Raw genomic sequence first — 56185 nt, 5'->3', positions numbered from 1 at the left:
GGCGTGGCGCGTGACGATCACGGTGCCAGTGTTTTCATAGGCCGCGATCAGCTTGCGCTTCAGCGCCAGGTTGGGCTTGGCGGCGCGCAGTAGGCTGAAGATTAGGCGCTGGTTCTCCGTCGTACCCAGCATCGCGGCAATGCGCTGGCCACGCCCCTCCGCGCCACCGCCATAGGCGCGGGCGCCACGGACCGCGAGCTTGCCCGCCGCCCCCAGTGCCGCCCCCGCCATGCCCAGCCGCACGCCGGCCGCGCCGGCTGCATTGCCGAAGAAGCCGCTCATGTCGGGTCCACGATCCCGGCGGCAATCATCCGCAGCGCCGTCATGCTCGGTGTGAAGAAATACTCGCCGCCGCGCGTCTCCACGAATTGCGGCAGGCGGTCGCAGATGAAGGGCGGCTTGTCGCCAGCGGGGTCCGCGGCGATGACGAATTTCGCGTCCGGGCCGTGGTTGCCGACGATCGGGCAGGTGTCGTTGCCGGTGTTGAAATCCAGCCCGTATTGCATCCATTGCTGCTGCACGAATTCGAACTGCCGGAACAGATTGGCGCAGGTCGCCAGCAGGACGATGCCGTGTTCCTGGTCATCCGTCGTCGCCCCCGGCACCGCCTCGCCATAGGGAAGGCCGCGGCGCAGGATGCGGCGGCGGTTGTTGAGTACGGAGCCGTTGAGCTGCTTCGGATCGTTGGACGCCAGCAGCGGGTCCATCATGTCCCGGGTATTGGACCTGCGCAGATGCGATCCGAAGGGGCACTTGGCGCCATGCGGATCACTGCGGAAGGTGAAATCCACCATCTCCCGTACCATTGCGGCAAGCGTCGCCTTGTCGTCGCGCTGTGCCGCCTCCGCGCGGCGCTGCTGGAAGGCGCGCCATTCGGCATAGGTGCCGGCGGCCATCAGCGGCACGCCGTCGGACCAGCGACCGGCGATCTTGGCCTTCAGCGTCTCGCAGGCTTCCTCCTGCTGCACCTGCATCACGGCGGCGAATTGCTCCGCCATGCGGTCCATCGCATCGCGCCAGGCGGCGACATTCTGGTGCAGCTTGCGATAGGCGACGAAGGTGCCGTTGCGGCTGAAGGGCAGCGGCATGCCGGCACCCGGAATCTCCTGCGATTCATCCGGATGGCCGAGCAGGAATTCGCCGGTGGCGAGCGGCGCCCAGCTCTGGTCCGGCAGCAGCTTGCCCTGGCCGATCACCGTGCCCGTCATGCGATCCGGCGCATATTGCCCGTCGAACACCGCATCGCCGATCGCATCGATGAAGCCAAAATGCTCCTTCGGGCTTGGCGTTGGGCTGCCGTCGGGGCCGCGGTCCATCAGCGCCGACAGGTCCTGCCAGCGTTCATCCGGGCCGCGATGGCCGGATAGCAGCGTGACCCCGCCATCCGTGGCCCGCACCAGCGCCTCGATCTCCGTCGTCACCTCATCCAGCCGAGCCACCGGCGTGCCATCCGCGTTCATCTGCGCGTTCAGTGTCAGCAGCACATGCACGCGCCGGCGCGGGTCGTCCTGCCACAGCCAGACGGGGTCCCAGGTCTCGCCGATCGCGTGCGGGAAATTGTCGCACAGGATGTCGGCGCGGGCCGGCATGCCATCGATGAATTCATCCGGCATGCCGCGCAGCGTGCGGATCGGTACGCCCAGCGCCAGCAGCCCCCAGAAGGTGAAGGAGACATTCACCGCGACCTGCGGGCGCGGCTGGAACACCGTGCCCGGCGGCGGCGCCTTGTCCTTGGAGGACGGCCAGCGCAGCGCCGTGGTCACGAAGGGCCGCACCATGTCGAGCAGTTTGCGTCCGGCCCGCGCATCCGCGACGTTCAGCAGCAGGAAGCGCCCCTTGGGAAAGCCCATTTTGCCATAGGCGGTCAGGACATTGCCCTGGATGTCCGCCAGGTCGAGCTGTGTGGCCATGTTCATCGCCTCCTCAGCATCGCACCACGCCACGGTGCTGGGTCGGTGCGGCTACATCCTCGGGCCGATGTGTCGCCAGGAAATCGCCGAAGGCGGCATGCAGCGCCTCGGGGCTCATGCCCTGCGTGTCCGTCGCAAACCGAGTAAAATGCTGTTGCAGGTACAGCGCCTTCAGCACCGATGGCAGGTCGGATCGCGGCGCCATGGGGAAGGGCTGCGCGCCGGCGGCCATCACGCGGGAATAGGCAAACCACAGCGCCAGCGGCAGCGCGACCAGCCCGGCCAGCGCCAGCCACAGCCAGTCATCCTCGAACAGGCCAAGGACCAGCCCCAGCACCAGCGCCCCGGCCGAGACGATCGCAGGCAGCAGCAGGTTCCGCAGCGGCAGCGGCGACAGCGGCGGCGCGCCTGGCCAATAGTCGTTGAACGGCATGGTGGTCTCGATCTGGCAGGCGCGAATCAGCCGCACGAAGCCGGCCGCATCCTTGGCGCGGTCATGGCCCTCGGTATGGTCCAGGATCTCGCGCAGTTCCGGCTCCATCACGGACCACAGATGCGTCAGGTAGTTCGCCAGCGCGGCGTCGCTGCCATCCGGCGCGTCGAAATCCGCCACGATGATCAGGTACGCACAGGGTAGCCGGTCCACCGGGTCCGTCACGCTCGGCTGCGGCGCCAGCTTCAGCGCGACCTTGATCGGGTCGCGCTGACCACGGCCGTTGAAGGCGACGTCGTCCAGAATGGCGAAGCGCGCGAAATGCGTGCGGTCGCTGCGCGCGAAGGGGCTGTTCACGCCGATCTTCTCGGTCGCCGGCGTCTGCAACGCTGTCGGCAACGCCACCAGCCGGCCGCGCAGCGCCTGGGCGTGGGAGGTGACAGTCGCATCGGTGCGCGGGTCGGTGCACAGCCCGGCGCGCACCGGGATCAGCACGGTCAGGAAGTAGTGGCCACCATCGAAATTCGGCATGGCTCGGGCTCCTGCTCAGGTCGGTGGCCGGCGGATAAGCGCCTCGCGGTTCAGGTCGGCATTCTGGGTGTCGTTGCTCGCCACCGGGGCATAGCCGTGGGAGGGCAGGTCGTTCTGCAGGGCGATGAAGGCGCGGCGGTAGGCCACCGCGAATTCCGCCGGCGTCATCGCGGCGTGCTGCGCGCGCAGACCCTCCAGCGCCGTCCAGACGCGCAGCGCCGCCTTGATGTCCCGCTGCGCCGCGCCCGGCGTGGCATTGTAGTAGTAGGCGCAATCCACCTGGTTGGCGCGGATGTAGTTCTTGAAGGGCGTGATCGGGATCGAGCCCGGATATTTCGTGCTGGAATACCAGAACAGGTCCAGCCCGTTCGGAATGCCGTCGCTGAAGGCGTCGATGTACTGGTCCCAGGTGCCGTTGAAGTTGCTGACGAACAGCATGTAGTCGTTCTCGATATCCGGCTTGCCCTGGCCGAGATCCGGCCACTGGTCGCGACGGATCATCACCCAGCGGGCGAAATGGATGATGGACAGGCCGAGCAGCCCGCCCAGTTGCTGCGGCTGCGTGCGCGCCACCATGAACAGCAGCCGGTTGATCCAGGTCTTCCACGGCCGCATCGGGGTGACCACGTTCATCCCATAGGCCTTGCCCGCGACGTTCGACATCGGCCACCCCCTTTCGCGCCGCAGCCTGCGTCGCGTGAATTCCGGCACGCTATCGCGCCGCGCGGTCGTTGCAAGACAAAACAACTCCCGCCGAGGTTGTGCGAAACGGTTGGAAACACTGCTTCGCGCCCGGCGGCGCTGATGCCGATGTGGAAGCAACCCGCCACAGAATCCGGCGCTGGCCTGGGACCCCCGAAATTGCCCAAAAATCATGGCACAGGCAGATGGAGTACGCCTCCCGCCGCACAGCCCGGGCAGGATCTCCCTCACGCGTCGGGGATTACTCTCCGGCCTGGTCGCCGGGGCGGCGCTGGCGCCGATGGGCTTGCGCGCGGAAGCCGAAGCACCCGGGAGATGGCGCCGCATGACGGCACAAGCCGCCCGGTCTACCAGCCGCTGGCGGAGGATTTGGCGCGGCAGCAGGCGCTTTTCCAGGCCGTCTTCGCGGCGGCCTGACCTTCAGGCGAACAGCTCGGCCACCGCCGGGTCGTGGAAGCGCTGCACCTCGATCGCGTAGCCGGCCGGATCCTCGAAGAAGAAATGCTCGATCTGCGGGCCGCGCTGCAGCGGCCCCAGCTTCGGCACGCCGGCCGCCGCCAGCCGCGCGTGCCACGCCGCCACATCCGGCACCACCAGTGTCAGCAGCGCGGCGCTGCGCGGCTGGTGGCGCAGATGGCCCTTGTTGCCATCGACGATGCCGAAATGGCAGTTCGGTGCGATGCGGTAGATGCGCGCCGTGCCCTGGTCCAGCACCAGCTTGAAGCCCAGCGCCTGCTCATAGAACGGGATCACCGCGGAGATGTCCGGGTAATAGAAGAAGGTAATGGCGGTGCCGGGCGTCATGCGATGGTCCTCACGCGATCAGTGCGGCGTGCAGCGCGCCCTGGGCGGGCGCATAGGCGGCGGCGAAATGGTTCACGCCGGGCAGCACGAAGGTCTCCGCGCCGGTGGCGGCCGCCATCGCCTCCGACTGCCGGATGAATTCCGGGCTTTCCGCCGGGCCCCAGGCCAGGCGCAGCGTGCCGCGAATGCGCGCAGCGTGGCGCAGCGGGCTGAGCGCCGCGGCCTCCGCCGCATCCAGCACCACATAGGCACGGCGCGCAGAAAGCAGCACGGGTTCCAGATCGTAGACGCCGGAGACCAGCGTGACGCTGGCGAATTCCGTCTCCGTCGCCAGAACCGCCGCCAGATGCGCACCGGAGGAATGGCCGGAGAGATGGATCGGCCCGCGTGGCCGCAGCCACGTGACGCAATCGCGCAGCTCCGCCACCACATCCGGCAACCGCCGCGCCGGCAGCAGGCTGAAATCCGGCACCGCCACCGCGAACCCCGCGGCTGTCAGCGCCGGCGCCAGGAAGCCCGAATCATCCCGCGACTGCGCCCGCCAGGCGCCGCCATGGATGTGCAGGTGAACTCCACGCGGCGTGCCCTGGGCCGGGTACAGATCCAGCAGATGCGGGCCGTAGCACAGCGTCTCCGGCTTCAGCGCCGCGCGGGCGGCGGCCGTATCCGCACGATAACGCGCCAGCCACTCCGCCATGTCCGGCGCCCAAACCCGCTGGTCATAGGCCGCATCCAGCGCCGCCTGGTCGTAGTCCAGCCAGACCTTGTCCTGCGTCATCGCCCACTCCCCGCCCGCTGCGCGCTTGCCACGGAAGCCCGCCACGCGGAAGCCCGGCTTTACCTGCGCCGCAATCCGCGCCACGGATAAGCCAAGGGATCAGGGAGGGATCGGTCCATGCCGACCAACGCGGTGCGGGTTGCGGTGATGCCGGGTGATGGCATCGGCGTGGAGGTGACGGAGGCCACCAGCTTCGTGCTGGAAAAGCTGGTGCGCCGCCACGGCCTTGGCCTGTCCACCGAAACCCTCACCGCCGGTGCCTTCGCCTATCGCGACACCGGCACCGCCATGTCGGAGGAGGTGTTCCGCCGGGCGGAGGCGGCGGATGCCATTCTGCTCGGCGCCATGGGCTGGCCCGGCATCCGCTACCCGGACGGCACGGAGATCGCGCCGCAGCTCGATCTGCGGTTCCGGCTCGGCCTCTATGCCGGCGTCCGCCCGATCCGCGCCATCCCCGGCGTGCCGCTCGCACTCAGCGACCCCCGGGCGCAGAAGATCGACATGGTCATCCTGCGCGAAAGCACGGAGGGCCTGTTCTGGGCGCGCGGCCGCGGCGAGATGATCGAGGACCGGGAGGCGCGGGACACCATGGTGATCACCCGCGCCACCACCGAACGCCTGTCCCGCTTCGCCTTCCGCCTGGCGGAGCGCCGCACTGAGCGGCTGCGCCGGCCGCAGAAGGTGACGCTGGTGGACAAGGCGAATGTCTTCCTCAGCATGGCGTTCATGCGCCGCGTCTTCGACGAGGTGGCGCAGGGTTTCCCGCATATCCCCGCTGGCCATCATTATGTGGATGCGATGGCCCTGGACCTCGTGCGGCGGCCCTGGGATTTCGACGTGCTGCCGATGGAAAACATGTTCGGCGACATCATCTCCGACCTCGGCGCCGGGCTGATCGGCGGCATGGGCTATGCGCCATCCGCCGATATCGGCGACACCCATGCGGTGTTCCAGCCGAGCCATGGCACCGGGCCGGACATCGCCGGCCAGGGCATCGCCAACCCCACCGCCATGCTGCTCTCAGCCGCGCTGATGCTGGACTGGCTCGGCACACGCGGCGCCGGCCAGGCCTGGTCCGATGCGGCTGTGGAGCTGGAGGCGGCTGTGGACGCCGCCTTTGCCGCCGGACTGCGCACCGCCGAATTCGGTGGCTCCGGCACGAAGGATGTGGCGGAGGCGGTGGCGGCGCAGCTTAAAGCCTAAAGCGCCCCCAGCACCGCGAAGGGCGCCCATTCCGCCGGGTGGGTGCCGCCGCCAACCTGCTTTTGCGCCAGTTGCGCCTTGCGCAGCGCCACCGCCGGCGCATCACCGTTCTGCATCGCCTCCAGCGTCAGCACGCCAACCCGTGCGGCGGCGATGTCGTCCACATACCAATGCGTCACCATCAGGGACCGCGCGCCGGCGAAGAAGAAGGCGCGCGCGAGCGTCGACAGGCTCTCCCCCGCCGCGATGCCGCCCCCCGAATTGCAGGCCGACAGCAGCACCAGATTCGCATCCAGCTCCAGGTCGAGGATGGTGCCGGAGGTGATCAGCGCCTGCGCCGCATCCGGCCCCGCCGCGGCGGTGGAGGCGATGATGGCCGGCTCCGTCAGGCAGGCCAGGTCGCTCGGCAGCACGCCGTGGGTGGCGAAATGCACGGTGCGGTAGGACCGCAGATCGGCCCGGCGTACCGCCTCCGCCGTGAAGGCCGCGCCGGTGCGGCGCGCGGTGGCGGGTGATCCGGTGACCAGGGCGGCGGCCTGCAGCTCCACCTCCGCCCCGCGCAGCGCCTCAAGCGAGGCCAGGCTCTGGCCGCATTCTGGCGCGGCCGGGAAGCTGCGCGCGGCAAAGTTAGCCGGCACCGGTCGCGGCGCGCCAAAACCGATCCAGGGCCGCGGCGCCTGGGATGGCGCGACGCGGCGCAGTGCCACCAGGCTGGCCGGCGCCGGCAGGTGGGAGATCGGCAGCCGGTCCAGCAGGAAGTCTGCGCCGACATGGCTGTCCGCCCGTGGCGGCGGCGCGGTGACCAGCAGGCCATAGGGCAGCGAAAGCATCGGCCCCTCCGCCACCGCCACCAGCGCCGTGGCGCGGCCCAGCGGCGCGGCGACGCCGGCGAACAGCGCCTGGTGCAGCGCATGCGCCGCCGCGGCATCGAAAGCCTGGCGGCCGGAGCCCGATTCCACCCCTGCCCGCACCCGCGCCACCAGCGCCGCCACCTCCGCACCATCAGCCCCAACCGGCGCCGCGGTGATGGCGCCATCCAGCAGGACAAAACTCCAGCCCCGGCCTTGCGGCGGGATGGTGCTCAGCACCAGGGCCTCCCCCGGCCGCAGCGCCGCCAGCACCTCCTCCGCACTTGCCACGGATTGCACGAGCTGCGCGAAGCCAGGGGCGGCGGCCTGCACGATGGCGTCCGCCTGCGCGGCTTCTTCCGCGCCCTGCCCGATGCGGCGGTCGAAGGCCGCCAGTTCGGCAGCCGGCGCACCGTCCGCCACCGCGGCATCGCGCGCTCGATAAAGCTGGACCAGCGCGCGCTCCGCATCGTCCTTGGCCCGCAGCGCCGCCGCCACGGCGGGGTCCCGCGCCCCGGCTGAAAGCCGCGCCGCGGCGCTGGCGATCTGCGTGGTGGTGACGCTGCCCTGGGCCAGTTGCGCGGCCTCGAAGGCCGCATCGGGGGCGCCCTGGGCAATGAAGGCATCCAGGCAGGGGGCGATGCGCTCCGCCGTCGTGCCCTCCCGCAATGCGCGCAGCACCCGCACCGCCTCCTCGCACAACGCGGCGATGGGGGTGCCGCCCTGCCGCTGCGCCGCCCGCAGCAACAGCGTCTCGGCATAGGGGCGGGAGCGTGGCACGCCGCGGGCGAAGCGGGCAGCGGCGCGGGCGAAGCTGGCATCGGCGCTGGCCAGGCGGCCAATGCCGGCGGCCGCCGCGCCATCCGTCCGCGCCAGCCGCGCCGCGATCAGATCCGCCCCCTCCGCCCCCTGGGCAGCGCGCGCGAGGGACTGCGCGGCCTCGGCCTCGGCGGCGGAGTCAGCGTAACGGCCCAGCCGGCGCAGCACCGCCGCGCGGTTGCGCCTTGCCTCCACCAGCCCGACCAGGGCGCGCGACGCGATCGGGTCCACCGCGAGGCCACCGAGGTCGAAGCCCGGCCCGCTGCCGGCCGGCGCAATGCGGCCGCTGCGCCATTCCGGCGGGACCAGCGCGGTGTACATCGCGGCGCCCCGTTCCAGCCGTTCCAGCGCCGGCACGAAGTCACCGCGATTGGCAGCGTGCAGCCCCTGGTAATGCGCCAGCATGGCCGGCGCCATCGGGTCCGCGGCGCGCGGCGCCAGCGCCGCCGCGCGGCCCAGCAGCGCCTCCGCCTCCGGGTAGCGGCCCTGGTTGGAAAGCTGCAGCGCCAGCAGCACCAGCGGCGTGAAGCGGCCGGAGGGATCGGCGCCCGGCACCCGTTCCTGCAAGGCAAGCGCGGCGCGATAGGCGGTCTCGGCGGCGACGAAGCGTTCCGCCTGGTTGGCGTCCCGTCCCACCGCCATCAGTTGCTCGAAGCGGCCGAGATCGCCGGTGGCAAACGCCTCCCGCGCCAGCCGTGTCGCCATCTGGTCGATGGCGTCGGAGGGCAGGGGCGCCGCCTCCGCGCTCAACCGGCCGGAGAGCACGCCGATGGCGCGTTCGGCCGCGGGCAGGGCCGGCAGCACGCCATCCGCCTGCCAGACCCTGCCGCCGCTTTCCGCGGCCATGGCGAAGGCCGGCCAGCCGCCAACGCGCCGGCGGCATTCCAGCAACGCCGCCGGCTGTCCGCCCAGCACCCGCGTGGCGCGCGGCGTCGTGCAATCGAGCTGGGAGGCCAGGGCGGCAGACAGGTTGGTGGCGCCGGCCATCGCGTCCGGCGCTGCGACGCTGCGAATGCGTGCGCTCGGCGCGGTCCAGTCGCCGCAGAACACATCCCCGCCGGTGCCACTGCGGGCCAGGCGGCAGGCATCCCCGGCCGGGGTCTGGCCAAGGTCCACCATGGCCGCGCTTTCGGACGGCCTGGACACCACGGCGGAGGGTGGCGGCAGGGTGCAGCCGGCCAAGGCGAGCAGCAGGAACAGCGGGGCCTTGTGCATCAGAAATCGCCTCCGCGAATGTTGGGCGGCGCCAGGTCTTCCGCCTCGGCGCGATCGCGCGCAAAGCTGCTGGTGACATAGGGGGCGGAGGGCCGGGTCTGCGCCACCGCCGCGGCCAGTGCCGCCGGGTCCAGGTTGTCGATCAGCGGCGCGGGGTTGTTCACGGCGGTGACGGCGCCCTCGGGCAGCGTGACGATCACGGCGGCCGGCGGTGGCGGCGTCACCGGGATTTCGGGCGGACTCACGGGCGGCACGCCCGGGATTTCGGGCAGCACCGGAATTTCCAGCTCGCCGGAGCCCTCGGTGGGCGGCAGCGGCGGCACCGCGCCGCATAGCGGCACGCCGATCGGGCAGCCATTGAACAGGAAGGCGGTCGGCTCCGGCGGGTCCGGCAGCGGGGTGCCGGTGGCGCTGCTGCGCCGCCCTTCCGCCGCGGCCGGCTGCCCGGTGATGCTGGCGATGGTGCCGGTCAGCAGCGCACCGCTGCCGCCGGAGACCTCCAGCGCCAGCGCGTCCAACGCCCCGGTGGCGCCGCCGCCGCCGCCCAGTTGCAGCAGCACCGGCGTGCTGGTGGCATCCAGCGTGGCGAAGGAGACGCTGGGGGCGGCCACGCGCAGCAGGCTGCCGGTGGCGATGCCGCTGAGGCTCGCCGTCTTCGCCGCCTCCACGCCGATCTCGCCCAGGGCGGAGATCAGCCCGGCCACCGCCACATTGTCGCCGCGCAGCAGCAGGTCGCCGGCACGCGCGATGGCCGAGAAGCCGTTGACCGTCAGCAGGCCGGTGGCATCGAGTGTGGTGACGGCGCCTGTCGCGGTGCCGTCGATCAGCAGGTTGCCCGCCTGGGTGATGGCGAGGGTACCGGCAACCTGAAGGATGCGCCCAGCCGGCAGCGCCAGCACCGGCGCCGTGTTGTTCAGCACGAAATTGCCGCCCCCGGCGTCGAAGCCGTTGATGGCCGCCAACTGGTTCGCCCCGCCCAGCGTCGCACCGCCGGTGGCACGGCCACTCAGCGCGGCAACCGAAAGCCCCGCACTCGGCGATTGCGTGACCGCACCGACCACATCCAGCGCCATGACCAGGCCGGAGGATTGCACCAGCCCATCCAGCAGCAGGTCGCCACTGTTGCGGAAGGCGATGTCGCCGACCGCCGAGACCGCGCCGAGCGCCGCCACGGTATTGAGCCCCGAAAGGGTAATCGGGCCGCCTGCATTCATCTCCAGCCGCGCCGCACCGATCCGCCCGACGCCTTCGGCCGCGATACCATCCACCGCCGCCAGCGCGGCCGTGCCGTTGGTCCGCACCAGCCCATCCAGCAGCAGCGCGCCGTTGACGCTAAGCGCGAAGCCGGCATCGGCCGTGAAGTCGCCGAGGCTGCCGATCCGGTTGCCGTCACTGGTCAGCGTCACCTGCCCGGCCACCGAACCGGTCAGCCGCGCCACGTCGAGACCGGCGCCCACAAGCTGCGTCACCCCGCCGAGGCTCCGCAGGTCCAGCGTGCCGTCCAGCGCCAGCGCGCCGCCGAGGCGCAGGCCGTTTGCCGTGGTCTGCGTCACGCCGCGGAAGGTGGTGGCGCCGAGCCGCAATGTCGCCGCCTCGATCGCCGCAAACCCTGCTGGCGTCAGGTTCAGGCTGCCGGCCTCTGGCGCCGGGAACAGCACGGCCATGTCGCCCGGCACCGCCGGCGCCACCTCCACCAGCCCGCCGCGGATGATGGCACCAGGCACCACGGACAGGTCCCCGACGCGCAGCGAAATGCGGCCGGCGCCGGCCTCCAGCCCGGCCGGTGCGCTGGCGCAGGCGGGGAAGCAGGCAGGTTCCGCCAGGCTCAGCGTGGCATCCGTCCGCAGGCCGATACTGGCCGCGGTGATGGTGCTGCCCGCCAGCAGGATTGGCGTGGCGCCGTTATCCAGCACGAATTCGCCGGGGATGGTGATGTTGCCCAGGCTGCCCGCGATGGCGTTGCGAAGCCCGGTCTGGTCGCCGCCACGGTCGAGAATCGCGCCGCCCACCGAGGCCAGGCCGAGGCCCTGCCCAACCAGCCGCCCGCCAGTCTGCTGGATACCGCCCGTGCCGGCGCCGAGGAACAGCGTGTTGAGGCCCCCCGCATCGCCCAGCGTGCCCGCCAGCACGAGCCCGCCGGCGAGGTCCGCGGCCTCCGTCATTTTGCTGAATCCGCCCACCAGCGCGAGCGCCCCCTCGCCATCCGCCCGCACCAGGCTGCCGGCGGCCAGTGTGGTGTTGCCGCTGGCGTTCAGCGTGACACCCTGCGCGGCGCTGACGAGTCCGCTGACCAGCAGGTTGCCGCCCGCGACATCGATGACGACGGAACCCCGCTCCGCGACGATCGCGCCAGCCAGTTCCGTCGAGGTGACGTTGCGAAGCCGCACGACATCGTTGAAGCCGCCGCCGACCAGTTGCTGCACCACGGCGATCTCATTGTCGCCATCGAGGCGAATCCCCTCCGGCGTTGTCGCATCCAGGCTGCCCACCAGCAGGCGCGAACCCTCCGCCTGGCTGATCCCGCTGCCGCGGGAGCGCAGGGTGAAGCCGCCGCCCACGCGGATATCGCCCGAAAGGTTGACCCCACCCTCCCCGCCCAGCGCCGTCAGGCTGAAATCACCGCCCACATTGCTGGGGCCGAGGCTGCCGATGCGGTTGCCGTCCAGGGCAGCCGGCGGCGTCACCGCCAGCGTCGCATCGCTCGGCGTGGTGACGCGAAGCTGATCGCTGACGAAGATCCGCCCGCCGGTCTGTGCAATGCCGCCGCTGCCGGCGATGAGGTCGAGGTTCAGCCCCCGGATCTGCGCGCCGCTCAGCAGGATGCCGCCGGCGCCCGCAATCAGCTCCACATCATTCGGGCCGCCCTCGCTGAAAAAGCCCTGGATGGTGCCAGACAGGCGCAGCGCGGCTGCGGCGGTGGCATCGGGCGCGCCGGATGCGAAGTCGAAACCCGCGATCAGGCGCAGCCCGTCGCCCTCCACACGTCCAGCCTCCGTCACGCTGATGTCGCCGCTCGCGCGCAGCGTCGCGGCGAAGGGACCGATGCCGGCGACCACCGTGCCATCCACCGCCAGGTCGCCGCCCTCGACATCGATGCGGAGCGTCGAAGCCCGCACCGTCGCCCCGGCCGGGATGGTCAGCGGCGCCGTGTTGCGGAACAGCAGGGTGGTGCCGAAGATTTCCCCCAGGCTGCCGATGGCATTGTCGCCCTGCAGATCCATCAGGTCGAAGACGCCGGGGATGCTGTCGGCGCCGCTGTCCAGCGTGCCACCGACGAATCGCCCGGCGCCGGCCTGCACGATGTTGTTGCCCAGGAAGCCGGGCGTCTGCAGGTTGATGCGCCCGGTCGCCGGCACCTGCGTCAGCGCGTTGATGGCGATCTGTGCGCCCGACAGCACGAGCACCAGCGCCGGGTCCGGGTCCTGCAGGATCAGCGGCGCGTTGATCGTGAGGGTACGGCCCGCCACCAGCGCCAGCCCGCCCAGCGCCTTGGTCAGCGCGACCTCCACCGTCAGGTCCTGCGTCGCCTCCAGCCGCAGATTGCCGGCAAAGCCGCCGACCACGCCGGTGGCGATGAAGGAATCATTGCCCTCGCCGCCACTCAACACGCCATCGGCCAGCAGCGCCGGGTCGATATCCACCCGCGGGTCGTCATCGGCGACGATGGTCAGGAAGATGGGGTCGAGCAGGATGCTGCCCGCCGCGCCCTGCGGCGCTGTCACATCGATGCCGCCGGTGATGGCAAGCCGCCGCTGGCCGGAGACCTCGACAAAGCCGCCATCGCCGCCCTGCGGCCCACCACGGGCAGAGATCGCGCCGGCATGCACGGTGGTCTCGGTCGAATTGACTAGCACCTCCCCGCCCGCACCGCGCTCGGTCGCATCGGCGCGGATGGTGGCGCCGGGGGCGATGGTGGTGCGCCGCGCCATGCGGGGGGCAACCGGGCCGCGCCGGTCCGTACCCAGCGCCACGCGCCCGCCACCGGCACGGCCGGACGCCTCGATGCGCGCGGTGCCGGTAACCGCGACCCGATCAGCCTCCGCGGCGATGCTGCCGCCGGTGCCGCTCGGCTCCGGTGCATTGGCGGTGACCTCGCCCTCGATCCGCACGGAACCACCGGTGCCGCGCACCAGCACGCGCCCGGCCGCGGCACCGCCGGTGCCATCGGCGGCGATGCGCCCGCCGGCGCGGACCAGATCCTGCACGATGCCATCGGCGGCCTGCGCCGTCAGCAGCACGGTGCCGCCGGGCGCGTCGATCATGCCGGTGTTGCTGACCAGCGCCTCGCCATTCGCGGGCGCCCGGCGCACCGGGCCGGTAACCTCCAGCGAGAGCAGGCCGTCGCCATGCAGGTCAATCGCATGCGTCTCCGCACCGCCCAGCACCACGCGGCCCAGGCGGGCAGCGATGGTGCCGCGATTGGCCACCTGCGGCGCCACCAGCGCGGCCAAGCCTGCCTCGCGCACCGTGATGCTGCCCTGGTTCTCCACCCGCGCGCCCGGCTGCCCGGGGCGGTCGAAGGTCAGCCGCGGGCCGCCGGCCATGAAGGCCTGGTCGCTGATATCGGCGGTGGAGATGATGACGGATTGCGCCTGGATCTGCGCGCCCTGCGTCACCAGCACGCCGGATTGGTTGACCAGCGCGATCTGCCCATTCGCCGTCATCCGCCCCGCGATGACGGAGGGATCAGGCCCGGTCACGCGGTTCAGCGTCATCGAACTGGCGGAGGGCTGCTGGAACTGCACCGTGTGGTCGCGGCCGATGTTGAAGCTGCGCCAATCCACCACCGCGCGGTCGGAGGATTGCTGCACGCTGGTCAGCGCGGGATTCTGCGCGATGCTGGCGCTGCCAGCCACCACCTGGCCACCCTGCGGCCGCGCATCGGGCGCGATCTGCGCCATTGCGCCAGGGGCGCTCTGCGCCAAGGCGCCGCCGGCCATGATCGGCACCAGCGCCGTCCCGCAGAGCAGGGCGCTGCGCCAGTTCCGGGTACGGGCTACGGCCATGGCGAGGATCCCTTCAAAAACGGGCCAGGACGCGCCAGAACAGCGCATCCGCCTTGACCTCGGCGGCACCCGGGTTGGGCCGGCGGGTCAGCCGGCGCACCCCCTCCAACTGCAGCTCCACCACCTCATTCACCGGCATCCGCACGCCCAGGCCGGTGGAGCGCAGCCGACGGTCCGGGTCCTGATCCTGGTTCTCCCAGGTCCGTCCCTGGTCGTAGAAGGCATAGACGGTAGGCAGCAGCCGCAGCGGCGTGCCCCAGGCCTCCGTCTCGACACTGGTCGTGAGCTGCAATTCGACCGAGGCGGCCAGCGCGCGGTCGCCCGTCACTTCGCCTGCGTAGAAGCCGCGCCCGAGCCGGGCGCCGCCGACATAGAACTTCTCCGACAGCGGCAGGATGTCGTCCGACCATTGCCCGGCCAGCGTGCCGACCAGCGCCACATCGGCGCCAGCCCAAGGCTGGAACAGCGCCTGGCGGCGGCTGACCTCGAAGGCCAGCTTGGTGAAATCCACCTGCGCGCCCAGCCGCGCCGCATCCACATTGCCGGTGCGTTCCGCGCCCAGCACCTCCAGCCCGCGTGACAGCCGCAGGGCGGCGCTGTTGGCGGCGGGGAAGGTCTCGCCCAGCAGCAGGTCGAACCGCGCCCATTCGGCGCCGATCCGCAGCACCCGCAGCGAATCCCGGCTGAGCCGCGTGGCGCGGCCATTGGCGCCGTCGATCTCGATCTCGCTCTCGATCAGGTCGAACTGGCCGGTCAGCAGCAGGGATTCGGACCGGCGGCGGATCAGCGGGTAGGACAGCGCGAGCCCCGCCGTCGTCGTCTCCCCCTCGTAGCCGATGCCGCGCAGCGCGCCGGAGGGTGTGGCACGGCCCTGCCCGGCCTGCACCCGCGCCCGCAGGCCGGAGCCGCCAAGGAAGAATTCTGTGGCCGCCTGGCCGAAAATCTGCGTGCCGCCAGCCGCGCCGAACAGGATCAGCTCCGTCCGCTCGCCGAATTCGGTGAAGCTGTTGAACTGCACCGAAGCCAGCCCCTGTTCCGGGCCGGTCAGCCGATAGGCGCGATTGTCGGCGGTGACATAGCCGGTCACGGGCCGGCGGCTGACCTGCGCCACCAGGGTCAAAGCGCCGGGCGCGGTGCCGGCCGGGCGCAGCACGCTGCGGACGCTGACGCCGGGGATGTCCTGCGCCAGCAGCAGCGCGCGTTCCAGGCTGGCGACGTCCAGCGCCGGGCGGAGGATCAGCCGGTTCAGGAAACGTAGCACCTGGGTGCCGGCGGGGCCGATATCGCCCTCCAGCAGCACCTCCGTCACATGGCCTTCCGCCACCACCAGGCGGAGATTGCCCTGGCGGTCCAGCACCGCATCGACCGCGGTGAAGACGTAGCCTTCCTCCCGGTACAGGGAGACGAGGGCCGCCCGCGCCGCCTCCACCGCGGCCAGCGGCACGGCGGGGCCCGTCAGGCCCTCGGTCAGCGGCGCCAGCCGCGCCGCCGGCAGCACGGTGGCGCCCTGGATGGCGACGGTGTTGATCGTGAGCGTCCCGGCGGGCGCCGCGGCCGGGGCGGCCGGGTCCGTGCCGAGGCCGGGTCCGACAGGCGGCGCGACAGGCGGTGCCAGGCGGGGGATGGGGGAACCCTGTGGCGGCGGAACGGGCGCCTGCGCCACAGCGGCACCGCTCAGGCAAAGCCCGATCAGGGTGGCCCAACCGGCCTGGGCGAAGATGCGGGCGCGTCGTTCTGTACCGGTCATGCCGCCCCGCCTCATGCCGTTTCTGGCGCAGTAAAGGTTATAGCTAGGCGACTGGAATGTGATTGCGAAGTGGCAAACTCGTGATTCGGTTTCCGTTTGTTTCGCCCCGACTGAGCGCGCGGTGCCGCATCGTGAAATGAACGCAGGCTCCACCCCCGCGTTGGCTCGACACCCCTGCAACGATGCCGGGTGCAGCAGGGGATGTCATGCGGAACGACGGGCCGGTGGATCGGGAATTGGTGTTGCTCGGCGCCGGCCACGCGCATCTCGGCGTCCTGCGCCACCTGGCCGGCCACCCGCCACCCGCCGGCACCCGCGTGACGCTGGTGGCGCGGGAGGCGGAGGCACTCTACTCCGGCATGCTCCCCGGCCTGATCGCCGGCCGCTTCCACCCGCGCGACTGCATCCTGGACCTGCCCCGGCTGGCGCGCGCGGCCGGGGCGCGCTTCCTGCGGGCGGAGGCGACGGGGCTCGACCTCGCCGTCGGGCGGATCATGGTTGCCGGGGATAGGCCGCCGCTGCGCTTCGACCTGCTGTCGCTGAACAGCGGCGCGGCCCCGGCGCTGGCGCCCGGGGCGGCCGAGCACGCACTGCTGTTGCGCCCCTTCGACAGTTTCCTGGCCGGCTGGGACCGCCTCCTGGCCCGCGCGGCGCGGCGACCGCTGCGGCTGCTGGTGGTGGGCGCCGGCGCCGCGGGGCTGGAGGTGGCGCTGGCGCTGCGCCATCGGCTTGGTGCGGCCGCGCATATCGGCCTGGTCGGGCGTGGCACGGCGCCACTGCCCGGCATGGCGCCGGCGGCAGGCCGCGCCGCCACGGCCGCGCTCGCCGCGGGGCAAGTGGCCTGGCATGGGCATGCGGATGTGGTGCGGGTCGCGCCGGATGCGCTGTGGCTGGCCGATGGCCGCGCCCTGCCCTGCGAGGCAGCGATCTGGGCCGCCGGCGCGGCGGCACCCGCCTGGCTGGACGGCAGCGGGCTGGCGCGCTGCCCACGGGGCTTCATCGCGGTGGATGCGGCGCTGCGCAGCCTGTCGCATCCCAGGGTCTTCGCCGCGGGCGACATCGCCAGCGTGCTGCCGCATCCGCGCCCGCGCGCCGGCGTCTTTGCCGTGCGGCAGGGCGCGCCGCTGGCGGCCAATCTGCACCGCGTGCTGGCCGGGCGTGCCCCCCGCCCCTTCCGGCCGCAGCGGCGCTACCTGGCGCTGGTCTCCACCGGCGATGCGGCGATCGCGAGCTGGGGCGGCCAGGCCGCCGCCGGGCGCTGGGTGCTGCGGCTGAAGGATGCGATCGACCGCCGCTGGATCGGCATGCAGGACCGGATGCCGGCCATGCCAAAGCCGGGGCGACCCGCGCCGGAAACGATGCGCTGCGGCGGCTGCGGTGCCAAGCTGGCGGCCCCGGTGCTGGCGCGGGTGCTGGCGGCGCTGCCGCAGGCGGAGGCCTCGCCCGATATCGTGGCGGGGCTGGAGGCGCCGGATGATGCCGCGCTGCTACGCCTACCGAGCACACCAAACCGGCTGCTCGTGCAGACGGTGGACATGTTCCGCGCGCCCGATGCGGACCCTTTCCTGTTCGGCCGCATCGCCGCCACCCATGCGCTGGGCGACATCGCGGCCATGGGCGCCGAGCCCCGCGCCGCGCTGGCCATCGCCGCCCTGCCGCCCGCCGCCGAGGCGGTGCAGGAAGCCGATCTTCTGGCCATGCTGCGCGGCGGGCAGATGGTGCTGGAGGCAGAAGGCGCGCGCCTGGTCGGCGGCCATACGGCGGAGGCGGCGGAGGCGATGCTCGGCTTCGCCATCACCGGGGAGGTGGCGGCGGAAGCCCCGCTGCGTCGCGGCGGGTTACGCGCGGGCGATGTGCTTTTGCTGACCAAGCCGCTCGGCACCGGCACACTGCTCGCCGCTGCCATGGCCGGCGCGGCGCGGGCGGATTGGGTGGAGGCGGCGCTGCGGCAGATGCAGGTGAGCCCCTTCCCCGCGGCGCGCCTGCTGACGGCCCATGGCGCGACGGCCTGCGCCGATGTCACCGGTTTCGGGCTGCTCGGCCATCTGCTGGAGATGCTGCGTGCCTCCGGCGTCGCAGCCCGGCTGGACCCTGATGCGGTGCCGGCGCTGGAGGGGGCGGAGGCGATGCTGGCCGCCGGCCATCTCAGCACGCTCGACCCTGGCAACCGCGCCGCCGCGCTGCCCCATCTTGTGGGCATCACGCCACGGCTGGCGCTGCTGCTGGACCCGCAGACGGCGGGCGGGCTGCTGGCGGGTGTGCCCGCGGCCCGGGCCGGCGCCTGCCTGGCCGCGCTGCGGGCGGTCGGCTGCACCGCGGCGGCCATCGGCCTGGTTGAAGACGGCACCCCGCAGATTGCCCTGGAACCCGGCTGCATGAACGGAGTTTCACCCGCATGAGGCATTCCGCAACCGGGACCGTGCTGTACGCGCAGGAGGGCCGCTTCCGCCTGCTGACGCCGGACGGGCGCGGGATCCTGTTCATCCTGGCGCATGATTCCGCCGTGCAGTCGCAAGATTTGCCCGGTTTCGTGAATCGCCAGGTGCGCGTCACCCACAGCGCCGCGCCGGGTCTGCGCGCGCAGATCGCCCATTCCATGCAGGAGACCGCGCGATGACGAAGCCCCCCGCCCGTCGCATCGCGCGCATCGCCAGGGACTGGTCCGTTCCGCGGCAGATCGCCGGTGCGCCGCATCGCGGCAAGGCGGCGGAGAGCGAAGCCTCCCGCACCCTGCGGCCGCGGCTGGAACAGGCGGACAAGGTCGGCACCTCGATCTGCCCCTATTGCGCTGTCGGCTGCGCGCAGCTCGTTTATGCCAAGGACAACCGCCCGATCCACATCGAGGGTGATCCGCGCAGCCCGATCAACCAGGGCACGCTCTGCCCCAAGGGGGCCGCGACCATGTCGTTGCTGACCAGCCCGGCGCGGCTGGACCATTGCCTGCATCGCGAGCCCGGCGGCACCGCATGGAAGCGCGTGAAGCTCGACTGGGCGATGCAGCGCATCGCGGAGCTGACGAGGCAGACACGGGATGAGGGCTTTGTCAGCCACCTGCCGGATGGCACGCGGCTGAACCAGACGTTGAGTGTCGGCTCGCTTGGCGGTGCCACGCTGGACAATGAGGAAAACTACCTGATCAAGAAGTTGTTCTCGGGGGGCCTCGGCATGGCCTTCATCGAAAACCAGGCGAGGGTCTGACACTCCTCATCGGTGCCCAGTCTGGGCGCCACCTTCGGCCGGGGCGCGGCGACGCTGCCCCAATGGGACCTCGCGCACGCGGATTGCGTGCTGATCATGGGTTCCAACATGGCTGAGAACCACCCCATCGCCTTCCGCTTCGCCATGCAGGCAAAGCAGAAGGGCGCCACCATCATCCATGCCGATCCGCGCTTCACGCGGACCAGCGCGATGGCGGATATCTACGCGCCGCTGCGCGCGGGCAGCGACATCGCCTTCCTCGGCGGCATCATCCGGCATGTGCTGGAGAACGACCTGTGGTTCCGCGACTTCGCGCTGCCCTACACAAACCTGTCCACCATCATCGACGAGAATTATGAGGGGCCGGAGGAGCTGGCCGGCCTATTCTCCGGCTGGTCGGAGGAGACGAAAAGCTACAGCCCGACGAGTTGGCAGTATGAGGGGCTGATGGTGCCCTCCGCCCTCGCCGCCAGCTTCCTCGAGGCGGAGGGTTTCGCGGAGGCGACGAAGCGGCTGCATGACGGTCCGACGCCGAAGGACCCGACATTGCAGCACCCGCGCTGCGTCTACCAGATCCTGAAGCGGCACTTCGCCCGCTACACGCCGGAGATGGTGGAGCAGGTCACGGGCTGCCCGCGCGCCACCTTCCTGCAGGTCGCCGATGCCATGGCGCGCAACAGCGGGCGCGAGCGCACCGGCACCATCTGCTACGCCGTGGGCTGGACGCATCACAGCACCGGCGTGCAGATCATCCGCGCCTCCGCCATCCTGCAAGGGCTGCTCGGCAATGTCGGCCGCCCGGGCGGCGGCATCCTGGCGCTGCGCGGCCATACCAGCATCCAGGGCAGCACGGATATCCCGACACTGTACGACATGCTGCCGGGCTACATGCCGCAGCCGCATGCGATGAAGCCGCACGGCAATCTGGGGGAGTATCTCGAATCCGAGACCAGCCCGACCGGCTGGTGGAACAACTTTCCCAAATACGCCACCAGCCTGATGCGCGCCTGGTATGGCGATGCGGGGACGAAGGAGAACGGATTCGGCTTCGACTACCTGCAACGCATGACCGGCGACCATTCGCAGTTGCCGATGACGGTGGCGATGCGCGACGGCATCCTGAAGGGGCTGTTCGTCATGGGCCAGAACCCGGTCGTCGGCGGCAGCAACAGCCGCCTGGTGCAGCGCGGCCTGGCGAAGCTGGACTGGATGGTGGTGCGCGACTTCGCCGAGACCGAGACCGCGAATTTCTGGCGCGACGGCCACATCATCCGCGATGGCGAAATGAAGCCCGAGGATATCGGCACCGAAGTCTTCCTGATGCCAGCCTCCCTGGCGGGCGAGAAGGCCGGCAGCTTCACGAATACGCACCGGCTGATCCAGTGGCACGACAAGGTGGTGGATGCGCCGGGCGAGAGCCGCTCCGAATTGTGGTTCACCTACCATCTCGGCCGGCTGCTGAAGGACGCCTATGCCACCAGCACCCGTGACGAGGATCGGCCGATCCAGGCGCTGACCTGGGACTATCCGGTGGATGGCGAGGGCGAGCCGGATGCGGAAGCCGTGCTGCGCGAAATCAACGGCTATACTTGGCCGGAAAAGACGCAGCTCAGCGGCTTCTCCGAGCTGAAGGATGATGGCTCCACCGCCTGCGGCTGCTGGATCTATTCCGGCGTCTTCCCGGAGGCCGGCAAGAACCTGTCGCGCGCGCGGGAGCCGGATGCGCCGGATGGCCCGGGCACGCATCTGGGTTGGGGCTTCGCCTGGCCGGATAATCGCCGCACGCTGAACAATCGCGCCTCCGCCGACCCCGCCGGGCAGCCCTGGTCGGCGCGAAAGAAGCTGGTCTGGTGGGATGCGGCGGCGGAGAAATGGGACAGCCCCGACAAGGTGGATTTCCCGCCCGATAAGCGCCCGGATTTCGAGCCGGACTGGGACAGCAAGCCCGCCGGCATCAAGGCGCATCGCGGCGACCAGCCCTTCATCATGCTGCCGGATGGCGTCATCGGCCTGTTCGTGCCGAGCGGCCTGAAGGATGGCCCGCTGCCGGTGCATTACGAGCCGATCGAAAGCCCGGTGCACAATGCGCTGTATGCGCAGGATGCGAGCCCCGCGGCCAAGCGCTGGGAACATGGCGACAACCCGCTGCACGAGACGGACGACCCGCGCTACCCGCATGTGCTGACCACCTACCGCCTGACCGAACACCATGCCGGCGGTACGCCAACCCGCAGTGTGGCCACCACGGCGGAGCTGATGCCGGAGGGGTTCTGCGAGATTCCAACGGAACTCGCCCTCGCACTCGGCATCCGCAACACCGAATGGGTGGTACTGTCCACGGCGCGGGGCGAGGTGCAGACGCGGGCGCTGGTGACGGACCGGTTGCGGCCATTCCGCCTCGGCAACCGCCTGGTCTGGCAGCTTGGCATGCCCTGGCATTTCGGCTGGGAAGGTTTTGCGACCGGTGACATCGCCAATGTGCTGACGGCCGTCGTCGGTGACGCCAACACCGCGATGCATGAGAACAAGGCGCTGACCTGCGCCCTGCGGCCCGGCAAGCTGCGGCGCGGCAAAGGAGTCCCGGCATGAGCCAGCGCCAGGAGGCGGAACTCACCGCTGGCTGCATCATCGAGCCGGGCCGCAGCTACGGCTTCTTCACCGACACCACACTATGCATAGGCTGCAAGGCCTGCGAGGTAGCCTGCAAGGAATGGAACGGCCTGCCCTCCGAGATCGGGCCGATGACCGGGCAAAGCTACGACAATACCGGGGAGCTGAATGCCAGCACCTGGCGGCACGTGACCTTCAAGGAGAAGATCGCGGACGCGACCGCCATGCCGCCCTACCAGTCCAACTGGCTGATGATGTCGGATGTCTGCAAGCATTGCAGCCCAGCGCCGTGCCTGGAGGCCTGCCCCACCGGCGCGCTGTTCCGCACGGAATTCGACACCGTCGTGGTGCAGCAGGATATCTGCAATGGCTGCGGCTATTGCGTACCGGCCTGCCCCTTCGGCGTGGTGGAATTGGCGAAGGAAGACGGCAAGGCCCACAAATGCACGCTGTGCTACGACCGACTGAAGGGCGGGCTGGAGCCGGCCTGCGCCAAATCCTGCCCCACCGACAGCATCCAGTTCGGTGAGATCGGCGACCTGGTCGCACGCGCCGAGATGCGGGTTGAGCAGCTGCACGAACAGGGGCAGCCAAAGGCCTATCTCTACGGCACGCCGGATGCGCCCGGCACCGGGCCGGGGCTCGATCGCCTCAACGCCTTCTTCCTGCTGACGGAACAGCCGGAGACCTACAATTTGCCGCCCCGCCCGAAGCGCCCGGGCCGCAATGCGGCGCCATCGTTCCTGACAGGCCTCGCCACCATGGCGGGGCTGGCGGTGGCCGCGGTGATGATCGGAGTGGGACGGCGATGAAAGAATGGAACGGCGAGACCTATCACGGCCGTCCGGTCACCAAACCCAGCAGCTTCGATTGGAAGGTCTCTGCCTATATCTTCATTCTCGGCATTGCCGGGTCCTCGCAGATCATCGCGGGCGTGGCGCGGCAGGATAGCGGCGTGGCGCGGCAGGCGCGGTGGCTGGCGCTCGGCGGGTCGATCCTTGGGCCGCTGATCCTGATCCGCCACCTGAAGACGCCGTCGCGCTGGTACAACATGATGCGGATCGTGCGGCCGACCTCGCCGATGTCGATGGGGTCCTGGCTGCTGGCCGCTTTCGGCGGGCTGAGTGCGCTCAGCGTATTAGGCGATCTGTTCGGCCGCCGTTGGCCCTTCGCGCGCCGCGTGTCTGAGGTCGCGCAGGGGCCGGCCTCGATGGCGGGTGCGGGGATGAGCGTCTACACCGCGTCCCTGCTCTCCTCCACCAGCACACCGCTCTGGGCCGCGGCACCGGCACCGCTCGCCGCACAATTCGGCAGCGCAGCGATGGCCGGTGCGGCCTCCGTCCTCGCGCTGCTGCAACGGCGGGACGGGGAGGATGATGTGGCACACCGCCTCGAACGCCTGGCGCTGCTGGCGGGCGGGGTGGAGGCGGTCGCCTCCCGGGCTGCCAAGGCACAGTGGAAGCTGGCCGGGATCGAGCCGGCGAAGAAGCCGGCGGCGATGATCGAGGGCGGCGGCACCATCGCCGGCTTCCTGCTGCCCTTCGCCGCGCAGGCGCTCGGCCGCGCAATCGGTGGCCGCGCGGCGACGCTGATGCCGGAGGTTGCCTCCATCGCCATGCTGCTCGGCAGTGCCACCATGCGCCAGGGCGTGCTGCTGGCCGGCAATGAAAGCGCCAAGCGGCCGCAGGACGTGTTCCGGACGACGCAGCGATGAGCGCCGAATCCGAAGCCCGCAGCGCGGCACTCGCCTCGCTCGACCGGCTGATTGCCGTCATGCCCCCGGCCACCGTGGAGGAAGCGATGCAGGCGCTGCGCTGTGTGGTCGCGCTGCGCGACCTGCTGGTGGCGGAACGGCGTGCGAAGGGCGCGAGCGCGGCGGTTGATGCGCGGCTGGCCTGCATCAATGCGGTGCTCAGCCTGACCTGGTCAGGCGCCGTGCCGGTTTCCGGTTTCCGGCGCGAAAGGCTCGAGCAGGCGCGCGCGGCACTCCAAGGCAGTGAGGCGATGGCATGAGCGACGCACAACCGGGCGATATCCGTCCGCCGAAAAAGATCGCCATCGCGACGCGCCAGAAAGGCAAGACCAAGGCTGCGCTGGATGCGCCCGTGCTGCTGATGCTGGCTATGCTGGCCGGCGCCTATGTCGCCTTCGGTGGGCTCTTCGCCATGACGGCGCTGGCCGGCACCAGCGACATGATGCCGCACGGCCCGGCGCAGGTGCTGGCCGGCGTGGTGTTCTCGCTCGGCCTCATCCTGGTGCTGCTGGGCGGGGCGGAGCTGTTCACCGGCAACACGCTTCTGGTGGTGGCCTGGGCGGAGGGCCGCGCGAATTTCGCGCCCATCCTGTGGGCGTTGCTGCTGGCCTATGTCGCGAACTTCGTAGGATCTGTCGGCATCGCCTGGCTGGCGTATCAAGCTGGGCTGCACGAAGCGGGCAATGGTGGTGTCGGCGCGGCCGCTTTGGCGACGGCGACGAGCAAGGTGAGCCTGGAATTCTGGCCAGCGATGGCGAGTGGCATCCTGGCGAACATGCTGGTCTGCCTGGCCGTCTGGCTTGCCTTCGGGGCGCGCAGTGCGGCGGACAAGGTGCTGGTCATCATCCCACCCATCGCCGCCTTCGTCGCCATGGGCTTCGAACACTCGATCGCCAACATGTCGCTGATCCCCTTCGGGTGGATGGTTCAGGGGGCGGTGGGGCCGATCGATCTGGGCAGCTTCTTGGGCAACCTCGTGCCGGTCACCCTCGGCAATATCATCGGCGGCGCCAGTGTGGGCCTTGCCTATTGGTTCGCCTATCTGCGGCCGCAGGAAGACACGGCCTGATGGCGGAGGCGGATGGGAATCGAACCCACCATCCGGTTTTAGCGGACCGACGGTTTTGAAGACCGCGGGGGCCACCAGGCCACCAGTCGCCTCCGCCGGTTCAAGCGCCCGCTGAGCGCATCGGTTCCGTGACGATGTGGCGCCGATCGCCGTTGCGCCGCGTCAGCCCCTCGGCATCCAGCCGTTCCAGCAGCGGCACGGCGAAGCGGCGCGAGATGCCGAGCAGACGGCCGCATTCGCCGACTAGAAATCCCTTGGTGCTGTCTGCGAAGTTGTCGCGCAACGTCTGCCGCGCCGCGGCCAGCGCGCTGCGATGGAACAGCACCTCCCGCTTCTGCACTGCATCCGGCGCGCGGATCAGTTGCCCTCGGCGCAGCAGCAGCGCCACGGCCTGCGCGCGCGGGCGCTGTCCGCCGATGACCGTCACCGCATCGGGCGGTGCCAGGCCGCCAACGCGGAAGGCGTCCTCCACCGCATCCAGCAGCGCGCGCGCCGCCGGTGGCAGCAGCGCCAGCGGGTCCAGCCCGCGCCGGGTGAAGCGCCCGGCGGCGAGATCCAGCGTGCCAGCGGCGACCAGCCGTGCCAGCAGCGCCTCCACCGGCGCGGCCCGCGGCAACGCGGCCCGCAGCGTGGTCAGCGCTGGCCCAGGCGCCGTGGGGTCCTGGTTCTGTGCCTGTTCAACGGCCGCCACCGCGGCGGCTTCCAGCGCGGCGTAAACCTCCCGGTGCAGCAGCAGGTCGCCAGTCAGGCGCACCGCCTCCGGCAGATCCAGCGCATCCGGCAGCAGGCCGGCGATGCGCGCCAGCGCCGCCCCCGTTGCGCCCTGCGGGCCGGCCGCCTGCAGCCGAAGCGCCGCGGCGGCGATCGGCGTGGCGGCGTGCATGGCCTGCAGCAGCGGCGCGTCGCGCGTGGACCGGCGCGGTGCCGTCGGGTCCAGCACCACGCCGCCGCCGATGGTGCGCGGGGGGGATGCGGTGCGCAGCACGAAACGCTCCCGCGCCGGCACCGCCAGCGGCGCATCCAGCCGAAGCTGCGCCACGGCGGTGGTGCCGGGGGCCAGCAGCGCGTCTTCCAACAGATGCAGCCTTGCGCCGACCTCCGTCGTGCCGACCAGCAGGCGCAGCACATCGCCCCGCCGCACGGAGGCAGGGGCGGAGGCCAGCAGCACCACCTGCGCATCCAGCCGACGCGATTCCGTCAGCAGCCCCGGCGTGGCGAGGGCACTTCCCGGCGGCACCCCCGCCGGCGTCACGCCGCGCAGCGCCAGCGCGGTGCGCCGGCCGGGCTGCGCCTGCGCGACCGCCTGGCCGTGCAGTTGCACGCCGCGCAGCCGGGCGCGCTGGCCGCCCGGCCAGATCTCCACCTCATCCTCCACCGCCATCGGCGCACGGCGCAGAGCGCCGGTGACCACGGTGCCCGCGCCGGGGCGGGAGAAGGCGCGGTCCACCGGCAGCCAGGCGCCCATCGCCGTGGCCTCGGCTGGTCGCGCCAGCAAGGCGAGCTGCGTCTTCAGTTCCGCAATCCCCGCGCCCGTCACGGCAGAAGTCGCGACCACCGGCCAGTTGCCCAGCCCCAGCCGCGCCAGCAAGGCGCGCGCCTCGGCTGCGGCATCCTCGGCGGGTGCCAGGTCGCAGCGGGTGATGGCGACAACGCCACGCGACAGGCCGAGCAGCGCCGCCACCTCCGCATGTTCCACCGTCTGCGCCCGCACGCCTTCGCGCGCATCGATGCAAAGCAGCGCCGCCTGCATCGCCGTGGCGCCAGCCACCATGGTGCGCAGGAATCGCTCATGCCCCGGCACATCCACCAGGTCGATCTCGGCATCCTCCTGCACCAGCCGGGCAAAGCCGAGCGCGATGGAGATGCCGCGCGCCTTTTCCTCCGGCAGCCGGTCCGTCTCGATGCCGGTCAGCGCGCGCACCAGCGCGGTCTTGCCGTGGTCCACATGGCCGAGCACGCCCAGCAGCACGCTTCTCATGCCGCGTCCCGCAGCGCACCGGCCAGGTCGGGCAGCTCCGCCTCCGCCACCGTCCGCAGATCCAGCAGCAGGCGGCCGCCGGCGATACGCGCCATGACCGCGGGCCGGCCGAGCCGCAGCCGCTTCGCCAGCGCCTCCGCCGGCCCGTGCAGCGCCAGCAGGCAGGTGGGCAGTTCCGTCGCGGGCAGTGACCCGCCGCCGACCAGGGATTTGCCCGGCACGATTTCCGCCATCCCCTCCGGCAGCAGCGCCAGCAGGCGCACGGCGCGGGCGCCGATCTCCGCCGCCGTGGCCGCCAGCATGTCCAGCGTGGGCACCGCTTGGCGCAGCCCCGAGGGGTCGCGGTAAAGGCGCAGCGTGGCTTCCAGCGCGGCCAGCGTCAGCTTGTCGCAGCGCAGCGCGCGCATGAGCGGGTGGCCGGCCAGCCGCGCCACCACCGCGGCGCGGCCGAGCAACAACCCCGCCTGTGGCCCGCCCAGCAGCTTGTCGCCGCTCGCCACCACCAGGTCGAAGCCCTGCGCCACCGCCTGGCCCATGGTCGGCTCCGCGGGCAGGCCGTAGCCGGACAGATCCACCAGCGCGCCGCTGCCGAGATCGACAACCGACAGCAGCCCCCGATCCCTGGCCAGCGCGACCAGCGCCCGCGGCTCCACAATGGCGGTGAAGCCGATCTGCGAAAAATTGCTCTGGTGCACGCGCAACAGCAGGCGTGTCTCGGGGCCGATGGCGGCGGCGTAATCGGCCAGGCGGGTGCGGTTGGTGGCGCCCACCTCGGCCAGCCGCGCGCCGCCCTGGCGGATCACATCCGGAATCCGGAAGCCGCCGCCGATCTCCACCAGCTCACCGCGAGACACCACCGCCTCGCCACCCGCCGCCAAAGCGGACAGCGCCAGCAGCATGGCGGCGGCGCCGTTGTTCACCACCAGCGCGGCCTCCGCCCCGGTCAATTCCGACAGCAAGGCGCTGCAGGCGGCGTGGCGGTGACCGCGGCGGCCGGTCTCCAGATCCAGCTCCAAATTGCAGTAGCCCGCGGCCTCCGCCGCCACCGCATCCCGCGCCGCCTGCGGCAGGGGCGCGCGGCCGAGATTGGTGTGCAGCACCACGCCGGTGGCGTTGATGACGCGCCGCAGCCCGGGCCGGGCCGCAGCCGCCAGCGCCGCTGCCGCCGCCGCGAAGGCATGTTCCGCGATGAAGGGCGCGCCCTGCCCGCGCAAAGCCGTCAGATGCGCCCGCAGCGCAGCCGCCACCGCGGCGCGGGGGTGCTGCGCACACAGCGCCCACGCCTCCGGCTGGTCGAGCAACCGGTGCAGGGCAGGGATTGTGCGCGGGTTGGTGGCATCCATCCCAGGCATGACGAGCGAACCCCCGCACCGGTTCCCGCAACCATTGCGCGCCGGGCCGCTTTATCCGGCCATGGAGAACAATGACCCCGGTGCCTGGGTGGGCATCATCGCGAACTGGACGGCGGCTGGACTGGAACTGGCGGGCATCCTGGTGCTGGTGGCTGGCACCGCCATCACCAGCTTCCTGTTCCTGCGCGCCGGGCTACGCAGTGGCACGCCCGGCTGGGCGGAGGCTTTCATCCCCTATCGCGCCAATCTCGGCCGGGCGATCCTGCTCGGGCTGGAACTGCTGGTGGCGGCGGATATCGTGCACACCGTCGCCGCGCCGATGACACTGGAGACAGTCGGGGCGCTCGGCCTGATCGTGCTGATTAGGACCGTGCTCAGCCTGTCGCTGGAGGTGGAGATCGAAGGCCGCTGGCCCTGGCGCCGGCATGGGCCGGACCCGGAACCGCGTGCGACGGAGCCCCGGTCGAAGTCGCCGCCGACGCGGCAGTGAGCAGCCGCGCGCGCTCCGCCCGCCACCACAGCCCGAAGGCCAGGCTGAGCCCCGCGAACACCAGCGCATCCAGCCAGGGTGCCGGCTGGGCCAGCGGCGCATCCGGTCGCACCACCCACCACAGATGCGCGGCAAACTGCACCAGCAGCAGCCAGCACACCGCCGCCATGCGCCAGCGCCCATGGTCCGGCGGCGCGGCCAGCGCGATGGCCAGCAGCACGGCTGGCAAGGCAACGCCGAGTTGCAGCCAGCGCCATTCATCGAGCCGCCGCAGATACCAGCCCGCCTCATTCGGCAGATCCGCCATCCACACCACGATGAACTGGGTGAACCACAGCCACAACACGGTCAGCGCGAGCGTCAGCAGCGCCCGTTCCAGGCCCGGCATCCCCTTGGAATCGGCCCGGGTTGGCGCGGCCAGGATCGCCGCCGCCAGCGCCGCGGCCAGCCCCGCCACCCAGATGGAGAAGCCCTGGAGGCTGGCGTACCAGGTGGTATCGCGGGACAGCACCAGGTCGAAGCCCGCCAGCGTGGTCGTCGGCAGCAATAGCACCAGGGCCAGCACCGAAAGCCGCGGATGCGTTCCTGGCCGCGCCAGGCGCCAGCCTAACAAGGTCCAGATCAGCGGGCAGGCCGCGCCCCGAAGCTGGAAGAACCAGGGTTGCAGCAGGGCGGCGCGCGGGTTGTCGGCCGGCAGCGTGGGGTCCGTAGCCCAGGGGTAGAGATTCTCCGGCACCAGCAGCACCGGCAACGCCATCAGCACCAGCAGCGGCAGGGTGCGGGCCGCAGCCTCCAGCGGCAGGCGCACCGGGGTCAGCCAATCCTCCCGCAGCAGATGGCCGAGCGCCAGCACGCCCACCGCGCCGACCCCGATATGCATCCAGATCAGGAAGCCGATGAGCCACGCCTCCGCCAGCGCCGGCCCGCCAAGCGCGGCCACCGCCAGCGCGGCAAGGCCGAGGCCTGCTCCCGCTGCAACCCTCATGGTACCGGACCTCATGGCGCCAGGCGCTCCACGAAACGGGCGATGGCCCAGCGATCCGAGGGTGAGAGGCGATCTGCGAAGGGGTGGGCGCGGGCGTGATTGTCCGCGATCACCGCCATGCTGCGCGCGGCCTCGGCCGGCAGCGGCGGCGGCGCCGGGAAACCCTGCGCCACCGCGCCGCCATCGCCCGCGCCGGTCGGGCCGTGGCAGGGCGCGCAGAAGATGACGTAGCGATCCGCGCCACGTGCCAGCAGCGCCTCCGTCACCGGCGGGCCGGGCGGCGCCAGCGCCTGGCGCCAGACCGCATCGCCCTGCGCCACGGCACCGGGCGGCGGCGGCGCGGGTGGCGCGACGGGCGTGCTGCCGGGCCAGCCATCGCAGGCGGCGAGCAGCAGCAAGGGAATCAGCCGGGCGATCATGTGGGCAGTTCTGCCAGGCTCAGCGGTTTCTGCCGACGCAGCAGATACATCGCCTCCCGCGCATCCAGCCCGGGATCGCCGGCGAACAGGCACAGGAAAAAGCGATCCTCGCTGGCGCGGCCGAAGCCGGGGGCGGCGAAGACCGGGTGGTTCAGCCGCGGCAGGCGGTTCAGCGCCAACATGCCGATCAACGCACCCGCCGCCGCCCACAATATGCCGACGATGGTGGTGGCCGGCAGGAAGGCCGGCAGCGCATGCAGCGGCCTGCCGCCGACATTCAGCGGATAGTCGTGCACGCTGAGCCAGTATTGCGTGGCATAGGCCAGCACCGCGCCGAACAGCCCGGCGCCGATCGCGATCCAGGCCACGCGCTTGCCGGTGGCCCCCAGCAGCTTCGCGGCCTCCGGCACCGGAAAGGGCGCATAGGCATCCATCCGGCGCCACCCCGCATCACGCGCCGCGCGCAGCGCCGCGACCAGCGCCTCCGGATTGTCGAATTCCGCGATCACGGCGGCTGTCATGGGACGTCCGCCTCGCTTTCCTCGTGCCGCATCTCGAACATCGACACCACCGGCACGAAGCGCGCGAAGGCCAGCATCAGCAACGCGAACAGGCCGACACTGCCGATCAGCAGCGTCCATTCCGGCATGGTCGGCGCATAGAGCGGCCCGGTATTCGGCAGATGGTCCCGCACCAGCCCGCCGGCGACCAGCGAGAAGCGATCGAGCCACACGCCTGCCGCCGCGCCGATCCCGATCGGCACCGCCCAGCGCGCGCGCACCCGGGCCTGCTTCAGCCACAGCAATTGCGGCAGTCCCACCACCAGCGCGGCACCGCCCCAATACAGCGCGGCATAGGCCCCGAAGGCGCGCGCCGCCATCGCCTCCCGCGTCGTTGCGTCCTCCAGCAGCCCCACCAGCAGCGCCTCGGCGTACACATAGCCACACAGCAGCGCGGCCGCGGCGGTCAGCTTGCCGAGCAGGTGCATGTCCTCGTCATCGATGTAGCGCGTCAGCCCCAGCCCGCCGCGCAGCAGCGCCGCCAGCGCGAGCACCACGCCGAGGCCGGAGGGGATGCCTGTTGCCACCACATGCAGTGGCAGCCGCGCCTGGTGCCATTCCGGCACGATGGTGGTGGCGAATTCCAGCGCTACGATGGTCTGCGCCGAGACCAGCATCGGCAGCACCATTGCGGCCACCAGCCGATACGCCGCCTGGTGCCGCGCCCAATGCCGCACCGATCCGCGCCAGCCCAGCGCGAGCAGGCCATAGATGCGCGCCTGCACCATGCGCCCCTTCGCCACAGCGCGGTCGCGCATGGTGGCGAGGTCCGGGATCAGCCCGGTGTACCAGAACAGGCCGGTGACCACGACGTGGGACATGATCCCCCAGAAATCCCACACCAGCGTGCTGCGGAAATTCGGCCAGACCTCGAAGGTCGCGGGGTAGGGGAAGGTCCAGTAGAACAGCCAGGGCCGGCCGAGATGCAGGATCGGGTAGATCGCCGCCGCCGCCACCGCCGCCAGCGCCGCGGCCTCCGCAAACCGGTTCACCGAGCTGCGCAGCCCATGCCGCCGCAGCACCAGCACCACGGCGAACAGGCTGGCGGCGTTGGCGATGCCGATCCACCAGATGTAGTTGATCAGGTCGAAGCCCCAGACGAAGGGGATATTCGTGCCCCACAGCGCCGTACCGCGCAGCAGCAGCGCCACCACCGCATAGGCCAGCAGCAGCGTCAGCAGCCCGGCGCCGGCCACACCCGCCGCGAAGCGCCAGCCGAAATCGCTCCGCAGCGGCTGGTCGGAGACCGGGCGGGTGGAAAACTCCGCGCTGCTCATGACACCAGCCGCGCCAGGTAGGTGGTGCGCGGCCGCAAGTCGAGGTGGCCGAGCAGCGCGTAGTTACGTCCCTCCGCCTTGGCGCGGGAGACATCGCTGGCCGGGTCGTTGATGTCGCCGAAATGGATGGCGCGTGTCGGGCAGGCGCTCTGGCAGGCGGTGACGATCTCGCCATCCCGCACCGTGCGGCCTTCCTGCCGGGCGGTGTCCTGCGCGCCCTTGATGCGGTGCTGGCAGTAGGTGCATTTCTCGATCACGCCGCGTGGCCGCACAGGCACATCGGGGTTGTGCACCGGCACGGCGCCGGCCTGGCGCGCATAGCCGGCCCAGTTGAAGCGGCGCACCTTGTAGGGGCAGTTGTTGGAACAGGTGCGCGTGCCGATGCAGCGCGGATAGATCATCAGGTTCAGACCTTCATGGTCATGCACCGTGGCGTTCACCGGGCAGACCACTTCGCAGGGCGCCTTCTCGCAATGCATGCAGGGCACCGGCTGGAAATCGACCTGTGGTGCCTCCGGCGTGCCGCTGGCCACGCGATCCACGCGCAGCCAATGCATGGCGCGGCCACGTGCCGCTTCCTCCGGCCCCACCACCGGCGTGTTGTTCTCCGCCTGGCAGGCGACGACGCAGGCATTGCAGCCGATACAGGTGTCAAGGTCGATTGCCATGCCCCAGGCGTGGCCGGTGTAGGTCCAATCCGGATAGAGCGAGCGCGGCGGTGGCAGCGGCGGCACCGCCTCGCCCGGCGCCAGGCGGCGCACGCGCGGTGCCTCGTCGGCCAGCGCGAAATCCGCGCCGCGCGCGGCCCAGCCCGCGCCGCCGGTGGCGCGCAGGACCAGGCCCGGTGCCAGCCAAAGCGAGGCCGCTGGGCGCAGGCGATAGGCATCCATCCCGATGCCGCCCGGCACCCCGCCCGCCGCCCGCCGCCCGCCACCGAGCGGCAGCGTCACCACCCCCGGCGCCTGGCCTGGGGTGACCAGCACCGGCGCGCGCAGCAAGCGGTCACCGAGGCGCAGCTCCACCTCCGCGCCTTCCGCCAACCCGGCGGCCCGCGCATCGGCCGGCGCCATCAGCACGGCATTGCCCCAGGCGAGGCTACCGAGCTGGCGCGGCAATTCCTGCAACCAGGCCTCGGTGGCGAAGCGGCCATCCCACAGATGCGGGTCCGGCACGAAGATCGCGACGGGCGTGGCCGGGGCGGGCGTCGCCGGCGGCAGCGCAAAGTCATCCCGCAGCGCCGGCACCCGGGCGGCCGGGGCGCTGTCCGGCACCAGGCCCGCTTCCAGCACGGCGCGCCAGCGCTGTTCGAAATCCGCCTCGCCCCAGGTCGCGCGACAGGTTTCGCGCACCAACGTCTGGCCATTGGCGCCCGGCCCGGCGAGTGCGGACAACAATTCTTCCACCGACACGGCAGCCTCAACCAGGGGCAGCGTCACCGGCTGGCGCAGCGCGGCGGTGCCGTCGAAGGCCAGGCTGTCGCCCCAGCTTTCCAAGGGATGGCGCAGCGGCAGGTGCCAGCCGGCGGCCAGCGCCGTCTCATCCACATGCAACCCGGCATGCAGGCTGTGCGGCACGCGGCGCAGCAGGCCGGCAACATCCAGATCGGCCGGCGCGTCGAAAACCGGGTTCGCGTCCAGCACCAGCAGATGCGTGACGGCATCGCCCTCCGCCACCAGCTCCGCCAGCGTGCCGGCCGCCACGGCCGTCGGGTTCTCGACATAGGGCAGCGTCGCGCCGAGCGCCGCGTTGATCGCATGCGCCAGCGCGTGCACCGCCACGCTCTGCCCGCGCCCGGCCAGCACGCAGGTGGCGGGGCCGGCGGCGCGCAGACTGGCGGCGAGCGACGCGGCCTCCGGATGCGTTGCGCCGGCGGCGGCGGCCACGCCAAGTTCGGCGGCGATGGCGCGCGCCAGCGCCTCGATCTCCCAGGGCGGCAGCACCAGCAGGCGATCGGCCTTGCTGCCGGTCAGGCTCGGCGTCGATTCGGCAACGATCAGTGCCGGAAGCCGGCCCGAAGCGCGCCCGGCGGCCCGCCCTTCCGCCCAGCCGCGCGCCAGGGCCAGTTGCGCCGGGCCGGGGCCCAACGGGTCGGCGCCCAGCGCCAGCACGCAGCGGGCGCGGGACAGGTCCGGCCGCGGCACCAAGGCGGCGCCAAAGGCCAGCATGGCGCCCTCGGCGCCCGCCGCATCGGCCAGCGGCGCATGCACATGCCAGCGCGCCCCCGGCCAGGCCGCCAGCACCGCCGCGATCAGTCGCCGCTGGGTTGGGGAAGAAACCGGGCCGGTGAGTATCCGCAGCCCCTGGCCGCCTTGCGCCGCCAACGCCGCGCGCTGCTCCGCCAGCCAGGCGGCCAGCCGCGCCGGGTCCCGCACCAGCTGCCCGCGCTGCCGCACGCGGCGCGACCGCGCCGGGTCATGCAGGCCGAGCACGGCGGATTCCAGGAACACATCGGTGGCGCCGAGGCTGCCCGGGTGGCGCGGATTGCCCTCGATCTTGATGGCGTGGCCGTTCACCACGCGGGCCAGCACGCCGCGACCAACGCCGTCCAACTCCAGCACCGTCGCATAGCTCTGCGCCGGCCCGCCCAACCCGCGCGCCGGGGCATAGAGCGGGCTGCCGAATTCATTCGGCGCCCAGTCGCAGCCCGCCGCCGTCGCCAGCGCCAGGGACGCACCGGCCGCCCGCAACACGCTGCGGCGATCCGGGTCAGGCGGCGGCAGGGCATCAGGTGGCGTCATGCTGGCGGCGGCTCCGCTTCGGCAGGGTCGGGCAGCGCCCGGCTTCGGCTACGCTCCAGACCGCTGATGGTTCCCACCCGATGCAACCGCACTGGGCCTTTCCACGTTGCCCCGGGCATGTCCCGCATCCCATGCCGCCTCGCGCTGCCCCTGCTCCTCGCGCTCGGCGCCTGCGGGGAGGAGGCCGTGCCGGCCGAGCTGCGTGTCGCCGGCGGCGATGCGGCGCGCGGCCGGATCGCGATCGCCGAACATGGCTGCGGCGCCTGCCATGTGATTCCGGGCATCGAGGGCGCCGTCGCCTGGGTCGGCCCGCCGCTGATGGAATGGGCGCGGCGCAGCTATGTCGGCGGGCGCCTGCCCAATGCACCGCAGAATTTGGTGGCCTTCCTGCTGAACCCGCAAGCTGTCTCGCCCGGCTCCGCCATGCCGGTCCTGCCGTTGCAGGAGGGGCAGGCGCTGGACATCGCCGCCTTTCTCTACACGTTGGGCGAGGCACCGGCTGTGCCGCCCGGCCAGCCGTTGGCGCCGGGCGAAGCCGGCACCCAGCCGGAGCCGCGCCTGCGCCCGCGGCTGGACCGGCCAGAGGGGCGGCCCCTGGGTCAGTAGCCAACCCCGCAGGCCGGCAGGACCAGCGAAGGCGCCGCCTGCAACAGCACCGCCAGCAGCGAATAGCCGGCGACGGCGGCGGCGAACCAGTTGGTGAAGCGCGGCTCGGCCTCGCCACCCTCGGTTACCGGCAATCCGAGCGTCCGGGTGGTGCCGCGCAGGATCAGCAGCAGCGGCACCACGATGACCAGCGTCGCCAGCCCGATCATTGCCGGCACCCAAGGCAGGCCGAACAGGCTGGCGCCCTCGTAGCCACGCTCACAGGCGAAGGCGTTGATGACGTAGATGAAGGTGAAATGCAGTGCCCACAGCGCCAGCCCGCCGGCACTGGCCAGCACGGCGAACGCGGATTGCGGCCCGCGCCGCAGGGTGCCCTGGTTCATGGCAGCAGCCTCGGGAAGCCGTGCAGCAGGACCAGGCCGACGCTGCCCTGGCCCACCGTGTACAGCCAGAACAGCCTGGTGTTGTCGATCGTCAGCCGCCGCTGGCCGCCCAGCTTGCCGGTGAGGGACCGCGCCAGGGTGTAGCTGCCCATCAGCAGCGCGATGGCCACATGCGCGGACTGCCAGACGAACAATCCCCAGGCGCTGGCGCCATAGGCGTGCAGCGTCGGCCGGATCGGCCCCTGCCACAGCGCCCAGCCATCCGCGGCAAGTCCGCTGGCCAGCAGCCCAAGCCCCGCCAGCAGCGCGATCCGGTGGGTCCAGCCGCGCCCGTCATGCAGCGTGGCGGAGGCGAAGATCAGCGACAGGGCCGCGCCGCCGTACAGCGCGAAGGCCGCCACGCCCCAGCCCAGCACCGGCAGCCCCTGCCCCGGCGGCGGCCACATCGCATCGCCATTCACCAGCCACAGGAACAGGTAGCTGGCGAGAAGGCAGGCATAGGCGGTACCGCTGACCAGCATGGTGCAGACCATGGCCCACCAGGATGCGGTCATCGGACCGGTGGCATGCGTCGGCAGCACGATGCCGCCGCCGATATCGGCCTTGGCCGGCCCCACCGGGCCAAAATCGGTGCCGTTCCAGACCCAGGCGATGAAGGCTGCCAGCGCGATCAGGCCGGCCGCTGCCGCGGGAATCACGAAGGACCCGGCCAGCGACAGGAACATGACGGCCGTCCCGAAGGCAGCGACCACATGCGACCAGCTCGGCCCGGTGACAAAGGCGATGTATTGCGGCGTCGCCTCGGCCGGGCTGCTGATCAGCGATTCGCGCCGTCCGGTCGCGGCGAAGGGCAGGTAATGTCCGCCGGCCTCGATCTGGCGCTTCAGGTCGGGGTCATGCCACAGCGGGTAGCGGTCGCGCACCAAAGGCAGGCTCCGCATGCCGAAATTCGGGCTGGAGACCCATTCCAGCGTGCCGGCATTCCAGACGTTTTCCTGCCGATCCTGCCGGATGAAGCGGAAATTCAGCACGAAATCCACCAGTATCACCGCGGCGCCGGCCGCGAAGATCGCCGCCCCGATCGAGGACAGCAGGTTCCACAGCTCCAGCCCGAAGCCGGAGGGGAAGGTGTAGATGCGCCGCGGCATGCCCATGAAGCCGCTGATATGCATTGGAAAGAAGGTGAGGTTCGTGCCGATGAACAGCAGCCAGAAGGCAGTCTTGCCCAGCCGCTCCGACAATTGCTGCCCGACCGCCGGCGCCCAGTAGTACACCGCCGCGAATAGCGGGAACACCATGCCGCCGATCAGCACGTAGTGCAGATGCGCCACGATGAAATACGTGTCGTGCGCCTGCCAGTCGAAGGGGGTGACGGAGACCATGACACCGGTCAGCCCGCCGAGCGTGAAGATGAACAGGAAGCCCAGGATGAACAGCGCCGGCGTGGTGAAGCGGATACGCTGCCGCGCGCTGGCGAAGGTCGCGATCCAGGCGAAGACCTGAAGGCCGGAGGGGATGGAAACCGCAAACCCCGCGGCGGCGAAGAAGGACAGCGACAGCGGCGGAATGCCCGTGGTGTACATGTGGTGCACCCACAGCCCGAAGCTGAGGAAGCCGGTACCGACAAGCGCAGTCACCACCATGGAGTGCGCGACCAGCCGCGCACCCGCCATCGCCGGTACGATCATGGAGACCATGGCCGCCGCCGGCAGGAAGATCACGTAGACCTCCGGATGGCCGAAGAACCAGAACAGATGCTGCCACAGCATCGGGTCGCCACCACGTTCCGGCAGGAAGAAGGGCCAGTCGAAGGCGCGTTCCAGCTCCAGCAACGTGCTGGCGATGATCACCGCTGGGAAGGCGAAGATCACCATCACGGCAAAAACCAGGATGCCCCAGGCATAGATCGGCATGCGCCCCAGCGTCATGCCCGGCGCGCGGCAGCGCAGGATGCCGACGGTCAGCTCGATCGCGCCGGCAATGGCGCTGATCTCGATGAAGCCGATGCCCAGCAGGTACATGTCGGTGTTGATGCCGGGCGAATAGGCCTTGCTGGTCAGCGGCGGATACATGAACCAGCCGCCATCGGGTGCGATGCCGAAGAAGATGCTGGAATAGAAGCACAGCCCGCCGATCAGGTAGATCATGAAGGCGTAGGCGCCGAGCCGCGGAAACGGCAATTCCCGCGAGCCGAGCATCGACGGCAGCAAGGTGATCGCCACCGCCTCCACCGCCGGCACGGCGAACAGGAACATCATCACCGTGCCATGCATGGTGAAAAGCTGGTTGTAGGTGCCGGGGTCCACCAGCGTCAGGCCCGGGAAGGCAAGCTGCGCGCGGATGATCAGCGCCAGCACCCCGGCCAGCAGGAAGAACAGCAGCGCGGTGGCGACGAAAAGCGGCCCGACCAGGCCGTTATTTACTTCCGACAGGGCCCGCCAGCCCTTCGGCTGGCGCCAGATCCGCCTCAGCTCGGCCAGCTCCGCTTCGGGCCGCGGTAGCGGATTCGGCAATTCCAGCTTGGGGGCCTGGGTGTCCATCAGCGGAGCGACTCCATCCAGGCGGCAACGGCCAGCAGATCATCGCCCGGCAGCGAACGGCCGAAGGCCGGCATGGCGTTGCCCGGCTTGATGTCCTGCGCGCCGGCAACCCAGCCGGCCAGCGTGCCTCGATGGTTGTCGAGCGCCCCGGCGGCCAGGGAAAGGCGGGACCCGACGCGGGACAGGTCCGGCCCGAGCCTGGATTGCCATTCGGTGCCGCGCACCGTGTGGCAGGCGCCGCAGCCGGCCTCGCCGAACACTTGCTTGCCGCGCACCTGTTCGGGCGTGGCGGGCGGGGAAATCGGCGCGCGCTGACGGGCCAGCCAGGCATCGAATTCGGCCGGTTCCTGCGCCACCGCCCAGAAGGCCATCAGCGTGTGCTGCACGCCGCAGAATTCGGTGCATTGCCCGCGCATCACGCCAGGCCGGTCCGCGCGCATGCGCTGGCGGTTCACGCGGCCCGGGATCATGTCCATCTTGCCGTGCAGGTTCGGAATCCACAGGCTGTGGATGACGTCGCCGGAAGACAGCAGCAGCTCCACCTCCCGCCCCACGGGCAGGTGCAGTTCATTGGCGGTGACGGCGCCTTCACCCTCATCCGGGTAGCGCACCTCCCACCAATATTGCCGGGCGATCACCTCGATCCGCAGCGGGTTGTCGCTCATCGGCAGCACCACGGCGCGGGAGACGCCGAGGCTGTAGACCAGCAATGCCAGCAGCGTGACGGTGGGGAAGACGATGCCGCCGCCAACCACGAAGCGGCGGGTGCCGAAGGCATTGCGCACCCGCGCCGGTGCGATCAGCGCGAAGACCAGCAGGCCCATCACCAGCACGAAGATGGCGGTGCCGCCGATGAACAACACCCAGGTCAGCACCGCGATGCGGGCGGCGTGGTCACCCATCGGATCCAGTGGAGTCTGCACGCCGCTGCAGGCGCTCAGCAGCAGTCCGGCGAGCCCCAGGAACAGCGGTAGCCGGTGACGGCCCGGCGTTTCGGTCATGCAGCATCCCCCGTCCTCCGGCGGCCAACGCGGTGTGCCCGCGACGGTTCCGTGCGGATCAGCGATGGCAGGTTGAGCAATTCGCCAGCGGCGGCACCTCCACCCCCAGCTGGGCATGGCTCGCCGCCACCAGCGCGGCCGATTGCGGCTGCGCGTCCCGGTGGCAATCCAGGCACCAGCCCATGGATTGCGTTTCCACCTTCACCGTGCGCGGCATGGTCTCGACCGGACCGTGGCACTGCGCGCAGGTCAGGCCGACGCCGATATGCGCGGCGTGGTGGAAGCGCACATGCTCCGGCAGGCGATGCACGGAAGACCAGGTAACCGGCGTGCCAAGCGCCAGCGCCGTCTCCAGCGGGGCGAATTGCGCGGTGACGTTCCAGACTTGGCTGTGGCAGCCGAGACAGGTCTCCGCTGTCGGCATGCCGGCATTGGCCGCGTGTTCCACCGTGGCGTGGCAGAAGCGGCAATCCAGCCCGACGCGGCCGGCATGGATGGCGTGGCTGAACGGGATGGGCTGCGCCGCCGGGGTGCCGACACCCCAGGCGCCGTCCGACCGGCTGAGCGCGAAAGCCACCACCAGGGCCAGCACCAGTGCGGCCCCGCCGATGATGCCGAAGGCGCGCAGGCGGCGATCCGCGCGGGGGGAGAAAAGCTGGCTCATGGGGTGCGCGATACCTTGGCGATGGCATCCCGCAGGCTGCCGGCGGCGGCGCCGAAATCCGCCCAGGGATCGGCCGGCATCTTCCCCGCCAACAGGGCGGCGAGCTTCCAGCCGGCGGGGTCGAGCCCCGGCTTCACCGCCGACCACGGGATGGGGCAGGCCACCGGGGCCCCGGGCCGGGCCCGCGGCGACCAGCTTGCTATCGCGGTGGAGAGCCGGTCGTTCCGCAGATAGTCGAGAAAGATGCGGCCCTTCCGCGCCTTCTTGGCCAGGGTGGTGGTGTAGCGCTTGGGCTCGTCGCGTTCCATCAGCGCGCAGACCAGCCGCGCGAAGCTCTTGGCCTCCGGCCAGCCCGGCCCGCCGGCCCGCTTCGGTGGCGCCAGCGGCACCACCACATGCAGCCCCTTGCCGCCGGTGACGCGGGCGAAGGGCGCGAGGCCCAGTGCCTTCAGCCGGTCCCGCAGCTCCAGCGCGCCCTCCAGCACACGGGCAAATGGAATGCCCTCATCCGGGTCCAGGTCGAAGACCAGCCGGTCCGGCACGGCGGGCGCATCGGCCTTCGCGCCCCAGGGGTGCAGCTCCACCGCCGAGACCTGCGCCAGCGCGGCCAGCCCCGCCGCATCGTCGATCCGCATGTAGGGCCGCGCCTGGCCCTCCACCTGCACGGCGCCGACCAGCGGCGACTGGCCCGGCATGGCGTGGCGCTGGAAGAACAGGCCGCCCGTGATGCCATCCGGCGCCCGCAGCAGCGACAGCGGCCGGGCGGCAACATGCGCGAGGATACGGTCGGCAAACCGTGCGTAGTAGGCGGCGAGATCGGCCTTGGTCAGCGCCGGGTTATCGTCGGTTGCCGGCCACAGGACCCGGTCCGGGTTGCTCATGCCGAGCGGCGGCTTGCTGCGCGCCTTCGGCGTTGGTGCGGGTTCCGGTGCCGGCTCGGGTGGTGGCGTCACCTGCTTGGCCGGCTTGTCCTCCCGCAGCCCCTGGAAGCTGGCGTGGCGCAGCAGGCCTTCCTCGGTCCAGCCGCCATAGGCGACCTCCGCCACCAGCTCCGGCTGTACCCAGACCACGTCGCTGATCTTGGCCGGCGTGCCCAGGAAGGGCTTCGTGCGCCGTTCCAGCTTCGCCAGGCGCTGTACCAGCTTGGTCGAGGTGGCGGCGGAGAAGCCGGTGCCGACGCGGCCGAGATAGGCCAGCTTGCCATCCCGCCAGGCGCCGACCAGCAGCGCGCCCAGCCCGCGCGCGCCACGGCTGAAGCCGCCGATGACGAATTCATCGCGCCCGCGGCACTTCGCCTTGGTCCAGCTCTCACCGCGGCCGGAGGAATAGGCGGCGTCGCGGCGCTTGGAGACGATGCCCTCCATCTCCAGCCGGCAAGCGGAGGCGAGCACGGCATCGCCGGGGGCCGGGAAATGCTCCAGGTAGCGCAGCACCGCGCCCTTCGGCGGCAGCCGTTTTCGCAGTGCCGTCTTGCGCGCCTCCAGCGGCTCGGCCCGCAGGTCACGCGTGCCGTCATGCAGCAGGTCAAAGGCGAAGAACACCAATGGCGCGGTGTTGGTGCCGGACAGGAAGGCCTGCAGCATGGGAAAACTTGGCTGGCCCTCCGCATCCAGCGCCGCGCCCTCGCCATCGATCAGCGCATCGGGCAACGCGGCAGCGGCCTCGGCGATGGCGGGGAAGCGATCGGTCCAATCGAGGCCAGTGCGGGTGCGCAGCGTCGCCTTGCCGCCCTGGACGCGGAGTTGCAGGCGGTAGCCATCGATCTTCAGCTCATGCAGCCAGTCGGCGCCGTTGGGCGCGGCAGCAACCAGGCGGCAGAGCTGCGGTTCGACGAAGCGAGGCATGGCTTCGGCGTCTGGCGCCCGGTGCTTGACGGCCTTCGCGGCGGGAGGCTTGGCCGCCTTCGCGGCGGGGGCCTTGGCCGCCTTCGTGGCCGCCTTCGGCACCTCGCCCTTGGCAATCTGCGCCAGCGTGCGGCCGCTGGCGATGGAGGTCTCGGCCTGCAGCACGGCATCGCCTTGCCCGGGCGTCGCCATGCTGTCCTTCTCCTTGATCAGCAGCCAGTTGTTGCGTGGCTCCGGCTTCGCGCCACCGCGCGGCTTCATCCGCACCAGCACGAAGCCGCCTTTGAGCCTTTCCCCCGCGAGAACGAATTTCAGCTCGCCCTTGGCCAGGTCACGATCGACGTTGTCGGGGTCCAGCGGCGCCCAGACGCCGCGGTCGAACAATTGCACCGTGCCGCCGCCATAATCGGGCTTCGGGATGGTGCCCTCGAAGCTGGCATAGTCCAGCGGATGGTCCTCCACCTCCACCGCCAGGCGCTTGTCCGCCGGGTCGAGCGAGGGGCCGCGGGTCACGGCCCAGCTCTTCAGCACGCCGCCCCATTCCAGCCGCAGATCATAGTGCAGCCGCCGCGCATCATGCCGATGCACCACGAAGGCCAGCCGGTCCCCCGCCACACCCGGCGCGCCCTGCGGTTCGCTGGTGCGCCCGAAATTGCGCTTGGCGCGATAGGGCTGGAGGCTGTCGCGGGCCAGGGCCGGCATCAGCGGGACGCGGCGCGCTTGCGCGGCGGCGCCTTCTTCGGCGGCGTTTTCGCAGCAGTCTTCTTCGCGGGTGCCTTCTTCGGCGCCGGCTTCGCCTTGGCGGCAACCTTCTCAGGCGCCTTGGCGGACGGACCCTCCAGGCTGCGGCGCAGCGCCTCCATCAGGTCGATCACATTGTCCTCGCGCGGGGGTGCGGCCTTGGTGCCGCCGCCATCGCCATCGCGCTTGCTCTCGATCAGCGCGCGCAGCGCATCCTCGTAGCGATCCTTGAACTCGGAGGGATCAAAGGGGCCGGCCTTTTGGGCAATGATGCGCTCAGCGATCTCGATCATCCCGGCATCCGCCTTGCGGTCCGGAATATCCTCGAAATATTCCTCCGACTCGCGCACCTCGTCATGGGTGCGCAGCGTGGTCAGCAGCATGCCGACGCCGCGTGGTTCGATCGCGACGATACGCTCCCGCGTGCCCATCACCACCCGCGCCAGCGCCACCTTGCCGGCCTGTTCCATGGCGCTGCGGATCACCGTGAAGGCGTCCACGCCGGCCTTGCCGTCCGGCACCAGGTAGTAGGGGTCGTTCCAGAAGATGCGGTCGATCTCGGATGCATCGACGAAACGCTCGATGTCGATGGTGCGCGTCGAGTCCAGGCGGACGGATTTGATCTCCTCATCCGTCAGCAGGATGTATTCATCCTTCTCGATCTCGAAGCCGCGCACCAGATCCTTCCGCTCCACCTCATCCCCATCCGCATCGAAGACCTTGGTGCGGATGCGGTTGCCGGTGGCCGGGTTGATCAGGTTGAAGCGCACGTCATGCGCGCTGGTGGTCGCCGGGAAAAGGGAGACGGGGCAGGCCACCAGCGACAGCCGCAGATGCCCACCCCAGCTCGACCGCGCCGCCATGCCACGCCTCCCCCTTGATCAGGCTGCCTTCAGGGCTTCCCTGTGGATCGTCTTCACCGCCATCTGCGTCAGCAGCTTGTCGGTGGCCTTCTCCTCCTCCAGCGTCGCCTTCAGCAGCTCGGCGATGTCCGGCTTCTTCTGCGCCTCGGCCCAGGCCAGCAGCGTGCCGTAGCGCGCCATCTCGTAATGCTCGACCGCCTGGCCGGAGGCGATGAGGCCCGCGTCGCGCACCGCGCTCGGCTCCGGCGCTTCCTCCAGCAGTTCCTCGGCTTCCTGGATCAGGCCCTGGATCGCCTCGCAGGTCACGCCCTGGGCGCGCTTGCCGAGGATCTGGAACACCTGCTGCAGGCGCTCCACCTGGCCCTCGGTCTGCTCCTTGTGATCCTTGAAAGCCTGCTTCAGTTCATCATTCTGTGCCGCGCGCGCCATCTTTGGCAGCGCCTTCAGCAACTGGCGCTCGGCGTAGTAGATATCCTTGAGCGTCATCAGGAACAGATCGTCCATCGTCTTCATAGCCATGGTGGCGTCTCCACTTCCCAGCCGCGCATCGCCGCGCCGGCCGCTGGACTGAAACGCGGCGCCGGGCCGGAGTTTCTGACGGTGCCCGAAGATTCGCAGCGCGGCTTGACTCGTCCCGCGCAAGGAACTGCCGCAAGGCCGGCCGGTTGCAGTTGCACCACGGCAGCCGAGGCCCACCGCCATGCCCGACACGCCCAAGAACTTGCAACCGCCGCAGCACCAGGACCGCCAGCCGGGCCTGGAGGCGGAGATGACGCCGCGCCCACAATCCGCCATGGAGAACTGGCGCGCCGCCGGCAAGCTGGAAGGCCGCACCGCGCTGATCAGCGGCGGCGATTCCGGCATCGGCCGCGCGGTCGCCATCGGCTTCGCCAAGGAAGGCGCCGATGTGGTGATCCTGCACAAGGAGGAAACGGAGGACGCCGAGGACACCCGCGCCCATATCGAGGCCGCCGGCCGGCGCTGCGAGGTGATCGCTGGCGATATCGGCGATGCCGGCTTCTGCCGCGATGCGGTGGAGCAGGCCGCGCGCTTCCTTGGCGGCCGCATCGACATCCTGGTGAACAACGCCGCCGAGCAGCACCCCTGCAAGGATTTTGCGGAGATCCAGGAAGCGCAGGTGGAACGCACCTTCCGCACCAACATCCTCGGCATGATGTGGCTGACCAAGGCGGCGCTGCCGCACATGCCGAAGGGCGGGTCGATCATCAACACGACTTCCATCACCGCCTACCAGGGCAGCCCGGAGCTGATCGACTACGCCTCCACCAAAGGCGCCATCGTCGGCTTCACCCGCAGCCTCGCGAAGGCGATCTGGGAGGACCGGCGCATCCGCGTGAACGCCGTGGCGCCAGGGCCGATCTGGACGCCGCTGATCCCGGCTTCCTTCGACGAGGACCGCACGGCGCAGCACGGCGCCAGCGTGACCATGGCGCGCGCCGGCCAGCCGGACGAGGTCGCACCCGCCTTCCTGTTCCTCGCCGCCGAGCAGGACAGTTCCTATTTCACCGGCCAGGTCCTGCACCCGAATGGCGGCACGGTGGTCAATGCCTGAGGAGGAAATTTCCATGTCCCAGCCCGAGAAGCCCACTCCCGAAACGTCGGAACCGGGCGCCCTGCCCGAACGCCAGCCGATGCCGGAAGGCAGCAGCGGCACCGGTATCCCCGCGGGCACCGCCCGTTCCGGCACCGACAACCGCCCCGACATCGGCGATGAGGTTTCAGGCAAACGCCATATGGACCATGTCGAGGGCAGGAAGACCGAGGATCTGGCGCCGGAAGCCAAGGGCGGCGCCGGCGCGGGCCGGCGCTGGGCCGGCGATTCCTGAAGCGCTAACGGCAGGCGCGCCAGGGCCCCATGTCGAAATGGAAATGGTCCCGATGCGCTGCGTTGTAGTCCGGGCCGAGCACGGCGCGAAACCAGCCGCAGGCGCCGTCGCGCAGCGCCCGCAGGAAGGCTGCTTCCCCGCCTGAGCCATCCCAGTGCCGCAGCAGCGTCACCTGCCGCCCGTCGCGCAGGGTGAAGCCGGCGATGTCGATGGCGTTGGCGGTGGCGTGCTGGCTGCGGCGGCCGCCGCGGGCGTGGTTCACGTTACGGCAGTTCTGCGTGCCGAGGTGGCGCACGCCGGTGACCTCGCTGCCCAGATGCTGGCGCGCCGCTGGCTGCATCACCTGCGTCTCGAACAGCGCCCAGGCGGCGGCGACGCGGCAGGTGGTGACAGGCGACGCCGGCGCGAGCGGCGCTGCCGATGGCAGGCGGACGGCGTTCTGGATTTCGCAGCCAGTATCGGAGGGGCGATCCGCCACCCGCTGCACTGGCCGCCCGGTGGAGGCCAGCGCGGCAAAGCAGGCTTCGGGCTGCACCGCCAGGCGGCGCAGCTTCACGCCCGTCATCCAGTTCGGGGCCGCATCCAGGTCCAGCGGCGCGCGCGGGTCCCATTCCGGCGGCAGGTAGCGCAGCCCGTACCAACCCGCGCCGCCGAGCATGCCCAGCAGCAGCACCCAAATCAGAAATCTGCGCATGTTCGCCATGTGGGGGCGCCGTCGAGGCAGCGCCAGCGCCGCATTCGGCAGGAAGGCGCTGATCGCCTCTCACATCTCATTCGCCCGTCCGGTCTGGACCAGATGCGCGAAGTTGGTGCGGCGGCGGTGATCCTGATCGAGGCAGTCGGCGGAATAGCCGGGCCGCAGCCAGCTCGTCTCATGCTGGATCGGTGCGCCATCTCCGCGAGTGCTGGTGCAGGCGGTACCCCGGCCGCGCTGTCCGGCGGCGCGCGACCGCGTCGCCCGGGTGCGCGACGCCTGGAACGCAAAACGCGCGCCCGGCATAATGCCGGACGCGCATCCTGAAGGTGTCAGACCAGCCCCGCGCGAAGCGGGGCTGCTCAATCAGACCTTGTTGCGGCGCGCGCGACGAACCAGGCCGAGGCCCAGCAACGCGCTGCCGAACAGTGCGAGGGAGGCCGGCTCCGGCACCGCGATCACGGTGGCGGAGAAGGTCACGTCGCTGACAAGGCCGCTCTGCGTGCTGATCGCGATGCTGCCGGGGGTGTCGTCGAAGCCGGTCAGCGTCGCTGTGCCGAAGCCGCGGATCGACAGCGTGCCCGGAGTGCCGGGGCTTTGCATCACCGACGCGCCCGCGTCCAGGATGAAAGTGCTCACGAGGCCGTTGCTCGTAATCGTGAACAGCAGGCCATCGGACGTCGTCGGCGAGTAGCTGATGTTGGCGATGTTGACGCAGGCGAAGCAAGTGCCGAGGCCGGCAAAGCTGCCACCGGCGATGTCCAGGCGCTGCGGGCCGGAGAAGGTGATCTGTGTGTCGGTGACCTTGTTGATGCCGCCGATCGAAAGGTTGCTGCCCGGCATGATCGGGCCGGCCAGAACCGGGGAGGCCATGAGGGCGAGGGCGGCGACGGCGCCGAAGAGTGCCTTCTTCATAATTCTTTTCCTTAATCTCGAACCGGCTGCCGGCAAATCCAGTGGCCCAACCCGTTGTAGGCAAACTGCATGCCAGAGTACTTGGTTAATTTTTTCAATGGCTTATATGAAACTCTCGCAGTTCTGTCAGCCGCCTGTAAGTGGCGCCGACAAAGGTCACGAACCCGTTGAACGCGCAGCCGCAACGGCGCCCAGACCCTGCCGCTGCGCCGCGAGCACGCCGCGCGTCACCCGGCTGGCCTGGACAACGTCCAGCGCCGCGGCATCCTCCGGGGCCAGTTCCACCACCGCCAGCATCGGCCGCGCCGTGCCGCCGCGCAGCGCCGAAAGCGCCTGCGGGGCGCGCGACCGCAGACCATCCCCCGCCGCTGCGCCGTCCCGCCAGGCAGCCACTGCGACCAGCGCGGATCGCCCGAAACATGGCGCACCTGCCATGCCATGCCGGGCGCCTGCACGCCGAAGGTCAGCGCGTCGTCATTCACGACCCCGGCAGCCGCGCGTCGCCGCGGCAACGGCGGCCCAGTTGGTGTGGTCTGCGAATTACACCAGCCGCTGGTGAGCCATGGAACGGGCTTCATCGCGCGGCTGTCCACGCGTGTGGTGCTTATCGACCACGGCGTGGTGGTGCAGGCGGCACCCCCACCGTCCTGTTCGGCGCCAGGCGGAACCCCGGGGCGCGCCGTTTGCTGCTGGCTATTTCGACCGTGCCTCGCCTGGGCGTGGGACGCCTGAAACGCAAAACGCGCGCCCGGCACAATGCCGGACGCGCATCCTGAAGGTATCAGAACCGCGCGAAGCGGGGCTGTTTGACTCAGGCCTTGTTGCGGCGCGCGCGGCGAACCAGGCCGAGACCGAGCAGTGCGGTGCCGAACAGCGCGAGGGAGGCCGGCTCCGGCACCGCGATCACGGTGGCGGAGAAGGTCACGTTGCTGACGAGGCCGTTCTGCGTGCTGAACGCGAGGGTGCCGGGGGTGTCGTCGAAGCCGGTCAGCGTCGCCGTGCCGAAGCCGCGGATCGAAAGCGTGCCCGGGGTGCCGGGAATGTTCGTCACCGTCGCGCCCGGATCCAGGATGAAGGTGCTCGTGAGCATGTTGTTCATGATCGTGAACAGCAGACCATCAGACACCGACGGCGAGAAGGTGATGTCGCCGATGTCAACGCAGCTCAGGCAAGTGCCGAGGCCGGCAAAGCTGCCTGCGGCGATGTCCAGGCGCTGCATGCCGTCGAAGGTGATCTGCGTGTCGGTGACCTTGTTGATGCCGCCGATCGACAGGTTGCTGCCTGCCGCGATCGGACCGGCCAGAACCGGGGAGGCCATGAGGGCGAGGGCGGCGACGGCGCCAAAGAGTGCCTTTTTCATAATCTGATCCTTCATCTCGAAGCGGCCGCCGGCAACCCCGGTGGCCTAATTCATCATTAGCAAGCTGCGTGCCAGATTATTTTTCCTTATTTTTCAGCGTATTATCTGAAACAACGGCAGTTCTGTCAGATGCCTGTAAGTGGTGCCGACAGAGATCACGAACCCGTTGAACGCGCCGCCGCAACGGCGCCCAGGCTCTGCCGCTGCGCCGCGAGCACGGCGCGCATCACCCGGCTGGCCTGGGCAACGTCCAGGGCCGCGGCATCCTCCGGCACCAGGTCCACCACCACGAGCACCGGCCGCGCCGTGCCGCCGCGCAGCGCCGACAGCGCCTGCGCGGCGCGCGAGCGCAGGCCATCCCCCGCCGCTACGCCGTCCCGCCAGGCGGCCACGGCAACCAGGGCGGATCGTCCCGTAACGTGGCGCACCTGCCATGCCATGCCGGGCGCCTGCACGCCGAAGGTCAGCGCATCGTCATTCACGGCCCCCGCGGCCGCACGGCGTGCCGCGGCGACGCCGGCCCAATTGGCGTCCGCTGCGAACTGCATCAGCCGCGCCGTGGCGACGAGCCCCGCGCAGCGTAGCGCCAGGCCTTCCGCGACGCAGCCATCCGGCGCCGTCAGGGCCGCATCCTGCACCTGCGGCGGCGCCACGCCGGCATCCAGCCTGGCCGCCGCCAGCGGCCCCGTCGCCGCCAGGCCAACGGCCAGCGCTGCAACCGCCACACCCCGCGCCGGTGCCACGCGCTGCGGCCGCAACGGCGCCAGCGGGTCATGCGCCACCGGCGCCACCGCGCCGTCCTGGCGGAAGGGAAGGCCCGCCACCACCAGCAGCAGCAGCACCACGGAGAAGAACACCCAGCCGTAGATCAGGTGGTCCGCCGCCGCCGCCTCCGCACTGCCGAGATGGTGGCCGAGCAGCACGATGCCCAGCGCGCGGATGCCATTGGCCAGCACCGGCACCCCGACGGCCAGCAGCATCACCATCAGCCGCCGCCCCGGGCTGCGGAACATCACCAACGCATACAGCGCGCCGAAGGCGATCGCCGCGATCAGGAAGCGCAGCCCGGCACAGGCCTCGGCCACCAGGAAGGTGCCAGCCGGAATCTCGATCACCAGCCCATCGGCGTAGTGGGGGATTTCGAAAAAGCGCAGCCCCACCAGGATCATCTGCAAGGTCACGTCCTGCAGGAAGGGCGTGGCGAACTCGCCGAATGGTACGAGAAAAATCAGGTAGGCCAGCGGGGCCGCCATCGCCAGCGCGATGCGCCAGCCAAGCGTCGCCAGCACCAGGACCCACACCAGCCCGATCAGGACAAGCTGCCGCCCTTCCATAATGCCCAGTCGCTCCGCCACAATCCAGGCCAGCGCGCCGGCCAGCGCCGGCAGGGCCAGCAGCAGCGAAGGCTCGGGCCGCAGCACCTTCAGGCGATCCCGCCGTACCCAGGCAAGCCAGATCGCGATCGGCAGCACCAGCCAGCAATGGTTGTAGGTGGCGGAGCGGTCCCAAGTGGCGACCGCCGCCGCAACCTCCGCCTGGAACAACAGGCCGAATGCCAGAAGGCCGAGACCGAGCGCCGCGAGCGGCAGGCCCCAGCCGCCATGCACGCCGGTTGCGGGACGCGCGGGCAGGATCACGTTCATGCTGTCACTTTCTCCCGCACCGGCAGCACCGCATCGAGGCGGCGCAGCGTGGCGTTCCAGTCATGCGCTTCCGTCACCGCCGCCCGCGCCCGTGGGCCGAGGCCCGGGTGCCGGCCGTCGAGCACCTCGCGCACCGCCTGCGCCATCGCCTCCGCGCCCTCCGCTACCAGGATGTCGCGGCCGGGCAGGGCGCGCACGCCCTCAAAGGCCTCGGGGCTGGCCACCACGGGCCGCGCGAGCGCCATCGCCTCCAGCACCTTGTTCTGGATGCCGCGCGCTATTCGCAGCGGTGCGACGCCCACCTCCGCATGCGCGATCCAGGGCTGGATGCGCGGCACCGCGCCGGCCACATGCACGCCCGGCCGGGAGGCCAGAGCACGTACGGCGGGTGCGGGATTGGCGCCCACGATGTGGAAGGCAACGCCCGGCAGATCGGCCAGGCGCGGCATCACCTGTTCCGCGAACCAGCAGACCGCCTCGATGTTTGGGCGGTAGTCCATCGTGCCGGTGAAGACGATGGCGCGCATGCCGGGCGCATAGGGGTTCGGCGTCGGCAGGGCCGGGTCGAAGGCGGCCAGGTCCACGCCATTGTCCACATGATCCACCCGCGCCGCGGCTTCGGGCGCCATGGACCGGAACTGCGCGGCCTCGGCGGCGGAGACGAACAGCGTGCGGTCGAAGGCGGCCGCGGCGCGGCGTTCGAAGGCCAGCAGCGTGCGCGCCTCCCGCGCCCAGACCTGGCGCATCGGCGGCCGCGCATCCGCGGCATAGGCGCGCCACTTCTCGGAATCGACATCCACCATGTCCAGCACGCGCCGCATGCCGGGATGCTGCCGCCCCATGACGTAGGGTGCCATGGCGGAGGAATAGACGAAGCAGGCTTCATGCGTGCCGGCGGCGAGATGCGCCTGCACCCAGTCCCACAGCCCCTTCTCATGAAACCAGCCGAGGCTCAGCGGCAGGCCCGGCCGGCAGCGCAACAGCGCGCGCAGCGCCGCCTGGCGGCGCGGGCCGGTCGGTCGTGCCAGCACGCTGGCGCAGCGCGCCTGCAGCACCGGCAGGTGGCGCAGATCGGCCGGGTCATCGACCAGACAGCCGAGATCGACGTCCCAGTTCTCCGCCAGGCGATCCAGCATGTGCCAGGCGCGGATCTTGTCGCCCTTGTCCGGCGGGAAGGGAATGCGGTGGCACAGGAACAGCAGGCGCGGCTTCATCAACCAAGACCCCGCACGATCTGCGGCCCGATCAGATTCGCCACCTGCAGGGGCAGCCGGCGCCAGGCGGCGATCATCAGCTTGAACTTCGGATTGGCCGGATTGTTTTCCGCCAGTGTCGCGCCCTGGCGAAGCTGATAGCAGTAGTGCAGCGGCTGCGCCTCGAACCCCCAGTTGCGCTTGAAGTCGAAGGCGCCGGTGCCGGTCTTGCTGCGGCCGAAATCGAACATCCGCGCGCCGCGTTCAGCGCCGGCGCGGCGCATCACTTCCCAATACAGGAAGTCATTGCCGGCCAGGCCGCGTGCCTCCGGTGTGCCGCCACCGTAATAGGGCAGCACCTCGTCCCGGAAATGGAAGTTCAGCACCGCGGCAACCGGCCGCTCCTCATGCAGAACCGTGGTCACGTCATGTGCGTCGGGGAACGCCTCGCCGAGCAGCCGAAAGTATTTCTCGGAGAAGACGGGCGTGCCGAGGGCATGCACCATGCGGGCATAGACATGGTGCAGTGCCCGCGTGTCGCGGTTCGAGACACTGGTCAGGCCATTGGAGATGCCCTTGCGGACCATGGCGCGCTGCTTGCGCGGAATCGCCTTCATGTCGGCATCCGCATCGCCGGTGATGGCGCGGCGGAAAGTGTGGTGCAGCGCCGGGCGCTCCGCCCAGCCCTCATCCGGCGCGTCGCGGCGGCGGAATTCCAGGCTCGGCACGCCGGTCCGGCGCATCAGGTCCATGGCGTGGGATTCCAGCGCCGCGGCGGCCTGCGGCGTGGCCGCGACCGGCCCGCCATAGACGCAGAAGGGCGTCGAGATCAGCGCGTCGCCGAACAGCAGCGTCTTCATCCGCGCCAGCGGCAGCACGCCGACGATGGCGCCATCCTGCTCGGCATAGGCGTAGTGGGTGCGATGGCCAAAGGCACGCTCGATCACCTGCCGCCAGGGCGACAGGTGAAAGAAGGTCGCCTCCGGTGTGCGCTGGACAAAATCATCCCAGGCGGCGCAGGCGCCGTCCTCCAATTCCCGAATCCGCACCATGTTCACCCTGCCATCGCGCGCAGCATCTCGGGCATGGCCGGCTCCGCCAGCTCCTGCGCGAAGACATCGGACATGCTGCCCCAGGCAAAGTCCCGCAGCAGCCGGTCCAGCCTCGCGCCCATGGTCGGCAGGCCCGTGTAGTGGCGGAAGCGGGACAGGGCCCTGGCCTGGAAAACGCGCGGCTGGTCCGGGTCCAGTTCCCACGGGTGGAAATAGAAGATGCCCGGCCGCGCCTCCATCTGGTTCACGCGCTGCAGCCCGGCGCGGAACAGCTGGTACGGCGCCAGCCGGAACCAGCCGCCACCGGAACAAGGCAGCGACCGGCCGAACGCGCGCACCGTTGTCATCGGCAATTCCAGCACGCCATCCGGCTGCGGATAATGCGGCCCGCGCGGCGCATCGGGCGCGCCATACAGATCATGCTTCACCGGAAAGACGGAGGAGGAGTAGCGATAGCCCTCCTCCGCCAGGATCGGATGCGCCCAGGGTGTATGCGGCCCGATCGAGAAGGTGGGCGCGCGATAGCCGTGCACGGCGACGCCACCGGTATCCTCCAGCAGTATCCGCGCCTGGCGGATATCGGCGCGGAACGCCTCGGCGCCGATCGCGTCAACCCGTTCATGCCCATGGCCATGGCTGGCGAGTTCGTGCCCGGCATCGACGATGCGCCGCACCAGCGCGGGGTAGCGCTGCGCCACCCATCCAAGGGTGAAGAAGGTCGCGCGCACGCCGGCTTCGGCGAAGCGTTCCAGCACCTGTTCCGTATTCGCCTCGACGCGGCAGGACAGGTGGGCCCATTCGTCGCGCGGGATCGCCTCGGCAAAAGCCTGGACCTGGAACCAGTCTTCCACATCCACGCTCATCGCGTTGCGGATGCCGGGCTCCGCCGCCGTGGCATTGCGGTTCTGCAAACTCATCGGTGCGTCCTCCGCCCACCGCCGAACAGATCGGCCATCTGCTGGAACACCCGTTCGCGGCGAGCGGTCAGACTTTCCAGCGCCTCGATCCGATGCTCGATATCGCGCAGCACCACGCCGGCCTCGGGCGCCGGCATGCCGAAAAGCTGCGGCGCCATGCCGCCGCCGAGGTCTTCCTCCAGCTCGATCGCCGTCGCCTCCACCAGCGGCGCGGTCAGCACCGTGGCGCGTTCCAGCGCGGCGCCAAGCAGCACGCGGGAGCACAGACGGTTGATGCGGCGCGGAATGCCCTCGCTGTGCCGGTGCACCAGGTCCAGCGCGCCAGTATCCCAACGTGGATGGTCCAGCCAGCCCACCGCGCGCATGCGGTGCTCGACATAGGCGTGGGTTTCCTCACGCGAAAGGGCGCCGAGGTGGTAGCAGGCCAGCACGCGCTGGCGAAGCTGGTCGAGATCCGGGCTGGCCAGCGTGCGTCGAAGCTGTGGCTGGCCGAGCAGGATGGTCTGCATCGGTGCCTGGCCGCCTTCCGTCACGTTGGACAGCATCCGCAGTTCTTCCAGCGCCGCCGGCGCCAGGCCCTGGGCCTCGTCCACGATCAGCAGGTAGCGCCGGTCACCGTTGCGCAGCGCGGCGGAGATGCCACGCAGCACGGCGGCCTTGTTGCCCTCCGGCTCGGCGCCGAAGGCGTCCGCCACCAGCCGCAGCAGATCATCCCCCGCCACCTGGGTGGTGGAGACGCGGGCGACGGCGAAGCCGGTCGGGTCGAGCTGGCTGCACAGCCGCTCCACCAGCGTGGTCTTGCCGGCGCCAACCTCCCCCGTCACCACCACGAAGCCCTCACGCTGCGCCAGCCCGTAAAGCAGGTGCGCGTAGGCGCGTGCGTGGACTGTGCTTTCGTAGAATAGCCTGGCGTCCGGTGTCATCTGGAAGGGATGCGCACGGAAGCCGTAGATCTCGCCTAGCATCGCGGGCTCCTAGAAGGTTTGGCGCAAGCCGATGAGGATGAAGTTCTGCGTCGAGGTGCCGTTGCCGCCCGAAAATTCGTTCCGACGACTGGCCAGCTGGAGCGTGGCGGTCGTGTTCTCCCGCAGCGCATGCACGAAGCTGAGGCTTGCGCTCATGATCGTGCCGTCGCCGCGCAATCCGCTGCTGCTGCGGCCATATTGGAGGAAGGCAGCGGCGGAGGTCCGCGGCGTCAGCGCATGCGACCAGGTGAAGCCGGCGGAGGTGCCGCGCTGCCCGAAGCTGCTGCCGCCCGCGGCCACGGAGACCGGTGTCTGCTCCTCCCGCGTCAGGGTCAGGGCGAAGGTATCCCGCGGCCAGGTTTGCACGATGGCGGCGGAGGCTGTCTTGATCCGCGCCAGATTGTTCTGGGTGCCCAGGAAGGAGCCGCTCAAGGGGCGCACCACCGGCAGGCCGGTCGACAGGTCGATCGGATTGCCGAACTGGTCGAGCGAGGTGGTGGAAAGCAGATCCGCCGCCTGCAGCGCGCCGGTGCTCAACGTCTCCGCGTAGCGGCCCGAAACCCGCGTCCTGCCGCCGACAGCGACCGATGCGTCGAAGGACAGCGAGTTGAAGCCGTTGCGCCGACCGTAGCGCACCGTCATCCGGCTGCTCTCGGAGAAGTCGAATCGCGCGCCAACCGCCCAGATCGGTTCGCTGATATCGATGCCGGGCGTACCCCTGAAGCGCTGCTGCTCGTACCCGCCCATCACCAACACGGATACGCCGCGCAGGATTGCGTAGCGCGCCTCGACCGAGCCGAGCCGGCGATAGGCACCATCCAGCACGCCATCGCCATCATAGGCCGTGGCCTGCAGGCGACCTTCAAGCGCCAGCCGGCCGAAATTGGGACCAGTCCGGACCACTGCATAGCCCTCATGCGCGGTGAAGGACTGGGCCGCCCTGCCACCCCGCACCCCGGACCCGAACCGATCCGGCTGAAGCGCCAGCACCGGGTCGTCGCCACTCTGGTCGACCCACTGGTAGGCGTAGCCCACCTGCATCGTCGCCGTGTCGCCAAAGCGATGCACGATGTAGGGCGAGATCTGGAAGCTGGTGGTCTGCAGCCGGTCACGGTCGTCGGTGACAACGCTGCTTTCCGGCGCAAAGCCGCCGTTGACGCTCTGGATCGATGACGAACCGCGCATGTCGAGGAACAGCGTGCCGGGCACGATGCTGACCAGCGCCTGGCCGTTGAAGTTCTGGTCGAAGCGGTCCTGGTCGGTATTGTTCGCGTGAAAGCGCGCGCTCGGCCTGTAGTTCAGCACGCCTTGCAGGCGCGCCGTATCGGCGGAAACCAGCACGCCCGGCGAGATCGTGGTGAAAACGTCGCCGCTCTTGCGGTTGCCGCTGTTGGTTAGGTTGTCCGTCGCTACCGCCTGGACCGTGAGGCTGGGAACGATGGTCCAGGCGCGGGACGGCCCGGGCGCCGCGGGCAGCGGGCCGGTGGTGGGGAAGCCGAACTGGTCGATGCGGATCGGCGGCGCGGTCGGTTCCACCACTTCCACCCCCCGCGCGGCCGCGTCTTCGGCCTCCGCCGCGGCACGGACCGATGGCAGCGAGCCCGGGCCGGTGTAGCCGGGCAGTGGCGGGCTGGAGGCCAGGGCCGGCACCGCGGCCATCCCCAGGGCCAGGGCTGCCCCGCGCAGGAAAAGATCAGCCATCGGCTGAAGCCGTCGAATTGCCAAAACTGTCATCGCTGCTCATCCGGCTCTGGTTCAGGACCAGTTGCAGCACGGGACAGGCTTCGAGAACATCCAGGGCGGCTTCCACGGCTTCACGTGGCGTTGTCTCGGCGCGCACCACCAGCAGCACCTGGCCCACCATGGCAGCCAGGGTCGGCGCATCGCTCGAGGACAGCGCGGCGGGCATGTCGAGCACCACGACATGCCGCGGCAGCGCCACCGCCACGGCCCGCAACGCGGCCGCGAGTGCCACCCCGCTCGGCGCCGCATGGCCTGGCGCCCGCAGCCCATGCGGCAAGACCGAGAGGCCGGCAATGGCCGTCGCCCGCAGCAGAGGCGCAACGGTCTTTGCCGGGTCCTGCACCAGCGCGCGCAGACCGGGCGCATCCGCCAGGGCCAGGCGCTGCGTGACCCCGCCATCGCCATCCACCAGCAAGACCGGCTGGCCGGTACCGGCGGCAAGGCTCGCGGCGAGATTCACCGCCATGAAGCTCTTGCCCTCCTCCGGCATCGCGCTGGTGATCATCACCAATTGCCGGCAGGTGGTGGCGTTGCGCGCCGCATCCGGGGTCGGGATGGCGCGCAGGACCTGGGTCTGGATCAGCGCCAACTCCTCCGCCAGACGAGAGCGCGCCTCCGCCTCCGGCTCGAAGGCCAGTCCTGCGGCACGCAGCGCCTCCATCCCGATCGCCGGCGGTGGCGCCACTGGCACCTCCGCGAAGGCCTCGGCATTGCGGGGCCCTTCGCGCCGCGCATGGCCGGACAGACCTGCGGGTGCCAGCGTGTCCGGGGCCAGCGTGTCCGGCGCCA

The 56185-nt window shown here is 70.6% G+C and carries 47 protein-coding genes and 1 tRNA gene (2 of these 48 only partly in view); 12 read left to right on the top strand and 36 right to left on the bottom strand.

Going from position 1 to position 56185, the window contains the following annotated elements:
* The 6 genes from ACFHNC_RS02090 to ACFHNC_RS02065 form a co-directional block, all read right to left on the bottom strand.
* Positions 1-282: the 5' end (the start) of a hypothetical protein gene (locus ACFHNC_RS02090; protein ID WP_437167543.1), read on the bottom strand. The gene continues 1074 nt to the left of window position 1, outside the view; 282 of the gene's 1356 nt are visible here — the first part of the coding sequence; the start codon lies at positions 280-282; the stop codon falls past the left edge of the window.
* Positions 279-1910 (bottom strand): Dyp-type peroxidase, encoded by a 1632-nt coding sequence (locus ACFHNC_RS02085; protein ID WP_437167542.1) that lies wholly within the window; start codon positions 1908-1910, stop codon positions 279-281. Before ACFHNC_RS02085 ends, ACFHNC_RS02090 begins: the two co-directional genes overlap by 4 nt.
* A 13-nt stretch (positions 1911-1923) precedes the next feature.
* Positions 1924-2874: a hypothetical protein gene (locus ACFHNC_RS02080; protein WP_437167541.1), complete on the bottom strand. Its 951-nt coding sequence runs from the start codon at positions 2872-2874 to the stop codon at positions 1924-1926.
* Between the two features lie 15 nt (positions 2875-2889).
* Positions 2890-3537: a hypothetical protein gene (locus tag ACFHNC_RS02075; RefSeq protein ID WP_437167540.1), complete on the bottom strand. Its 648-nt coding sequence runs from the start codon at positions 3535-3537 to the stop codon at positions 2890-2892.
* A gap of 459 nt (positions 3538-3996) precedes the next feature.
* A complete protein-coding gene (locus ACFHNC_RS02070; RefSeq protein ID WP_437167539.1) occupies positions 3997-4380 on the bottom strand; it encodes a VOC family protein in 384 nt (127 codons plus the stop codon).
* Positions 4381-4390: 10 nt separating this feature from the next.
* On the bottom strand, positions 4391-5158 hold the full coding sequence (locus ACFHNC_RS02065; protein ID WP_437167538.1) for an alpha/beta hydrolase: 768 nt from the start codon (positions 5156-5158) through the stop codon (positions 4391-4393).
* Between the two features lie 117 nt (positions 5159-5275).
* Here ACFHNC_RS02065 and ACFHNC_RS02060 point away from each other — a divergent pair, with 117 nt between their 5' ends.
* On the top strand, positions 5276-6361 hold the full coding sequence (locus tag ACFHNC_RS02060) for an isocitrate/isopropylmalate dehydrogenase family protein (protein WP_437167537.1): 1086 nt from the start codon (positions 5276-5278) through the stop codon (positions 6359-6361).
* On the opposite strand, the gene ACFHNC_RS02055 is transcribed toward ACFHNC_RS02060, so the two are convergent.
* Genes ACFHNC_RS02055 through ACFHNC_RS02045 form a run of 3 tightly spaced genes read right to left on the bottom strand, consistent with a single transcriptional unit; the run spans position 6358 to position 15996 of the window.
* A complete protein-coding gene (locus ACFHNC_RS02055; RefSeq protein ID WP_437167536.1) occupies positions 6358-9243 on the bottom strand; it encodes a CHAT domain-containing protein in 2886 nt (961 codons plus the stop codon). The genes ACFHNC_RS02060 and ACFHNC_RS02055 overlap by 4 nt on opposite strands.
* On the bottom strand, positions 9243-14249 hold the full coding sequence (locus ACFHNC_RS02050) for a two-partner secretion domain-containing protein (RefSeq protein WP_437167535.1): 5007 nt from the start codon (positions 14247-14249) through the stop codon (positions 9243-9245). Before ACFHNC_RS02050 ends, ACFHNC_RS02055 begins: the two co-directional genes overlap by 1 nt.
* A 13-nt stretch (positions 14250-14262) precedes the next feature.
* The gene (locus tag ACFHNC_RS02045; protein WP_437167534.1) at positions 14263-15996 is read right to left on the bottom strand and encodes a ShlB/FhaC/HecB family hemolysin secretion/activation protein; all 1734 of its coding nucleotides are present in this window, start codon (positions 15994-15996) and stop codon (positions 14263-14265) included.
* 206 nt (positions 15997-16202) lie between these two features.
* Here ACFHNC_RS02045 and selD point away from each other — a divergent pair, with 206 nt between their 5' ends.
* From selD to ACFHNC_RS02010, 7 genes are read left to right on the top strand one after another with little or no spacing between them, the layout of a single operon-like run.
* A complete protein-coding gene (gene selD, locus ACFHNC_RS02040) occupies positions 16203-18395 on the top strand; it encodes a selenide, water dikinase SelD (protein ID WP_437167533.1) in 2193 nt (730 codons plus the stop codon).
* A complete protein-coding gene (locus ACFHNC_RS02035; protein ID WP_437167532.1) occupies positions 18392-18613 on the top strand; it encodes a hypothetical protein in 222 nt (73 codons plus the stop codon). The genes selD and ACFHNC_RS02035 overlap by 4 nt, the downstream gene beginning before the upstream one ends.
* On the top strand, positions 18610-21783 hold the full coding sequence (fdh, locus tag ACFHNC_RS02030) for a formate dehydrogenase (protein WP_437167531.1): 3174 nt from the start codon (positions 18610-18612) through the stop codon (positions 21781-21783). The genes ACFHNC_RS02035 and fdh overlap by 4 nt, the downstream gene beginning before the upstream one ends.
* Positions 21780-22616 carry a 4Fe-4S dicluster domain-containing protein gene (locus ACFHNC_RS02025; RefSeq protein WP_437167530.1) on the top strand — a complete coding sequence of 279 codons (837 nt, stop codon included), beginning with the start codon at positions 21780-21782 and terminating at the stop codon, positions 22614-22616. The genes fdh and ACFHNC_RS02025 overlap by 4 nt, the downstream gene beginning before the upstream one ends.
* Positions 22613-23518, top strand: a complete 906-nt coding sequence (gene nrfD, locus ACFHNC_RS02020) for an NrfD/PsrC family molybdoenzyme membrane anchor subunit (protein WP_437167529.1) — start codon at positions 22613-22615, stop codon at positions 23516-23518. The genes ACFHNC_RS02025 and nrfD (ACFHNC_RS02020) overlap by 4 nt, the downstream gene beginning before the upstream one ends.
* Positions 23515-23817, top strand: coding sequence for a hypothetical protein (locus ACFHNC_RS02015; protein ID WP_437167528.1), 303 nt, complete (start codon positions 23515-23517; stop codon positions 23815-23817). The genes nrfD (ACFHNC_RS02020) and ACFHNC_RS02015 overlap by 4 nt, the downstream gene beginning before the upstream one ends.
* Positions 23814-24626 carry a formate/nitrite transporter family protein gene (locus tag ACFHNC_RS02010; protein WP_437167527.1) on the top strand — a complete coding sequence of 271 codons (813 nt, stop codon included), beginning with the start codon at positions 23814-23816 and terminating at the stop codon, positions 24624-24626. Before ACFHNC_RS02015 ends, ACFHNC_RS02010 begins: the two co-directional genes overlap by 4 nt.
* On the opposite strand, the gene ACFHNC_RS02005 is transcribed toward ACFHNC_RS02010, so the two are convergent.
* From ACFHNC_RS02005 to selA, 3 genes are all read right to left on the bottom strand, one after another.
* A tRNA-Sec gene (locus tag ACFHNC_RS02005) sits at positions 24627-24720 on the bottom strand.
* 6 nt (positions 24721-24726) lie between these two features.
* Entirely contained in the window at positions 24727-26604 is a 1878-nt protein-coding gene (gene selB / locus ACFHNC_RS02000; protein ID WP_437167526.1) for a selenocysteine-specific translation elongation factor, read from the bottom strand.
* Positions 26601-27956 carry an L-seryl-tRNA(Sec) selenium transferase gene (gene selA, locus ACFHNC_RS01995; RefSeq protein ID WP_437167525.1) on the bottom strand — a complete coding sequence of 452 codons (1356 nt, stop codon included), beginning with the start codon at positions 27954-27956 and terminating at the stop codon, positions 26601-26603. The genes selB and selA overlap by 4 nt, the downstream gene beginning before the upstream one ends.
* Between selA and ACFHNC_RS01990 the strand changes: the two genes are divergently transcribed.
* Positions 27955-28446, top strand: a complete 492-nt coding sequence (locus tag ACFHNC_RS01990; protein ID WP_437167524.1) for a DUF1622 domain-containing protein — start codon at positions 27955-27957, stop codon at positions 28444-28446. The two genes, selA and ACFHNC_RS01990, sit on opposite strands and share 2 nt — an antisense overlap.
* Here the strand turns inward: ACFHNC_RS01990 and ACFHNC_RS01985 are convergent.
* Genes ACFHNC_RS01985 through ACFHNC_RS01965 form a run of 5 tightly spaced genes read right to left on the bottom strand, consistent with a single transcriptional unit; the run spans position 28331 to position 34425 of the window.
* Positions 28331-29431, bottom strand: a complete 1101-nt coding sequence (locus tag ACFHNC_RS01985; protein ID WP_437167523.1) for a hypothetical protein — start codon at positions 29429-29431, stop codon at positions 28331-28333. The two genes, ACFHNC_RS01990 and ACFHNC_RS01985, sit on opposite strands and share 116 nt — an antisense overlap.
* Positions 29432-29442: 11 nt before the next feature.
* Positions 29443-29850, bottom strand: a complete 408-nt coding sequence (locus tag ACFHNC_RS01980; RefSeq protein ID WP_437167522.1) for a c-type cytochrome — start codon at positions 29848-29850, stop codon at positions 29443-29445.
* Positions 29847-30371 (bottom strand): DUF3341 domain-containing protein, encoded by a 525-nt coding sequence (locus ACFHNC_RS01975; RefSeq protein WP_437167521.1) that lies wholly within the window; start codon positions 30369-30371, stop codon positions 29847-29849. Before ACFHNC_RS01975 ends, ACFHNC_RS01980 begins: the two co-directional genes overlap by 4 nt.
* Positions 30368-31687, bottom strand: coding sequence for an NrfD/PsrC family molybdoenzyme membrane anchor subunit (gene nrfD, locus ACFHNC_RS01970; RefSeq protein ID WP_437167520.1), 1320 nt, complete (start codon positions 31685-31687; stop codon positions 30368-30370). Before nrfD (ACFHNC_RS01970) ends, ACFHNC_RS01975 begins: the two co-directional genes overlap by 4 nt.
* Positions 31684-34425 carry a 4Fe-4S dicluster domain-containing protein gene (locus tag ACFHNC_RS01965; protein WP_437167519.1) on the bottom strand — a complete coding sequence of 914 codons (2742 nt, stop codon included), beginning with the start codon at positions 34423-34425 and terminating at the stop codon, positions 31684-31686. The genes nrfD (ACFHNC_RS01970) and ACFHNC_RS01965 overlap by 4 nt, the downstream gene beginning before the upstream one ends.
* Before the next feature lie 117 nt (positions 34426-34542).
* On the opposite strand from ACFHNC_RS01965, the gene ACFHNC_RS01960 reads away from it, so the two are divergent.
* The gene (locus ACFHNC_RS01960; RefSeq protein ID WP_437167518.1) at positions 34543-35031 is read left to right on the top strand and encodes a c-type cytochrome; all 489 of its coding nucleotides are present in this window, start codon (positions 34543-34545) and stop codon (positions 35029-35031) included.
* On the opposite strand, the gene ACFHNC_RS01955 is transcribed toward ACFHNC_RS01960, so the two are convergent.
* The 7 genes from ACFHNC_RS01955 to ACFHNC_RS01925 are packed head-to-tail and all read right to left on the bottom strand — an operon-like array spanning position 35025 to position 43769.
* Positions 35025-35414, bottom strand: a complete 390-nt coding sequence (locus tag ACFHNC_RS01955) for a hypothetical protein (RefSeq protein ID WP_437167517.1) — start codon at positions 35412-35414, stop codon at positions 35025-35027. The genes ACFHNC_RS01960 and ACFHNC_RS01955 overlap by 7 nt on opposite strands.
* Complete coding sequence (locus ACFHNC_RS01950) at positions 35411-37954, bottom strand: cbb3-type cytochrome c oxidase subunit I (RefSeq protein WP_437167516.1); 2544 nt, start codon at positions 37952-37954, stop codon at positions 35411-35413. The genes ACFHNC_RS01955 and ACFHNC_RS01950 overlap by 4 nt, the downstream gene beginning before the upstream one ends.
* Positions 37954-38955 carry a cytochrome c oxidase subunit II gene (coxB, locus tag ACFHNC_RS01945; protein WP_437167515.1) on the bottom strand — a complete coding sequence of 334 codons (1002 nt, stop codon included), beginning with the start codon at positions 38953-38955 and terminating at the stop codon, positions 37954-37956. The genes ACFHNC_RS01950 and coxB overlap by 1 nt, the downstream gene beginning before the upstream one ends.
* A 58-nt stretch (positions 38956-39013) precedes the next feature.
* On the bottom strand, positions 39014-39619 hold the full coding sequence (locus tag ACFHNC_RS01940; RefSeq protein ID WP_437167514.1) for a cytochrome c3 family protein: 606 nt from the start codon (positions 39617-39619) through the stop codon (positions 39014-39016).
* Entirely contained in the window at positions 39616-42165 is a 2550-nt protein-coding gene (gene ligD / locus ACFHNC_RS01935) for a DNA ligase D (RefSeq protein ID WP_437167513.1), read from the bottom strand. Before ligD ends, ACFHNC_RS01940 begins: the two co-directional genes overlap by 4 nt.
* A complete protein-coding gene (locus ACFHNC_RS01930) occupies positions 42165-43067 on the bottom strand; it encodes a Ku protein (RefSeq protein WP_437167512.1) in 903 nt (300 codons plus the stop codon). Before ACFHNC_RS01930 ends, ligD begins: the two co-directional genes overlap by 1 nt.
* Before the next feature lie 18 nt (positions 43068-43085).
* Positions 43086-43769, bottom strand: a complete 684-nt coding sequence (locus ACFHNC_RS01925) for a ferritin-like domain-containing protein (RefSeq protein ID WP_437167511.1) — start codon at positions 43767-43769, stop codon at positions 43086-43088.
* On the opposite strand from ACFHNC_RS01925, the gene ACFHNC_RS01920 reads away from it, so the two are divergent.
* Both ACFHNC_RS01920 and ACFHNC_RS01915 read left to right on the top strand, forming a co-directional pair.
* Positions 43768-44640 carry an SDR family oxidoreductase gene (locus ACFHNC_RS01920; protein ID WP_437167510.1) on the top strand — a complete coding sequence of 291 codons (873 nt, stop codon included), beginning with the start codon at positions 43768-43770 and terminating at the stop codon, positions 44638-44640. The two genes, ACFHNC_RS01925 and ACFHNC_RS01920, sit on opposite strands and share 2 nt — an antisense overlap.
* Positions 44641-44653: 13 nt before the next feature.
* Positions 44654-44914, top strand: a complete 261-nt coding sequence (locus tag ACFHNC_RS01915; RefSeq protein WP_437167509.1) for a hypothetical protein — start codon at positions 44654-44656, stop codon at positions 44912-44914.
* A gap of 4 nt (positions 44915-44918) precedes the next feature.
* On the opposite strand, the gene ACFHNC_RS01910 is transcribed toward ACFHNC_RS01915, so the two are convergent.
* From ACFHNC_RS01910 to ACFHNC_RS01855, 12 genes are all read right to left on the bottom strand, one after another.
* A complete protein-coding gene (locus ACFHNC_RS01910) occupies positions 44919-45617 on the bottom strand; it encodes an extensin-like domain-containing protein (RefSeq protein ID WP_437167508.1) in 699 nt (232 codons plus the stop codon).
* A gap of 60 nt (positions 45618-45677) precedes the next feature.
* Positions 45678-45914, bottom strand: coding sequence for a hypothetical protein (locus tag ACFHNC_RS01905; protein WP_437167507.1), 237 nt, complete (start codon positions 45912-45914; stop codon positions 45678-45680).
* A 60-nt stretch (positions 45915-45974) separates the two neighbouring features.
* Positions 45975-46523, bottom strand: a complete 549-nt coding sequence (locus tag ACFHNC_RS01900; protein WP_437167506.1) for a PEP-CTERM sorting domain-containing protein — start codon at positions 46521-46523, stop codon at positions 45975-45977.
* A gap of 156 nt (positions 46524-46679) precedes the next feature.
* Positions 46680-46958, bottom strand: a complete 279-nt coding sequence (locus ACFHNC_RS01895) for a hypothetical protein (RefSeq protein ID WP_437167505.1) — start codon at positions 46956-46958, stop codon at positions 46680-46682.
* A 376-nt stretch (positions 46959-47334) separates the two neighbouring features.
* Entirely contained in the window at positions 47335-47883 is a 549-nt protein-coding gene (locus ACFHNC_RS01890; RefSeq protein WP_437167504.1) for a PEP-CTERM sorting domain-containing protein, read from the bottom strand.
* A gap of 155 nt (positions 47884-48038) precedes the next feature.
* Entirely contained in the window at positions 48039-49526 is a 1488-nt protein-coding gene (xrtA, locus tag ACFHNC_RS01885) for an exosortase A (protein ID WP_437167503.1), read from the bottom strand.
* Positions 49523-50740 carry a TIGR03087 family PEP-CTERM/XrtA system glycosyltransferase gene (locus ACFHNC_RS01880; protein ID WP_437167502.1) on the bottom strand — a complete coding sequence of 406 codons (1218 nt, stop codon included), beginning with the start codon at positions 50738-50740 and terminating at the stop codon, positions 49523-49525. Before ACFHNC_RS01880 ends, xrtA begins: the two co-directional genes overlap by 4 nt.
* Positions 50740-51771 (bottom strand): FemAB family XrtA/PEP-CTERM system-associated protein, encoded by a 1032-nt coding sequence (locus tag ACFHNC_RS01875; protein ID WP_437167501.1) that lies wholly within the window; start codon positions 51769-51771, stop codon positions 50740-50742. Before ACFHNC_RS01875 ends, ACFHNC_RS01880 begins: the two co-directional genes overlap by 1 nt.
* Positions 51772-51773: 2 nt before the next feature.
* Positions 51774-52688, bottom strand: coding sequence for an XrtA system polysaccharide deacetylase (locus ACFHNC_RS01870; protein ID WP_437167500.1), 915 nt, complete (start codon positions 52686-52688; stop codon positions 51774-51776).
* On the bottom strand, positions 52685-53653 hold the full coding sequence (locus tag ACFHNC_RS01865; protein ID WP_437167499.1) for an AAA family ATPase: 969 nt from the start codon (positions 53651-53653) through the stop codon (positions 52685-52687). Before ACFHNC_RS01865 ends, ACFHNC_RS01870 begins: the two co-directional genes overlap by 4 nt.
* A gap of 9 nt (positions 53654-53662) precedes the next feature.
* The gene (locus tag ACFHNC_RS01860) at positions 53663-55354 is read right to left on the bottom strand and encodes a TIGR03016 family PEP-CTERM system-associated outer membrane protein (protein WP_437167498.1); all 1692 of its coding nucleotides are present in this window, start codon (positions 55352-55354) and stop codon (positions 53663-53665) included.
* Positions 55347-56185: the 3' portion of a hypothetical protein gene (locus tag ACFHNC_RS01855; RefSeq protein ID WP_437167497.1), read on the bottom strand. 97 nt of this gene lie beyond the right edge of the window; only the last 839 of its 936 coding nucleotides appear in the window; its start codon lies beyond the right edge, outside the window; the stop codon is at positions 55347-55349. The genes ACFHNC_RS01860 and ACFHNC_RS01855 overlap by 8 nt, the downstream gene beginning before the upstream one ends.

The sequence above is a fragment of the Falsiroseomonas sp. E2-1-a4 genome (assembly GCF_051433165.1).
In the GTDB taxonomy this organism is placed as follows: Bacteria; Pseudomonadota; Alphaproteobacteria; order Acetobacterales; family Acetobacteraceae; genus Falsiroseomonas.
This window is presented reverse-complemented; position numbering and strand designations above follow the sequence as displayed.

Bases quoted from the DNA above. Each gene is read 5' to 3' on its own strand.
- ACFHNC_RS01870 (WP_437167500.1), bottom strand. From the start codon at position 52,688: ATGAGTTTGCAGAACCGCAATGCCACGGCGGCGGAGCCCGGCATCCGC.
- ACFHNC_RS01915 (WP_437167509.1), top strand. From the start codon at position 44,654: ATGTCCCAGCCCGAGAAGCCCACTCCCGAAACGTCGGAACCGGGCGCC.
- ligD (WP_437167513.1), bottom strand. From the start codon at position 42,165: ATGCCGGCCCTGGCCCGCGACAGCCTCCAGCCCTATCGCGCCAAGCGC.
- ACFHNC_RS02085 (WP_437167542.1), bottom strand. From the start codon at position 1,910: ATGGCCACACAGCTCGACCTGGCGGACATCCAGGGCAATGTCCTGACC.
- nrfD (WP_437167529.1), top strand. From the start codon at position 22,613: ATGAAAGAATGGAACGGCGAGACCTATCACGGCCGTCCGGTCACCAAA.
- ACFHNC_RS01910 (WP_437167508.1), bottom strand. From the start codon at position 45,617: ATGGCGAACATGCGCAGATTTCTGATTTGGGTGCTGCTGCTGGGCATG.
- ACFHNC_RS02055 (WP_437167536.1), bottom strand. From the start codon at position 9,243: ATGCACAAGGCCCCGCTGTTCCTGCTGCTCGCCTTGGCCGGCTGCACC.
- ACFHNC_RS02015 (WP_437167528.1), top strand. From the start codon at position 23,515: ATGAGCGCCGAATCCGAAGCCCGCAGCGCGGCACTCGCCTCGCTCGAC.
- ACFHNC_RS01905 (WP_437167507.1), bottom strand. From the start codon at position 45,914: ATGCCGGGCGCGCGTTTTGCGTTCCAGGCGTCGCGCACCCGGGCGACG.
- ACFHNC_RS02075 (WP_437167540.1), bottom strand. From the start codon at position 3,537: ATGTCGAACGTCGCGGGCAAGGCCTATGGGATGAACGTGGTCACCCCG.
- ACFHNC_RS01950 (WP_437167516.1), bottom strand. From the start codon at position 37,954: ATGGACACCCAGGCCCCCAAGCTGGAATTGCCGAATCCGCTACCGCGG.
- ACFHNC_RS01940 (WP_437167514.1), bottom strand. From the start codon at position 39,619: ATGAGCCAGCTTTTCTCCCCCCGCGCGGATCGCCGCCTGCGCGCCTTC.
- ACFHNC_RS01895 (WP_437167505.1), bottom strand. From the start codon at position 46,958: ATGGCAGGTGCGCCATGTTTCGGGCGATCCGCGCTGGTCGCAGTGGCT.
- ACFHNC_RS01975 (WP_437167521.1), bottom strand. From the start codon at position 30,371: ATGACAGCCGCCGTGATCGCGGAATTCGACAATCCGGAGGCGCTGGTC.
- ACFHNC_RS01880 (WP_437167502.1), bottom strand. From the start codon at position 50,740: ATGAAGCCGCGCCTGCTGTTCCTGTGCCACCGCATTCCCTTCCCGCCG.
- ACFHNC_RS01875 (WP_437167501.1), bottom strand. From the start codon at position 51,771: ATGGTGCGGATTCGGGAATTGGAGGACGGCGCCTGCGCCGCCTGGGAT.
- ACFHNC_RS01960 (WP_437167518.1), top strand. From the start codon at position 34,543: ATGTCCCGCATCCCATGCCGCCTCGCGCTGCCCCTGCTCCTCGCGCTC.
- ACFHNC_RS01955 (WP_437167517.1), bottom strand. From the start codon at position 35,414: ATGAACCAGGGCACCCTGCGGCGCGGGCCGCAATCCGCGTTCGCCGTG.
- ACFHNC_RS02065 (WP_437167538.1), bottom strand. From the start codon at position 5,158: ATGACGCAGGACAAGGTCTGGCTGGACTACGACCAGGCGGCGCTGGAT.
- ACFHNC_RS02035 (WP_437167532.1), top strand. From the start codon at position 18,392: ATGAGGCATTCCGCAACCGGGACCGTGCTGTACGCGCAGGAGGGCCGC.
- ACFHNC_RS01890 (WP_437167504.1), bottom strand. From the start codon at position 47,883: ATGAAAAAGGCACTCTTTGGCGCCGTCGCCGCCCTCGCCCTCATGGCC.
- ACFHNC_RS02025 (WP_437167530.1), top strand. From the start codon at position 21,780: ATGAGCCAGCGCCAGGAGGCGGAACTCACCGCTGGCTGCATCATCGAG.
- selB (WP_437167526.1), bottom strand. From the start codon at position 26,604: ATGAGAAGCGTGCTGCTGGGCGTGCTCGGCCATGTGGACCACGGCAAG.
- ACFHNC_RS01965 (WP_437167519.1), bottom strand. From the start codon at position 34,425: ATGACGCCACCTGATGCCCTGCCGCCGCCTGACCCGGATCGCCGCAGC.
- xrtA (WP_437167503.1), bottom strand. From the start codon at position 49,526: ATGAACGTGATCCTGCCCGCGCGTCCCGCAACCGGCGTGCATGGCGGC.
- ACFHNC_RS01930 (WP_437167512.1), bottom strand. From the start codon at position 43,067: ATGGCGGCGCGGTCGAGCTGGGGTGGGCATCTGCGGCTGTCGCTGGTG.
- ACFHNC_RS01980 (WP_437167522.1), bottom strand. From the start codon at position 29,850: ATGATCGCCCGGCTGATTCCCTTGCTGCTGCTCGCCGCCTGCGATGGC.
- selD (WP_437167533.1), top strand. From the start codon at position 16,203: ATGCGGAACGACGGGCCGGTGGATCGGGAATTGGTGTTGCTCGGCGCC.
- selA (WP_437167525.1), bottom strand. From the start codon at position 27,956: ATGCCTGGGATGGATGCCACCAACCCGCGCACAATCCCTGCCCTGCAC.
- ACFHNC_RS01990 (WP_437167524.1), top strand. From the start codon at position 27,955: ATGACGAGCGAACCCCCGCACCGGTTCCCGCAACCATTGCGCGCCGGG.
- ACFHNC_RS02070 (WP_437167539.1), bottom strand. From the start codon at position 4,380: ATGACGCCCGGCACCGCCATTACCTTCTTCTATTACCCGGACATCTCC.
- ACFHNC_RS01900 (WP_437167506.1), bottom strand. From the start codon at position 46,523: ATGAAGAAGGCACTCTTCGGCGCCGTCGCCGCCCTCGCCCTCATGGCC.
- ACFHNC_RS01925 (WP_437167511.1), bottom strand. From the start codon at position 43,769: ATGGCGGTGGGCCTCGGCTGCCGTGGTGCAACTGCAACCGGCCGGCCT.
- ACFHNC_RS01920 (WP_437167510.1), top strand. From the start codon at position 43,768: ATGCCCGACACGCCCAAGAACTTGCAACCGCCGCAGCACCAGGACCGC.
- ACFHNC_RS02080 (WP_437167541.1), bottom strand. From the start codon at position 2,874: ATGCCGAATTTCGATGGTGGCCACTACTTCCTGACCGTGCTGATCCCG.
- ACFHNC_RS01985 (WP_437167523.1), bottom strand. From the start codon at position 29,431: ATGAGGGTTGCAGCGGGAGCAGGCCTCGGCCTTGCCGCGCTGGCGGTG.
- ACFHNC_RS01860 (WP_437167498.1), bottom strand. From the start codon at position 55,354: ATGGCTGATCTTTTCCTGCGCGGGGCAGCCCTGGCCCTGGGGATGGCC.
- coxB (WP_437167515.1), bottom strand. From the start codon at position 38,955: ATGACCGAAACGCCGGGCCGTCACCGGCTACCGCTGTTCCTGGGGCTC.
- ACFHNC_RS02060 (WP_437167537.1), top strand. From the start codon at position 5,276: ATGCCGACCAACGCGGTGCGGGTTGCGGTGATGCCGGGTGATGGCATC.
- ACFHNC_RS01865 (WP_437167499.1), bottom strand. From the start codon at position 53,653: ATGCTAGGCGAGATCTACGGCTTCCGTGCGCATCCCTTCCAGATGACA.
- ACFHNC_RS02010 (WP_437167527.1), top strand. From the start codon at position 23,814: ATGAGCGACGCACAACCGGGCGATATCCGTCCGCCGAAAAAGATCGCC.
- ACFHNC_RS02050 (WP_437167535.1), bottom strand. From the start codon at position 14,249: ATGGCCGTAGCCCGTACCCGGAACTGGCGCAGCGCCCTGCTCTGCGGG.
- ACFHNC_RS02045 (WP_437167534.1), bottom strand. From the start codon at position 15,996: ATGACCGGTACAGAACGACGCGCCCGCATCTTCGCCCAGGCCGGTTGG.
- nrfD (WP_437167520.1), bottom strand. From the start codon at position 31,687: ATGAGCAGCGCGGAGTTTTCCACCCGCCCGGTCTCCGACCAGCCGCTG.